A 51,677-nucleotide genomic window follows, 5' to 3' on the forward strand; every position below is an offset into this window, starting at 1 on the left:
CAAGAGCTAGGATTAGTGAGGCGATGACTACGGAATAATTAACTTCGATTCGTTCTGCATATTTCATGAAATATGGAGCAATAAATTTAAAAATAAGCCATACAATTACAAAATAAATCACTTCGATTATCAGATTAAGAACCAAATTGTTAGTTAATCCGCTGTTACCTCCTTCGTGCGAGAAAGAAGTAAATAAGCTTAAAACGACAACTGCCAAAATATCGTCAACAACGGCTGCTCCTAAAATAGCAGTACCAGCCTTAGTATGGAGTTGATTAGCATCATGCAATACTTCAACTGAAATAGAAACACTGGTTGCAGCAAATACTATTCCGATAAACAAGGCTTCTAAAAATTTCATACCAAATAATTGGCTAGCAATTGTCATGAAGATAACTGGTAAGATAACACCAATGAAAGCAACAGAAAAACTAAGTTTAAAATATTTTTTTAATAACTCTAAGTCGCTCTCTAATCCAGCTAAAAACATTAAAAATATAACACCTAATTCAGAAAACAAAGTAATTGTACTACTTGTTTTAATTAATCCTAAAATTGCAGGTCCTAATAAGATCCCTGACAATAATTGTCCAATGACTGCTGGTAAATTAAGCCGCGTAAACAGTTGACCTAACAAGGTTGTAATTAATAGGATTAAAATTAATTCACCAATAAAATGCATATATTAACCTTTCTATGGTAAAGAAAAAAGCTTTCAAGGGGCTTCTTGACCCAAAGAAGCCCCTTGAAAGCTTTTAGACTCCAACCACTAAAACTTATTTAACTAGCTAAACATTTTACGCAGTTCTGTCTTTTTTTGCAAATTAGTGGTCTTTTTATTACGCATAATTTTAGGGGTGGTTTTTGCTAAAAGAGCCAGACAAATAGTAATTAAATCGACAACTTCTTGTAGAATAGCCCCAGCCATTGCTGGAATAATACCTGTAAAAGCGACAATTTCAATTAAGATAACAATACTAATTGCAGTTAAAACATCAATGTTAGCTACTTTCATAGTATGTTTTGCAATAGCTACAGCATCACTAACTTTTGATAAATCATTAACCATAATTACGGCATCAGCACTTTCACTAGCAGCGGTTGCTCCTTTAGCTCCCATAGCAATACCGACATCCGCAGCCATTAGACTAGGCGCATCATTTACCCCATCACCAGTCATAACAACTGGTCGATTTTCAGATTTGATACCTTTTACAGCAGCAATTTTTTCAGCTGGTAAAAGTGAAGAACGAACGTCATCAACGCCTGCAACTGCAGCTACTTTTTGAGCAACTTCAGAATTATCACCCGTTAACATCATAATATGCTGAGCGCCTTGAGCTCTTAAAGAAGAAATTGTATCAGGTGTTTCAGGTCTGATTTGATCTGCAAATGTAATATAGCCGCCAAATTTATTATCAATAGAAATATAAATTGCAGTTGAATTGATATTTTTTAAATTTTTATCTGGAGCTACAAATGATAACTTACCTACACAGACAATTTTATCTGCTACTTTTCCGCGGACACCTTGACCTGTAACTTCTTCTAAATCTGTTACAGAATGTAATTCTGCTTTTGGTGTAGCTTTAACTAAACTTGTAGCAATGATATGACTAGAAGCTTGCTCCACACTTGCAGCAAAAATTTGCAATTCCTCTTTATTAAAGCCTTTTTCAGGAACAATTTGATCAATAACTAGTTGGTTTCTTGTTAAAGTCCCCGTTTTATCGAAGGCGAATGTTTTAGCACGTGAAAGCTTTTCAAGGACAGTCCCACTCTTTACTATGATATGATTTTTAGACATTGAACTCATACCTGATACTAGTGCTACAGGAGCAGCAATTAATAAAGGACAAGGGGAAGCAACAACCATTACTTGAGCAAAGCGAGTAGGGTCACCAGAACTAATCCAAGCTGAAATACCAATAATTAAAGAAATAATAGTAAAAGGAACAGCATAACGGTCCGCCATTTTAACAAATTTAGCAGGGGCCGCTTCAGATGACTGCACTAAAGCAACGATTGTTTGGTATTCTGAATCCTTAGCTAGCTTAGTCACTTGCATTGTTATAGCGGAATCACCATTAATTGAACCTGACATTATGGTATCATCTATTCCTTTTTCAACAGGAACAGATTCTCCTGTTAAAGATGATTCGTCAAAACTTGAACTTCCAGTAAGAATAATACCATCAACAGGAACTTGGCTACCGGGTTTAACTAAAACATGGTCACCAATTTTTAAATCATCAACTTTAACCTCGCTAACAACGCCATCAACTACTTTATTGGCTAAACGAGGATTGTTAGAAAGAAGGCTACGCAATTCTTTGTCAGCCTGACTAGTTGCATAATCTTCCAGAGATTCACCACCTGTTAACATGACTAAAATCATCCAAGCAGCCCAAAATTCATTGACAGCAACAGTACTGATAACTGCAATAATTGCTAATATGTCAACTCCCCAGTGTCCAGCTTTTAAGTCCATAATCATTTCTTTAAGCATAGACAAAGCCATTAATAATGCTGCAATATCAATAATGGTGGCTGTGAGGTGTGGCATATGCATAACAAAATCTAAAATTGCACCAATAAAGCCAAGAATTAAAGCAACGATTAATTTCCATTGATGTTTCATAAATAACCCCCGATTTCGCTTACAATCATATCTTGTCTAAAATGTAACACCAAATTGCTATTCTGTAAACTATAATGATTATAAATTGCAAATTGTAATCATTATAAAATAAAAAAGTAGCCAGGATAGACTACTTTTCTGTGATATTGTATTTTTGATCTAATTCATGACTTATATAATTAAAGGCTTTAATCCATTCACGTCTAGTTAAAAGTCCTTGAAAAACTCCCGAATCATTTACAACTGGAATAAAGGGATTATTAATAAGTAAATGAAGCTGGGCTTCCATAGTCGTATTAACAAAATTAATTGTTGTAAATTTTGTTTGCATAACTTCGCTAACTTTCATATAAGATAATGGTTCAATAGAAATATCTGAATCAGTTAACATTTTTTCTGTGATCATAGACAAGGAAAGTAATCCGACTACCTGTTGCTTATGATTTAAAACAGGAATTTTAGCATATTTAACTTTGGTTAGAATTAAAAAAGCATGATATAAGGGTGCATCTTCTTGAACAAAAGCAATTTTTGAAGCAGGAATTAAAAAAGCACCAGATTTTTGCTCAATTAAGTGTTGAATTGTTGGTGAGAACATAATAACTCCTCTATAATTATTAAAGCGCTTTCTTATATAATACTTGAAAAGTAATGTAATTAATAGTACCAAAGTATTGATTTATATGTCTAATGCATAGAAAAAAGGCCCGCTGGGAAGGCGGACCTTATAGGGTTTCAATCTACTTTGGAGGAGTAAGAATGAATGAAATAAAAAGTGGGAGTATAGCAAGTCTACCTGCTTGCTATGGTTTATATATTATAGAGTAATTGTGAATAAATTTTGCTGAATTATTTAAGAAAAGCTAAAGAAAAGTTTTATAATCTTTAAAGTACATAGTTATTGATATACGAAGAAACCCCACCTTGATAGGCGGGGTAATTGAGGAATATATATGAAATATCTATTTGGGGAAATAGATTAAAGTTGATTTTCATTACTTTGGAGGAGAATGAATGAAAAAAGTTGGGGTGTTATAGCTTCGAGGTTATTTCCTCTTGCTATGGTTTATATATTAGAAGATATTTGTGAAGAAATTATGATTTAAAATCTGAAAAAATGTAAATTAATTATATCTAAAATATGATGATATAACTTATTTTTACAGCAAAAAGCATTGCATGTTTGCAACGCTTCAAAGGTTATATGTAATCTATTAGGGGAAATAGATTAAAGTTGATTTTCATTACTTTGGAGGAGAATGAATGAAAAAAAGTTGGGGTGTTATAGCTTTGAGGGTTATTTCCTCTTGCTATGGTTCATATATTAGAGAATGATTGTGAATAATTTGTGATGAAAAATAAGTAAAAATGTAAAAGATCTAGTATGAAATTATGATTTTTCCAGAATATCCCATAATTTTTGCTCTTGTGTCTTAAAAAGATAATTTTTACGGGCAGCAGCAACTAAGATGAATTCAGGTTGATTTTTATCTAATAAAGGTAGGGCTACTAAGTTAGAATTATTTTCGATAGATAGTGAAGTTAACAAAGAAATACCTAATCCTTGCTCAATTAAAGATTTTACGATGGTTACGTCTGGACTGTTATAAATGGTTTTAATATTAATTTGATTAGCTTCTTTTAATTGTTTTAAAGCTGCACTATGGATAAAGTCATTAGTTAAATCTATAAAGTTTTCGTTCTCTAAGTCTTTAAAAAAGATACCTTTCTTTTTAGCGAGTGGATGATTTTTATTTACGATTATTTCCATTGGAAACTTTTTTAAGACGGTTAATTTTAAATCAGGATTATTGGCAACTTGCATAGTACCTAACAAAGCAATATTAATTTGACCATCTAAGAGCATTTGCTTTAATTCATGAGAACCATGTTCTTGAACATTTAAATGTTTTAAAATATTAGCTTTTAATAATTTACCAGCAATTTTTGGAAAATATTCATCACCTATTATAGGAGGTAAACCAAATAAAATATCTTCACTTAGATGCTGATTTATTTCAGTTTGAGCTACTTCAATTTCTTTGAGAATCTTTTTTACATGTTCATCAAATTGCATTCCTATATTTGTAACGTTTACGCTCTTATGTGATTGATCTCTAATGAAAAAAGTTGTTCCAAATTCTGTTTCAAGTCGTTTGATTGCTGCGGTAATAGTAGGCTGTGTTACTCCGAAACTATCAGCAGTTTTGGTATAGCTTTTTTGATTTACTAATTCATGAAAATATTTTAAATCTTGTAAGTTCATAGTTCACCTCATATAAATAAAATTTATCATATGCGCTTTTGTTGACAATAAATTGTTAAAGATAATACACTTTGCTTGTAAACAAAATAAATAAGACAAGATCTTATAATCGTATTAAGAAAGGGCGGAGTATTTATGAAAACAATGGACATTATTCATAACCCATTTAAGAACAAAGGAACTGCTTTTACTGAAGAAGAACGTAGAAAGTTAGGCTTAATTGGTACCTTACCTGGCTCTGTTCAAACAATTGAACAACAAGCAAAAAGAGTATATGACCAATACAAAATTAGACCAGATGGTATGCAAAAGCGTAAGTTCTTGATGGAAGTTTTTAATACTAACCGTACTTTATTTTACTACGTATTAAGCCATCACATTGAAGAATTACTTCCTATTGTTTATGATCCAGTTATTGCACCAGCGATTGAACAATACAGTGAAATTTTCATGTTACCACAGGAAGCGGCTTTTCTTTCAATTGAACATCCTGAAGATATTGAAGAAAGCTTGAAAAATGCAGCCGATGGTCGTGATATTCGTTTAATTGTTGTTACAGATGCAGAAGGTATTTTAGGTATTGGTGACTGGGGCGTAAATGGGGTTAATATTTCAGTTGGTAAGTTGATGATTTATACTGCAGCAGCTGGAATTAATCCAAGCCAAGTTTTACCAGTATCACTTGATGTAGGAACTAATAACCAAGAACTTATCCATGATCCATTATATTTAGGTTTAAAGAAGCCACGTGTAACTGGTAAGGAATACTATGATATGGTTGATAAGTTTGTTGCAAGTGCACGCAAGCTTTTCCCAGATGTATATATTCACTTTGAAGATTTCGGTCGTGACAATGCGACTAAAATTTTAAATAAGTATCGTAATGAAATTCCAGTCTTTAATGATGATGTTCAAGGAACTGGGATTGTATCACTTGCTGGAGTACTGGGTGCATTAGAAATTTCAGGTCAAAAGATTACTGATCAAAGATTCTTAACTTTTGGTGCAGGAACTGCGGGCATGGGTATTGCTAACTTGCTCTGTAAAGAACTGCAATTACAAGGGTTAAGTGAAGAAGAAGCTAAAAAGCACTTCTACTTGGTTGATAAACAAGGTTTATTGTTTGACGATACTGAAGGATTAACTCCTGAACAAAAACCATTTACGCGCTCACGTGACGAATTTGACAATAGCGAAGAATTGACTAACTTAGAAGCAGTTATTAAAGCAGTTCATCCTACTGTTATGATTGGGACTTCAACTACACCAGGAGCATTTACTGAAGGAGCTATTCGTGAAATGGCTGCCCATACTGAGCGTCCAATTATTTTCCCAATCTCCAATCCAACAAGATTAATTGAAGCAATGCCAAAAGATTTGCTTGAATGGACGGATGGGAAAGCTTTAATTGCAACTGGAATTCCCGTAGAGGATGTTGAATATAAGGGTGTAAGTTATGCAATTGGACAAGCTAATAATGCATTGATTTACCCAGGTGTAGGATTAGGAGTTTTGGCTTCAAAAGCTCGGTTAGTAAACGATCAAATGATTTCTGCAGCTGCTCACTCATTAGGCGGAATTGTTGATACAACAAAGCCAGGAGCAGCGGTATTACCACCTGTAAGTAAGATTCATGAATTTACTAAAACTGTTGCTAAAGCAGTTGCTCAATCAGCAATTGATCAAGGTTTAGCTGATCCAGATATTACTGATGCTGAAAAGGCAATTGAAGCAATTAAATGGGAAGCAAAATATTAATACATAAAAAGGATTAAAGATTCTCGTTTTTATGCGAGAATCTTTTTTTTATAATTAGGTATAATAGGGAGGATTAGTTTAAAGGATGTGAAAGGGATGCTAAAATGGCTCAAAAAAGTTTTTCGTATATTCTTTTTGTGCCTGATATTGTTGGGAAGTTTTTATGGAGCTTATTACTTATATCAAAGATATGAACGTTATAAAACTTATGAAACGTTATTAGCTAAAAGACCAACGTTAAAGAAAGCTAAAGATGGTACAAGTATTAGTGCAGCTTGGTATAAAGAAAAAGAATTTGAGAAAAAATTATCCAAAAAATATCCATGGATTTATACTCTTTCATTTGATACGCCTGCTTTGACATATGTAGGAAGAAATATAGCTATTCCTGGTTTGGTTTCTACAAAAGCTTATGATTTTTCAAAGAAGAAAATGGATTTAGCTACTAATATGACGCCTCAAGGGATAGCTTTTGCAGATAAATATATGTTGATTTCAGCTTATGATGGCTTGCATAAGCATAATTCTGTAATTTGGGTATTAAATAAACAAACAGGTAAATATATCAAAACTTTGCAAATAAAAGGCAGACCGCATTTGGGTGGAATAGCTTATGACCCAGTTGCTAAAAATATTTGGGTAACAAGTTCACTTGATGGAGAATCTGCTTTGGCCTCTTTTTCATTAAAGGAATTAAAGAACAATAAAGGAAAAAGACCAGTTAAGTATAATAACCAAATGGCCTTACCTGGTATATCACGTGCTTCAACAGTTACTTATTTTGATAATCAATTATTTGTTGGCTTTTTCAATATGTATGAAAAGGGAACAGTTTCGGGATATACAATTGCTAGAAGTGGCAATTTTAAAGGGTCAATTACTACTGATGAGATTAAGGCAAGTACAGGTTCTGCTGCTTGGTCAACAGCAACAGGATCAACTAGCATGGATAAGCAAATTCAGGGAATAGCTTTTTATCAAGATAAAATATTTTTAAGTCAATCATATGGTAGTCAAAATTCTAAACTTTATATTTTTCCAGTATCTGCTTTAAATTCGCTTGATGAAAAAAATGCCGAAAGAGTAATTGAGTTACCGCCATACTTAGAACAAATTACCGTTGAAAATGGACAATTAATTTGTTTATTTGAATCAGGATCAAAAAATTATGCTCGTTCACAAATTATGATTATGGATAGAACACTATCATTAAATATAAATGCACTGTTTTCTAGTTACTAGAATTTAATAATGTAGAAAGTAAGAAAAAATGGATAAGACTGTAAAGAAAAAAGTACTTTTTTTAACTAAATTATCTGGCTGGTTGTGTTTTTTCCCGATAGCTTTTTTCTGGGAATTATATTTATGGGGCTATGAACCTAGCTTCTTTTTGCTAGGGATGATGGGAATTATTTTGGTATTTGCTTTGGTTTTGTTACTAAGTGATGTAACAGAACTCTGTTATAATAGGAATCGAATGCGAAGATGGATGATATTTGCAGCCGTTTTTGTATCAGTTTTAGTTGCAGTACCACTTTATTTTGCAATGCGAAAACTTCCAAAAAAGTAACAGATACTAAATATTTGTAAAGAAGCTTGCGTATATCGATATAATTTGTAAAATTGTTGTAATATAATATGCAGAATGTTAGGGGTGAACTGATGAAAAAAATAGAAGAAACAGAAAAGAAGCCATCTAAAGGTAAAGCTATAACTAGTTTTGTGTTGAGAACTATTTTTTATTTTGTAGTTTTGTTGGCATTGATTTATTTATACGAATATAGCGGAATTGATTCAGTGCACTTTATTTATAATGAATTTTAGTTAGAGGATTTTGCAGTGATTACTAATATTATTAAAAGAATAGATCAAATTGCGATTGAAGAGCCTGACAGAATTGCTTATGATTACTTGGGTACGACTAATACCTATGGGGAGTTGAAGCAACGCTCAGATGCTTGGGCATATAAAATTACTAATTTAAGAATTGAAAACAAAGCTCCAATTATGATTTGGGGTGGTCAAACTTTTGAAATGGTTGCTTGTTTTTTGGGATGTGTAAAAGCAGGCCATGCTTATATTTCAATTGCTAGTTATTCTAATGCAGAACGTTTGACTATGATTCAAGATGTTTCAAAATCTCCATTAGTAATTGCAATTGATGAATTACCTAATATTGATTTGAGAGATTTACAGGTATTGAAACCAGAGGAAGTAGAGAATGGAAAATTTTCAGTTAATGAAGATAACTTTGTTAAAGATGATGAAAATTATTACATTATCTTTACTTCAGGTACTACTGGTAAACCTAAGGGAGTCCAAATTAGTCATAAAAACTTATTGAGTTTTGTCAATTGGGAATTATCTGACTATGCTTTGCCAGAAAATCCTAGTTTTTTAGCACAAGCACCATATTCATTTGATTTGTCAGTAATGAGCTTATATCCAGCTTTAGTAAGTGCTGGTAAATTAGTGGTGTTGCCACATGATGTTACAGAAAACTTAGGGCAGTTGTTTACGACTTTGCCTAAGATGCAATTTAATGTTTGGGTTTCAACTCCATCATTTGCTCAAATGTGTTTCTTAGACCCTACTTTCAATGGTGATCATCATAAAGAGCTAACACATTTCTTATTCTGTGGTGAGGAATTGACGCACAAGTGTGCTGAAACTTTACGGAAGAAATTCCCTAATAGTAAAATTTTTAATACGTATGGTCCAACTGAAGCGACTGTTGCTGTAACGCAAGTTGAAATTAATGATGAAATTTTGAGTAAGTATGACCGTTTACCAATTGGTAAAGTAAAGGAAGATACTGAAATTACCATTGATGAAAGTAAAGGAGAAAAGCCTGGTCAAGGTGAATTAATAATTTCAGGACCTAGCGTTTCTAAAGGATATTTACATAATCCAGAAAAAACAGCAGCAGCTTTCTTTAAGACAGATGATAAGGCAAGTTATCGTACAGGAGATGCAGGTTTCTTCGATGGGGATATGCTCTTTTATCGGGGAAGAATTGATTTCCAAATTAAATTTAATGGTTATCGAATTGAGCTTGAAGAAATTAACTTCTATTTAAGCAAAAATGATTTAGTGCGTTATGGCGTTGTAGCTCCTAAATATGATAAAGAGCATAAAGTAAAACAATTAATTGCTCAAATCGAATTAAATGATGGTGTCAAAGATAAGTATTCTGAAGCAGAAATCACTAAATTGATTCGTGAAGATTTAGCTAAAAATGTGATGCCATATATGATTCCACAGCGTTTTGTATATCGTGAAGATATGCCAATTTCACAAAATGGAAAAGTTGACATTAAGGCTGTAATTAAGGAGGTAAACGCTTGATAAATTTACAACCATACAGTAATCCTCAGTATTTTGTGTTATTGTTAGGATTGCTGTTACCGTTAATTATTGGTTTGTATTTTGGCCGGCGTTTTAAAGTCTATGAAGCGATTTTTTCAATTGCTTTCTTAGTATTAACTTTTGGAGGAGATAAGTGGCAACAAGGGGTAACCTTGTTAGGCTATATCATTTATCAATTCTTAGTAACTTTTGGCTTCCAAAAGTATGTAAAAAATGGTGGCAAAAAAACAGGAATATTTAGTTTATTTGTTATTTTAGCCATAATTCCATTAACCATGGTTAAGGTAGCACCAGTAATTCCATCAAAGGAACCAATTACAATAGGTTTTTTGGGAATTTCTTACTTAACTTTTAAGACTGTTCAAGTAATTATGGAATTACGAGATGGAACGATAAAAGAAGTTGACCCGGTTATGTACGCTCGCTTCTTGCTATTTTTCCCAGTAATTTCTTCAGGTCCTATTGATCGTTATCGAAGATTTGTTAAAGATTACAACGAAGCACCAAGTAGAGAAGAATACCTTAATAACTTGGAACTAGCTGTTAAATATCTTTTCCAAGGCTTTTTGTATAAGTTCGTTTTAGGATGGTTATTTGGAAGTTTTTGGTTACCACAACTTACTCAGGCTGCCATTATTAATGGAAAAATTAATGGTGGATTGCACTTGTCATGGGCGCTTTTAGGATATATGTACTGCTACAGTATGTATTTGTTCTTTGATTTTGCAGGATATTCTTTATTTGCGGTTTCAATTTCATATTTCATGGGTATAAGAACCCCTATGAACTTTAATAAGCCATTTAGTTCACCAAATATTAAAGAGTTTTGGAATAGATGGCATATGACTTTATCATTTTGGTTTAGAGATTTTATCTTCATGCGTTTTACATTCTTTGCTATGAAGAAAAAACTGTTTAAAAACCGTATTCGCTTATCACAAGTAGCCTATTTAATTAACTTTTTGATTATGGGCTTTTGGCATGGAGTAACTTGGTATTATATTGTATATGGTATTTTCCATGCTTGCGCTATTATTATTAATGATTATTGGCTAAGATTTAAGCGTAAGCATAAAAAGCAATTGCCAAGTAACAAATATACTAAAGCTTTGGCGATATTTATTACTTTTAATGTTGTATGTTTTAGTTTTTTGATTTTCTCAGGATTTTTAGACACCTTATGGTTCCATCCAATGCACCATTAGGAGTTACCTAGAAAGGAATGGATTTAATTATGGATGCAAAAGAAGTTGTTTTAAATATTTTAGAAGATTTAACTGGTGAAGATTTAAGTGACCAAATGGATGAAAACATTTTTGACAATGGTTTATTAGATTCACTTGCTACTGTTCAAATGTTATTAAACTTACAAGAAGAAACTGGAATTCAAGTTCCTGTTTCAGAATTTAACCGTGAAGAATGGGACACTCCTAACAAGATTGTGGCAAAGGTAGAAAGTTTAGAAAATGACTAATAAAAGAAGACTGTGGCAAATCTTTGGCCCTGTCATCTGTGCGGTATTATTATTAATTGCAGTATTTCTTTTCCCTTGGGATAGAACTTATAGTGCAAATAGTATTTTTGAAGCAGCTACTTCGCAATCTGACCGTATTTTTAAAGGGCAAAGAATGAAGCAAGAAGCCTTATCAGGTAAGTATGTTCCATTTTTTGGCTCCAGTGAATTATCACGAATGGACTCACTCCACCCTAGTGTATTGGCATATAAGTATAATAGAAGCTATACTCCATTTTTACTTGGTGGTGCAGAGAGCCAGTCTTTAGCTCATTTTTATGGAATGCAAGGAATCAAATCACAATTAACTAATAAAAAGGCTGTTGTGATTATTTCACCACAATGGTTCACAAAAAAAGGGCAAGATAAAAATGCGTTTAGTTTATACTATTCGAATTTACAAGCAATTGATTTTCTATTAGATGCTAAAGATTCGGTGGCTACAAGATATGCAGCTCGTCGTCTTTTGCAAATGCCAAGTGGTAAGTCTAGTGAAACAGTTAAATATGCTTTGATGACTGTCGCATCGGGACAACCATTATCAGAAACTCAAAGATTAATATTGCAGATGCGAAGAAGAATCTTAGTTAACGAAGATACCTTCTTTAGTACATTCCAATTACCTGATCGAGTAAATAAGATTAAAATGCAGGCTAAATATTTACCAGATAAATATACAATTAAAGGTTTGACTGAAGTTGCAAATGCAGAAGGTAGCTTGCATACAACTAATAATAAGTTTGCAATTGACAATACTTTCTTCAAAACGCGTCTTAATAAAAAAGAATTGAAGAAATTAAAGGGAAGTCAAAAGCACTTTGATTATACTAAGTCTGTTGAGTATTCTGATTTTGAATTAATGCTCAAACAATTTGCGCATGAACATACAGATGTATTGTTCATTATTCCACCAATTAATGCCAAGTGGGCCAAGTATACTCACTTATCTGATAAGATGTATCAAAAGTCAGTTAAGAAAATTAAGTATCAACTTGTTAAGCAAGGATTCAATAATATAACTGATTTATCTAAAGATGGTGGAAAGAAATACTTTATGCAAGACACTATTCACTTAGGTTGGAATGGGTGGATTGCTGTTGATAAATCTGTTAAGCCATTTATGCAAAAGTCATATTCAAATGTAAATTATAAAATTGATAATTATTTCTTTACTAAGAGTTGGCAAAACAGAACTAAAGTAGAAAATATTAAAGTTAATAAGGCATCTAACACAAATGTAGTACCTACAACGGGGTCAAAAAGCAAATAGTGCGCCAGTCTCTTTCCAATATTGGATTTGAGGGTTCAGTTTTAGTCATTAAAAATGGTAAAACGTATTTAAATTATGCAACCGCAAATAAGACTGACACTAGTTATTTAATTAACTCTGTTCAAAAATTTATTACAGGGGCAGCTATAATGAAAGCTGTTCAAGAAGGAAAGCTAAGTCTTAATGATACTTTAGCCAAATTTTATCCTACTGTACCGGGAGCTAATAAAGTAACTATTTTAAACTTGTTACAAATGACATCAGGGTTATCTATAGATAAAGCTTTAGGAACTAAACCTTTTGTCAGTGATAAGAAAAATTTAGAATATGCTATAAAAAATACTAAATTTGATGAAAATATGTTGGGAAAAGTTTCATATTCAACTTTGAATTATGTGTTTTTGAGCAATATTTTAAGTAATATATACAATACGTCCTATGAAAAGCTAATTACTAAAAGTTTTATTAATAAGCTTAAATTGAAACATACAGCATTTTCTTGGGCAAATAATAAGACTTTGAAAAAAATTAATTTTGTTTTGGGACATCAACTTAGTTCAAATGGAAAATATATCACTCAAAAACTTGATTTGGATGAAATACATGGTGAATTAGGTGCAGGGTCGTTACTAATGGATAATTATGATTTATCAAAATGCGTTAAATATATTCTAACTTGTAATTATTTATCAAAGTCTAGTATAAAAGCTCTATATGGTATGAATAATCTGGCTAATACTAGTTATAGTGGTGGTTTTTATATCCATAATACTTATTTAGCAAGTAATGGTGGAGATAATGGTTACTATACTTTTCTAAGAACAAGTAATAACGCAAAAACTATCATAATAGTTCAAACGAATAGAGCTAGAGGTAATTTCTTTGAATTACGCAGTGTAATGGATCAATTAATAATTGCTCTACAAAAATAAGGTCTAGGAAAATTCCTAGACCTTTTTTATACGGGTATTATTTAATAGTTATTCTGAAAAGCCATTTGGGTGGATTTGAACCCACTTCCATGCGCTAGCAATAATATCATCAATATTATCATGTTGAGGTTGCCAGTTTAAAACTGTTCTAGCCTTTGTAGAGTCGGCTACAAGTGAATCAGGATCTCCGCCTCTACGTGGGCCGATTGTATAAGGAATATCTTCGCCAGTAACTTTAATTGCACTTTGTAAGATTTCTAAATTAGAGAAGCCATTTGCACTACCTAAATTAAAGATATCACTCTTTTGGTTCTTAACAACGTAATGTAGAGCAAGAACGTGAGCTTGAGCTAAATCTACAACATGGACATAATCACGTACATTTGTGCCATCAGGTGTATTATAATCATTACCGAAAATAGTAAAATTACCAGTGCCATTCTTAGCAGCTAAAAGAATATTAGGAACTAAGTGAGTTTCAGGAGCATGATCTTCACCAATTGAAGCATCTAAACTAGCTCCAGCTACATTGAAGTAACGCAATGCAATAGACTTAATTCCATCAGCTTGATCTGTCCAACGCATAATCTTTTCCATCATTAATTTTGTTTCACCATATGGATTAATTGGATTAGTTGGAGCAGTTTCTTTGATAGGTAAGTCTTTAGGAACACCGTACGTTGCGGCACTTGAAGAAAATACTAAATTTTTGACACCTGCAGTTTTCATAGCTTTTAGTAAGCTAATCATACCAGATACATTGTTGTGGTAATATTTAAGCGGTTCTTGAACAGATTCGCCTACCAATAAATATGCTGCAAAATGGATGACTGCATCGATTTTTTCATTCATTAAGATATTAGTTACAAGGTTAGTATCTAATACATCACCATGATAAAATTTAGCTTTTTTATTAACGGCTTGTCTGTGTCCAGTATATAAATTATCTAAGACGACAACATCATTTCCATCTTCAAGTAAAGCATTGACAGTATGAGAGCCGATATATCCAGCTCCTCCGGTTACTAAAACGCGCATAACTAAAAAACTTCCTTTCATGCGGATAATTATTTTTAGTATATCAAACAATCTATTATTGTTTAAAATTTAATTTGTATCTTAAGTAATTAATTATATTTCAAGCATTGAGAAAGACGACTAGCTATGCTAATATTTACATGTACTGCTAAATATTGTTCTCTATTTCTTCGGTAGCGAAATTGAGATTATGTGGTCAAATTAGCGGTATATATACACTGTGTGAGCCCGGTTCCGATGTTGGTGGAATTGGGCTTTTTTATATAGTTGAAAAAATAAAAGGACGTATTAAGCGTCCTTTTTTCTTAAACTATTAAACAAAATAAAGTTGATTAGAGCAATAATAATTAGACTTGCCAAAATAAATAATAAGACTGGCATAGTTACATAATTTAGTAAGATTGCTCCAAACAAAGCAGCTAAAGCTCGACCTGCAGATGTACCTGCCAAAACTAGTCCCTGATAGCGACCTGCTTGACTTTTAGGAGCATGTGCGTGAACATATGCACTTACAGCAGGGAAAGCTAAAGCTTCACCACAAGTAAGAATAAACATGGCTAGTAAATAATTCCAATAGTTATTTGCCCCGATTAATATAAGGAATGAACTTGCAAATAATACAAATCCAATATAAAGGCGAGCATTAATTTTTTTACTTAAATAACCATCAAAATATGTCAAAATTGGCTGAGAAATAGTGATTAAAGCTGAGTTTAATGTCCAACAAAAACTATATTCAGCCGTGGAAATACCATGATTTAACATATGCACTGATAAATTAGAATCCCATTGTTCATATGCTAACCAACAAAAGAACATGCAGGCAACAAGACTGATAATAATCCAAAAGTTCTTTTTTGTAGAAATATTTTGATGAGTTGGTGTAGGGGCAGCTTGCACTAAGTTAGCATGATCAAGCTTCCGAAAGAAAATTAATAAAAGGATAGTGAATACTACAAAAAAAGTAAAGGCTGATGCCAACCATGCTTTAGGACCTAAAAACGTAATTATTCCAACTAATAGTGAACCAATTACTAATCCTAAATTTCGAGTCATATATAACAAATTAAAGAAAAAGGAAGAAGCATGGGTTTTCATCGTGGTAGCAATAGAGTTAATTGCAGTTGTAACAATTCCATCACCTATTCCATAAATAACTAAAAAAATAGGATAAAAGGGCCATGCGGGAATTAAAAACATTGCTAAAGCACATAAACTAGTTATTATTGCACCGAACAAGATTGTTTTAAATGGTGTGATTTTATCAAAGATAGCCCCACCAATAGCATTTCCTAATAAGGTAGTACCATAATATAAAAGAAGTACAATAGCTGCTATAGTTAGAGTTTGATGGAGATATTGGTGCATATAGATTGTTGTTAGCGGCCAAATAAAACTGATACCAATATTATAAATAAGGGATCCTAAAAGTAAAAATTTGATTTTTACAGGATCTTGATTTGTTTTTTCCATCTGAAACCTCATTTCTCTTTTAATTATGTGCTTTTAATTGATTACTTAAAATAAATAAGATGATAGATATTATAACGATTAATGTACAAAAGATAAATAAAATTAAGTAGCTTGAATTGTCAATAATTAAAGCTCCAATTAGTGGTCCAAATGCTCTACCAGCAGATGTAACAGATTGAACAATGCCTTGATAATATCCCTTTTCGGAATCATCGGCACGGTCATTAACATATGTTGAAACAGCAGGTAGGCATAAAACTTCTCCAGTAGTTAATAGCGCCATTGATATAGCAAAAATAGCCCATGAATGTGCAAATAATAGTAATAAAAAGGCCCCGGCAAATAATGTAAAACCTAAGTATAATCGACCTTTAAGATGAGCTGTTAAAAAATCATCAAAGTGAGTTAAAAACGGCTGAAATAGTACAATTAAAACGGCATTTAAAGTCCATAGTAAAGAATATGATTGAACTGATAAATTAATGCTTAACATATAAGTTGAAATATTAGAATTCCATTGTTCATAAGCAATCCAAACACATAATACACAATTTAGTATTGCTAAAATTTGATAAAATTTTGCTTTATTCATATGTTCTTTAGCAACTTTATTAAACTTAGCTCGGTTATTGTGACCATGTACTAAGTTAAGCCCATAATATTTGGTTAATACAATTGCTTCAAAAACTGCAAACATTAAAAAAGCTAGGATAAACAAGTAAGTTATACCAAATGGTAAAACAAAGCCAACAATTAAAGAGCCAAAAACTAATCCTAAATTTTGAGTGAAATATAGGCAATTAAAAATATAGCTCGGATTATGACTTTTCATAAATGTAGCAATAGAGTTGAGGGAAGTAACAATAATTCCATTACCAATTCCTAGCGTTAGTAAGAAAATGGCATAAAATGGCCATCCATGCCAAAAGATTAGTGCGAGTGAAGAAATAGCTGCAATAAATACGCCACTGGCTATTGTTTGGTATGGATGCCACCGATCAAATAAATAACCGCCCAATAAATTCCCAAGTAAAGTAAAAGCAGAATTTAAAAAAAGGACAATTCCGGCCATCGTTAAACTTTCATGGAGATAAGTTGTTAAATATATTGTTGTCAATGGCCAAATAAAACTAATTCCGGTATTAGCTACTAAACTTCCCAATAAAAGATAAGATAGTTTTACAGGGTCTATTCTTTCTTTCAAGTTGTCACCTCATTGCATAAAAAAAGCTGTCTCAGGGGCAGCTATTGTTCATTAATCCAATTACCAAAACCATTTTTTAAAATGTCATCAATGGGATATGTATCTGAATCTTTCCTTTTAAGCGTCTTTTTAACATCTTTAGAACTAAGTTTATTAACAATGTAACATTTTAAGGCTTTATTAGTTAAGTCGTCAAAACTAATCCCAGTTCTTCTGATATATTCATCTACGAGGCGATTAACATTTTCATTAAGAACTACTTTTTTTGTCATAACTTCCACCCCTTTATTTGAGCTTATTATATCATTTATGTAAGTAAGGGATAAAGGTTAAATATTATCTCCTAAGGAAAAGTCTGCTAAAATGATGATAGTTATCTTAGAGTGAGGGATTTAACAATGGAAGAACGTTTAGTTAAAGTGCTTTTAAAGCTTAGAGAAAAAAGTTTTTTTAGAGCAGTTCAAAGGACATTTGCTATGTTAGCCCCTTTTGTTTTAATAGCGGCTATTTTTCAAGGAATTTACAATTCTTTTTTATTACCTAATAGTATATTTTTTAATATTTTAGGTTTTGATAATGTGCTTTCACACGCAGCTTTTAGAAGCTTGAGATTTGTGTTTAGCGGTGTGTCTTGGGCTATTTTTGGAACTTTTGGTGTATTTGCAGCTTATTATATGGCCTTATACACAGCTAGAATTTACGATAAAGATTCTAAATTAGCTGGAATTTCTGCTATTTTCGTTCTTTTTTTCATTAGAGAGCCAAGACAAAATTTTGATCTAACTTCTCTTAATTTGAAAATGTTATCTATTAAAACGATGCTGTGGGCTTTGATTATTGGTTATATTGTAGGTCAAATTTTCCATTTGTTAGGTGCAAAATATCAGGATCATAAATATGAACATGTAGCTGGAATCAAAGAGCGAGCTTTAGCTTCATTTAAGCCTATCGTTGCTAGTGTTGGATTAGCCATTGTTACTGGGACGCTTATCAATTTTCTACAAATTAATGTTGCACAATCATCCTATATAACTGGGGTGGCTAGTTCGGTTATTACAAGTAATAATTTATTAATATCTATTCCGCTAGTAACTTTTAGTATTTTTTTGCATTGGCTAGGAATTGGTACTCCTATTATGGCAATATTTGAATCAACTAATAGTGGAGCTGCTACTGCGAATTTCAATTACGCTTTAACACACGGTTCTAGTTGGAATGTACCATATAAATATTTAGGGTCGAGTTTGGTTCAATCTTATGGAACTTTGTCAGGCACGGCATTTGTTTTCAGTTTAATTGTTGTTATTTTACTGATTGATAAAAATAAATATAATAAAGTGGTTGCTAAAGCTTCATTATTCCCAGTTATGTTTAATTCAATTTATGGTTTTTGGGTAGCTTTTCCTATTTATTTAAACCCTCTAATTTTAATTCCATTGCTTCTCGTTCCATTAGCTAATATGGTGGCTTCATCATTTGCAATTTTCTTACATTTAGTCCCAGTGAGTGTTTATCCTGTTTTAAGTGGAACGCCAGGTGTTTTAATACCATATATCGGTACTAATGGTTCATGGCAAGCATTGTTATTAACAGCCTTACTATTAGTGATGGATGTTTTCATTGTTATGCCTTTTTATAAGATTCATATGAATGTAGAAGCCAAACTTGAGGAACTTGATAAACAGCGGGATGCAGGGTTATTACCACTTAAAAAGCAAAATAAATTTGTAAAAAGTAAGGAGAAAAATAATGAAAAGATTACGGCTGAACAAAGATAATATTTGGTTAGTAGCAGCCTTAATTGTTATCATTATGACTGCGATTCCTACTATTATCTGGATGCAAAGATCCAATAAAGATAGAGCGCAACGTCACAATTCTCAAGTATCTCCAGTTATTATGGTGCCTGGATCTAGTGCAACTACTGAACGTTTTAATGAACTGGTTAACTTATTAAATAAAAATACTCAGAAAAAACATAGTTTATTAAAGGTTAAGGTAAGTACAAGCGGAAAGCTAACATACTCTGGTTCAATAAAAAATGGTGATACTGAACCTATTATCGTTATCGGCTTTCAAAATAATCATGATGGCTATTCAAATATAAAAAAACAAGCAGGTTGGTTGAATGTAGCTTTTAAGAGTTTGTCAGAACAATATAAGTTCAATAATTTTAAGGCCTTTGGACATTCAAATGGGGGGCTTATTTGGACTTATTGGCTGGAACATTATTATTCTGATTATTCAAGTCAAATTAAGATAAAAACATTAATGACTTTAGGTAGTCCGTATAATTTTACAGAAAAGAATATTAACAACAAAACGCAAATGTTGAGTGATTTTATTAAATATAAGAGTCGACTTCCTAAAACGCTGACGGTTTATTCAATTTCTGGTGGTGAAAATTATGAGTCTGATGGTCTGGTTCCTGAAAATAGTGTGGAAGCAGCTAAGTATGTTTTCCAAGAACAAGTGGCTCACTTTACTGCAATGACAGTTACTGGTTCAGATGCTCAGCATTCAAGTTTGCCTCAGAATAAGCAGGTGGTGCAGGTAATTCAGGAATATCTGTTGGATAAAGAAAGAAACAATAATCCACAAAATAGGACGAATAGAAGACGAACGCTATTAAATAGAGATAATAATAGATAATTTTTAGATATTGTGAAAAAGCAGCTAGTTTAACGCTTGTTATAACTAGCTGCTTTTTTATTTTTCACAAAAATAAAAACCTGTGGAAAAAATAAAGCATCAAAGTTGTAAATTGTGGAAAAGATGCTATACTAAAGATGATTAAAGATTAGCACTCAACAAGTAGGAGTGCTAATTGATAATCTAACATATTGATACACAAGGGGTTGAAACTTTATGACATATTTTGACAACGATTTTGATAACTTATTTAATGAACTAAACAAGTCATTTTTTAATGATGATAATGGTAATACACGTTATTACTTTTCAACTAATTCAACTAACCCTCAAGCTGTGCAACAAATTGAAAAACCAAAACAAAACGATAATAAAATTGGTCGTGATTTAGTAAAAGAAGCTAAGAACAAAAAGTTCGATCCTGTAATCGGACGTGATGACCAAATTAATGCTGTTATTGAGATTTTGAGTCGTAGAAAAAAGAATAATCCTGTTTTAATTGGACCTGCTGGAGTTGGTAAAACTTCAATAGTTGAAGGTTTAGCACAAAGAATTGCCAGTGGTGATGTTCCTGATAAATTGTGTAAGATGCACATTTATGAACTTAATATCAATGACATGGTAGCAGGATCTAGTTTACGCGGTTCTTTTGAAGAAAAAATCAAAAAAGTAATTGATATAGCTCAAAAAGAGCCAAACACAATTCTTTTCATTGATGAATTGCACAATATTGTTGGAGCAGGTTCTACTGATTCAGAAAATAATTCCGGAGATGCTGCAAATATTTTGAAGCCGGCATTGGCCAGTGGAGATTTGAAGTTGATAGGTGCAACTACAACAAGTGAGTATCGGCAAATTGAAAAAGACCCTGCTTTAGCAAGAAGATTTCAAGCTGTTGATGTTCCAGAGCCAAGTAGCGAAGTAACTATTAAAATTTTGCAAGGCTTGAAAAAGAAATATGAAGAATTTCACCATGTAAAATATAGTGATGATAGCTTGAAGTTAGCTGTTGAACTATCACAACGTTATATTCAAGGGCGCTACTTACCAGATAAAGCAATAGATTTAATGGACGAAGCTGGAGCCAAAAAGAGTTTGGGAGTAGATTCAACTGATGAAGATAGCTTAAAACAAAGAATTCATGATTATCAGTTAATCAAAGATGAAGCTGCTAAAGCTGAAGATTATAATAAGGCAAGTGAATATAAAGACAAAATTAGCAAACTTGAAGAGCAACTTAAGCACACAGATAAAGCAAATGAACCTGAAGTAACTGCCAAGGATATTTATGCCTTAATTGAACAAAAGACTAAAATTCCTATGAGTGAATTACACGCTGATGAAGCAAAGAAAAACTTAGATTTAGCTAAGAAGCTGAAGAGTGTAGTGATTGATCAAGATAAAGCAATTGATATTATTACGGATGCAATTGCTAGAAAACAGGTCTTTAAAGATACCAACCGGCCAACTGGTTCATTCTTGTTAACAGGACCTACTGGGGTTGGTAAAACAGAACTTGCTAAACAATTAGCCAAAGAATTATTTGGTGGTAGTGACCATTTGATTAGACTTGATATGAGTGAATATCAAGATCAGATGGCTGTTAATAAGTTAATCGGTTCTGCTCCCGGTTATGTTGGCTATGGAGAAGGTGGTCAATTAACTGAAAAAGTTCGTCATGAACCATATAGTTTAATTTTGTTAGATGAAATTGAAAAAGCTAATCCACAAGTATTCAATGCATTGCTTCAAATTTTAGATGATGGTCGTTTGACAGATGCTCAAGGTAGAACAGTTTCATTTAAAGATACTATTATCATAATGACTTCAAATGCCGGATTTTCAGATAAGGTATTGAAAGATGGGGAAGTTGATAAAGATGCACTAATGAAGGCACTTGAACTTTACTTTAGACCAGAATTCTTGAATAGATTAGACGCAATTGTACCATTTAATCACTTGAGTAGTAAGGATATGACAAAGATTTGTGGTTTGTACTTACAAAAGATGGAAAATACGTTATCTAAACGCAAGATTAAGATGACAATTAGTGATGAAGCTAAGAAAGTTTTAGCTAAGAGAGGCTATGATAAGAAGTTTGGTGCTCGTCCACTTAGAAGAGTTATGGAACAAGATTTACAAACTCCAGCAGCTAAGTTGATTATGACTGAACCAGATTTGCAAGCAGTTGATTTTACTGCAGATGAAAAGCATCTTTACTTAAATGGAAAACCAATTGTTGACTTAGTTGCTTAAAATAATTTTTGAGTCACTCCGAAAGGAGTGGCTTTTTCTTTTTAAAAAATTTAAAGAGGGGGTAGACTATTAACAAGGAGGAAAAAACATGCAGATTAAAAATATTCAAGCGTTTGCTCATAAATATTTGGATAATGATACGACAGGTCATGATTATTGGCATGGAGAAAGGGTAGCAAATCTAGCCAAAAAATTATTTTTGCAAGATTATCCTAAGGCGCAAGAAAAGCAATTAGATTTGCTTTTAATTATGGGATATTTGCATGATACGATTGATGAAAAGATATGTGCTAATCCTGACGAAGTCACTAGTGAGATGAAGAATTTGCTTAAAAATGAGAACTTAAAACAAGATGAAATATCTAGTATTTTATTTGTTTTAAACCATATGTCTTATTCCAAAAATATCGAACACCATTTTCAATTGCCGATGATTGGTCAATATGTTCAAGATGCAGATCGAATTGAAGCTCTTGGTGCTATTGGAATTGCTAGGGCATTTGCTTTTGGGGGTAGTCATAATCAAAAAATTTATGATCCAGCAATTAAACCACAGACTTTAAAAAGTCATAAACAGTATCGTAATCATGAAGCTACTACAATTAATCATTTTTATGAAAAATTATTTAATTTAGAGCAAACAATGAATACACCTGCAGGGAGAAAAATAGCTCAGGAGAGAACTATATATATGCATAAGTTTGTTGACCAATTTTTAAAAGAGTGGGAAGGAAAATAAGCTTTTTATTTGACAGAATTTAATTTTTTTCTATAATTAACAACATGCTATGAACAAAAAGTAAGTGAGGAGGAGGACCATGGACAAGCCAATTATAGGTATTTCAGGTTCAGAAATTATTGATGAAGGTGGAATGTTTCCCGGCTATCGGCGTAGTTATGTTAATGAAGATTATGTTGATTCTGTTGTGAAAAATGGAGGTATACCATTTATCATTCCTTTTACTGAAAACGATGAGGTAATTAAAGAACAATTAGATCACGTGCAGGGATTGATTTTATCAGGGGGCCATGATGTTGATCCACATTTATACAATGAAGAACCTTTGCAAAAATTAGGCACAACTTGGCCAGAACGTGATCATTTTGACATGCTACTGCTTAAATTAGCAGAGGAAAAAGGAATACCAGTATTAGGGATTTGTCGTGGTTTCCAAATCATAAATGTGTTTCATGGAGGCTCATTATATCAAGATTTGTCATATCGACAAGGTGTGACGTTAAAGCATAATCAGGGGTCAAGACCTGATTTACCTACGCATTCTGTTGATGTGATTTCTGGTACACATTTAGCTGAGATATTAGCAAAAGATAAAATTTTAGTAAATTCATTCCATCACTTATTAATAAAAGATTTAGCTTCTGATTTAGTTGCTTCAGCTAAAGCAAGCGACGGTGTAATTGAGGGGCTTGAAACTAAAAATGGACAAGTAATAGGTGTCCAATGGCATCCAGAAATGTTACATAATAATGAACACGTTTCATATCAAAATAATTTATTTAAAAACTTAATTATTAAGGCGAACAACTAAGGAGAAAATTTTGATGAATGACAAAAGAGAAAGCGATAAACTGGGCTTTTGGTCAATAGTTTTATTAGCAATTAATTCGATTATTGGTTCAGGTATATTTTTAACACCAGGTAGTGTTGTATCAAGAGTTGGAAGTAAAGCTTTGTTAGTTTACTTAATTGCAGCAAGCTTTGCAGCCATACTAGCAATTACTTTTGCGGCAGCAGCTAAATATGTAACCAAATCAGGAGCAGCATATGCATATAGTAAAGCAGCTTTTGGAGAAAATGTTGGTTTCTATATGGGGGTATTACGTTACTTTTCTGCAAGTGTAGCCTGGGGAGTAATGGCAGTTGCTGTTATAAAATCGACTATTTCAATTTTTGGTGGCGATCCAAATAGCTTTCAAAATGTGTCTATTGGTTTTGTTGTTTTGATGCTACTTATTTGGATCATCAACCTATTTGGTCAAAGTGTAGTTAAATACATTATGAATTTATCTACAATTGGTAAGTTATTAGCTTTAGGGTTAGTAATTTTCGTAGGGGCTTTTTTATTACTGTCTACTGGTGAAAATCATTTTAGCGAAATAGATACTTTGCAAATAGCTGGTAAAAATGTTATTCCTGCTGTAACGACAAGTAGCTTTGTAATGGCAATTGTATCAGCCTTTTATGCTTTTACTGGTTTTGAATCAATTGCTTCTGGATCAGAAGATATGAAGAATCCAGCTAAAAATTTACCTCGAGCTATTCCATTGGCCATTTTAATTATTGCTTTAGTTTATATCGGTGTTGTAGCAGTAGCAATGGTACTTAATCCACGTGAATTACTTGAAACTAAACAAGTAGTTGCGGTTGCAGCTATTTTTTCAAGTCCTGTTTTACGAGCAATTATTCTGGTTGGTGCCTTAGTATCTATGTTTGGAATTAATATTGCATCGAGTTTCCATGCGCCTAGAATTTTAGAAGCAATGGCTCGTGAAAATCAATTTCCTAAGTGGCTTGCTAAGAGAACTAAGAGGAACTTCCCAGCAAGAACCTTTTTAATTACTTTGATTTTAGCAGTACTTGTTCCGATGGCTTTTCATTATTCAACTGATAATTTAATTATTTTAAGTGCCACTGTGAGATTTTTAGGCTTTATTGTTGTTCCACTTGGTGTAATTAGATTCTATCTTGGAAAAAATGTTGAACCCATCCTAACTGCAAACAAAAATAAAATAACTGACTTAATTTTCCCAATCTTTTCAATTTTAATTACACTATTTTTACTTTATAAGTATGATTGGGCAGCTGAATTTAGTGTCACCGTAAATGGTGTTACTAGTTTAAATTGGTTTGCTATTGGTGCGTTAGCTTTTGGGGCAGTTATTTTACCAGCGATTTTATTTATATTAACTAAAAATGAACGTAAAAAAGCAGAAGCAATGTTAGAAAAATAAAACAGTTAAAATCTATCTAATTGCGTAAAAAGCATAATCATAGTGAGAGGGGTATTTTTTAATGAACCAAAAAGTAAAATGGTCTATTTTAGCAGCTATAGCTTGTGTATTTTGGGGTATTTCAGGCCTATTTGGTAAGAATCTATTTAATTCTAATCCTTTAATAACACCTATCTTTTTAACTAAAATCAGAATGGTTATTAGTGGAATAATTATTTTACTTTTTGCGAAAATTACAAACCAAAAACCTTTCACTATTTGGAAAAATAAAAAAGATGCAGTAACTGTATCTGCTTATGGTTTATTTGGTCTAGTACCAGTGCAACTTTTTTACTTTATGGTGGTTAAGGAAGCTAATGCTTCGATTGCAACTGTTTTACAATTTATAGGGCCGTTTTTTGTGATTTTTTGGATGTTAATAACCAAACAACAGGTTTATCGGAACTTAGATTTGATTTCGGCAACACTAGCCTTTTTAGGAGTATTTTTACTAGCTACCCATGGAAATTTACAAACTTTAACTTTAAGTCCAGGAGCTTTATTTTTTGGAATGTTATCTGCTGTTGGTGTAGCAACTAATACTTTAATTCCAAGAAGAATTATCACTTCATATCCAACTGTAGTAATAACAGGTTGGGGGCTATTGATAGCTGGAATTGCTTTATTTATATTTGATCCAAGTGTACCTAAAATTTCGATTACTTGGGGGATGATAATTGATTTGGCCGGCGTAATAGTAATTGGAACGCTTATACCATTTCAGTGGATGGCAGGAGCTTTAAGATATATAAGCCCAAGTACTGCAAGCTTATTAGATGCTTTTGAGCCTATTAGTGCGATGATTGGAAGTGTCATATTATTTAACTTAATATTATCGCCAATGGATATTATTGGCTCTGTTATGATTATTGGGGCAGTTTTATTAGTAAGCTTAAATCCGCCAAGACTAACAAAAAAAGCGCATCGTTAATGCGCTTTTTTTATTTTGCTTAAATATCACCATTCATAATACTACTTTTAACGATAACATAGTCGACTAAGCGAATAGATTGTAAGTTTTTTCCACCAGCATAAGAAATGGCAGATTGTAAGTCTTCTTGCATTTCTTTTAAAGTATCTTTAATTGAGCCACGATAAGGAACAAGTAGCTGCTTACCTTCAACATTATGATGTCCACCTTTTTGTACTTCAGAAGCCGAACCCCAATATTGTTTGTAAACTTTTCCGTTGATTTTAATTACATTACCTGGAGATTCTTCATGTCCAGCAAGCATTGAGCCTATCATTACCATACTTGCACCAAAACGAACAGATTTCGCTATATCACCGTTATGACGAATACCACCATCGGCAATAATTGGTTTGCTAGCAGCTTTAGAACACATTCTTAAAGCTGCTAATTGCCATCCACCAGTGCCAAAACCAGTCTTTAATTTGGTGATGCAAGCTCTACCAGGTCCTACTCCAACTTTAGTTGCATCAGCACCAGCATTTTCAAGTTCACGAACAGCTTCAGGAGTTGCGACGTTACCTGCCGTTAAAAAACTACTTGGCATCTTAGTTTTAATATACTTGATCATTTTGATAACGTAGTCTGAATGACCATGAGCGACATCAATAGTAATATATTCAGGAATAAGATTCTCTTTAACTAAGTTATCAATAAAGTCATATTCGTCATCTTTAATTCCAACTGAAATTGAAGCAAAAAGTTTTTTATCATGCATCATTTTGATAAAACTGGCTCTCTTTTGAGGTTCAAAACGGTGCATTACATAATAATAATCGTTCTTAGCTAGCCAAATAGCTAGTTCTTCATTGATAACGCTTTGCATGTTAGCAGGAACAACTGGTATTTTGAATGTTCGGTTTCCAAAATTAATGGACGTATCAGCTTCTTTACGACTTTTGATGATACATTTGTTTGGTACTAACTGAATATCGTTATAATCAAAGGCTTCCATACTGAAATAATTACTCATAAAAATGCTCCTTCATTTTTAATCCGCTAGTAACTATACGGATAAAATTCATCTTTGTCAACTGATAAACTGAACAACTTAATAGATAGTAAAAATATAGTTCGTGAATAGTTTGACATATCAATTAAAGACTGGTAGAGTATGCTAGTAATTTGCTTTTTTAAATTTATGAGGTGAAATGTTATGACAGTTATTGCAGTTGTAGGTAGTCAATGGGGTGATGAAGGAAAGGGAAAGATTACTGATTATTTGGGCCAAGAAGCGGAATTGACTGTTCGCTCAAATGGCGGTAACAATGCCGGTCATACTATTGTCTTTAATGGTCATACTTTTAAAATGCGTTTGATTCCATCAGGTATTTTTACTGCTCGCAAAGGAGCTGTAATTGGTAATGGTGTAGTTATTAATCCAGAAGTTTTACTTGGTGAAATTAAGTATTTGCAAGAACATGGTGTAGATACAAGTAGCTTAAAGATTTCAAATCGGGCCCACATCATTATGCCTTACAATATTTTGCAAGATGTTTATCAAGAAGAAGCAAAAGGAGCTAATAAAGTAGGTACAACCAAAAATGGAATTGGTCCAACCTATATGGATAAGGCTTCAAGAGTAGGTATTAGAATGTGTGACTTACTAGAAAAAGATACTTTTGAAGAAAAATTGCGTTTTAATTTGACAGAAAAAAATGCTCTTTTTGAAAAAGTATACGGTAAGGAAGGCTTAAAGTTTGAAGAAATTTTTGATAAATACTACCAATATGGACAAGAACTAAAGAAATATGTGACTGATACCTCAGTATATGTAAATGAAGCTGTTGAAGCTGGTGATAAGGTTTTATTTGAGGGAGCACAAGGGGTCATGTTAGATATTGATGAAGGGACATATCCTTATGTAACCTCATCTAATTCAATTGCTGGTGGAATTGCAACAGGAATTGGAATGGGACCTAATAAGATTGATACTGTTTTGGGAATTTGCAAAGCTTATACTACTCGGGTAGGTGAAGGACCGTTTCCAACAGAATTAACAGATGAAATAGGTAATTATATTCGTGAAACAGGTCATGAATATGGTACCGTTACAGGTCGACCAAGAAGAGTTGGATGGTTTGATTCAGTTGCGCTTCGTCATGCAAAGCGTGTTTCAGGAATTGATTGTCTATCATTGAATTTATTGGATGTTTTTACAGGTTTGAAAACTATCAAAATAGCAACTCATTATGAACTTGATGGAAATAAGATAGATTATTATCCAGCTAGTTTAAAAGAATTGGAACGTTGTAAGCCAGTATATGAAGAATTACCAGGATGGGACAATGATATTACTAAGGCTAAAAGTTTAACTGATTTACCTGAAAATGCTCGTAATTTCTTACGAAAAGTTGAAGAACTTGTTGGTGTTCCTTTAGTAACTGTTTCTGTAGGACCAGACCGCGAACAGACAATTGTAATAAAAGATCTTTGGGATGTGGATTAGATGATAGAGCGTTATACTCGTCCTGAAATGGGAAAAATTTGGACTGATAAAAATAAGTACCAAGCATGGCTTGAAGTTGAAATTGCGGCAAATAATGCTTGGAGTGAAATAGGAGAAGTGCCAGCAGACGATGCTGAAAAAATTTGTAAGAATGCCAAATTTACAGCTGAACGTGTGGCAGAACTTGAAAACATAACTCATCATGATGTAGTTGCCTTTACTAGAACAGTATCTGAAAGTTTAGGACCAGAAAAGAAATGGGTTCATTTTGGATTAACTTCGACTGATGTTGTTGATACAGCCCAAGGATACTTATTAAAACAAGCTAACGAGATTTTACGCAAAGACTTAGTAATGGTAAAAGAGACGATTGCTAAAAGAGCTGTAGAGCATAAAGATACTGTGATGATGGGACGGACCCATGGAGTTCAAGCAGAGCCAACTACTTTTGGCTTGAAACTTGCTCGTTGGTACGCAGAAATTAAGCGTGATATTGAGCGTTTTGAACATGCGGCTCGTGGAGTTGAATCTGGCAAAATTTCTGGGGCTGTTGGTAATTTTGCTAATGTTCCACCAGAAGTTGAAACTAGTGTGTTAAAGCAATTAGGACTTAATCAACAAGAAATTACTAGTCAGGTCTTGCCAAGAGATTTACATGCTGAATATATTGCTACCTTAGCCTTGTTGGCAACCAGTATTGAGAATTGGGCAACTGAGATTAGATCTTTGCAACGCTCAGAAATTCATGAAGTAGAGGAACACTTTAGAGCTGGACAAAAAGGATCAAGTGCAATGCCTCATAAGCGTAATCCGATTGGCTCAGAAAACTTATGTGGTTTGGCTCGAGTAGTGCGTGGACATATGATTACTGCTTATGAAAATGTTAGTTTATGGCATGAACGAGACATTTCTCATTCATCAGCTGAACGGGTAATTTTACCTGATACGACAATTTTACTTGATTATATGCTTAATCGTTTTAATCGGATTTTAGCTAATTTGGATGTTTTTCCAGAAACAATGCTCAAAAATATGAATCGGACTTATGGACTGGTGTATTCACAAAGATTGCTTTTGAAGTTGATTGATGAAACTAGTTTATCAAGAGAAGCTGCTTATGATATGGTACAAAAGTTAACTGCTGAGTCTTGGGATAAACAGAAACAATTTAAGGATTTGGTCTTAAATAGCTCAATCATAGACTATCTATCAAGAGCAGATATCGAAGATGCATTTGATTATCATTATTATTTAAAACATGTTGATGATATCTTTAAAAAAGTTGGTTTAGAATAAAAAAATGGTAATTCACCTAATGTGAATTACCATTTTTTTATTCAGTTATACTTTCTTTATTTGTTACACGTTCTTTATGCCAATTTAAAATCATTTCAACAATTGCATTAGCAACGTTGACATTTTTTAATAAAGGACCATGGGAGTATGAACCAATAAAGTTACGATAGCGTAAACCTTCAGCCTTATCTTGAGGATTGTTACCATAACCTTCAATCATTCTCCCTAGAGGATGTAACTTGTCGGTATTATCAAAGTAAGTTTGCCCTGAATGGTTTTCAAAGGCAACTACTTCGCCCCATTCAGTCATATACTTGGTGTCACCAATCATGCGCTTATCTGATTTAAAGACAGTATGAAGTGGGAAAATACCTAATCCTTTAATAGTTACGCCTGAATTGGTTTTGTAATAGTCTCCCATAAATTGGTATCCGCCACAAATGCAAAGCATTGGATGACCAGCATTAATATACTTTTCTAAAGTTTCTTTATGGCGTGGGATGTCTTTCGCAACAACTGTTTGTTCGAAGTCCTGACCTCCACCAAAAAAGACAAAGTCATAGTCAAAAGCATTAAATTCATCGCCTAAGGAAATATTGTCAACTTGTGTATCGTATCCACGACGCTTTAATAGAAAACTCAAAATTTTAACATCGCCGCTGTCGCCATAAGTATTCATCAAATCTTCGTATAAATATGCAATTTTGATTAGTTTATCAGTCATTGTTACACTCTTTTCACCAAAATTCTTCAATATAGTAAGTATAACCTAAAATACTAATTTAGGTTATCTTCTGCTACCCAATGATTGATTGGACCCCATTTTGAACCGACGATTATTGGATGAGAAATAGCCTCGTAAGTAAAATCTTTTGCGATTTTAACGGCCTCAATTAAGTTGGTTCCTTTAGCTAATTCAGCAGCAATAACGGCAGAAAGTGTGTCACCAGTACCATTAACTCGTTCTGTTTTATAGTATGGCTTGCTGAATTTGTGAACCTGTCCATCTTCTGTTAATAAAATATCTACGACATCACTACTGTCGCCAGTATGTTTTCCTTTCATTAAAACATTTTTAGCGCCCAAAGCTTGTAACTTCTTAGCACCGGCTAAGATTTCAGCTTCAGAGTCTAGAGAGAGTTCGGTTAATTTTTTTTGTTCATAATAATTAGGTGTAATAATATCAGCTAATGGTAATAAGCGATTTAAAAAGGTTTGATAAGCATCATTATCTAATAAACTGTTGCCATGTTTGGTAATAATAACAGGGTCAATAACAACTTTACCCATATTATATTTTTCTATATTATCAGCTACACAATTAATAATGTCTTTATTAGCAAGCATGCCGGTTTTTAGAGCTTTAATTGAAAAATCGTCATTTAAAACCTCAAATTGTTTTTGAATAAAGTCAACAGGCATAATTTGAGCAGCATAAATACCAGTTGTGTTACCAGCTACAGCTGCAGTCATTAAGCCCATTCCGTATACTTTTCTAGCATAAAAAGCATGTAAATCCGCTGGCATACCAGCACTTCCATCACTGTCATTGCCTGCGATGGTTAAGGCGATAATTTCTTCTTTTGACATAATAACATCCTTTCATTTAGTTAGAGTATAACTTAAAATAAAGCCAACTTCTATTAGATTAACTTGTAAATTTGCTAAAAAACTTTAAAATTCTAAATAAGAGAAAACGCTTAAATTTTAGGAGTGAAAATATGGCTGAATCATATATTATGGCTATTGATGAAGGTACTACTTCTACTAGGGCTATTATTTTTAATCATGCGGGAGAAAAAGTTTATACTGCACAGAAGGAATTTCCGCAATTATTTCCTGAACCTGGGTGGGTAGAACATGATCCTGAACAAATTTGGAATGCTGTACAAACTACAGTAGCTTCCGCCTTTATTAATTCCCAAATTAGACCGAACCAAATCTCTGCAATTGGAATTACTAATCAAAGAGAAACGACTGTGATTTGGGATAGGGAAACTGGCCGGCCTGTTTACAATGCTATTGTTTGGCAATCCCGACAAACGACTGCTTTAGCTGAAGAATTAAAAAATAAAGGTTATAGTAATTTGATTAAGTCTAAAACTGGATTAATTATTGACCCATATTTTTCAGCTACTAAAATACGTTGGATTTTAGATCATGTTAAAAATGGTCAAAAAAGAGCGGAGAATGGAGAATTACTATTTGGCACAATTGATACATGGTTAGTATGGAAACTGACCAATGGGGCAGTGCATGTTACAGATTATACCAATGCTTCAAGAACTATGCTTTTTAATATTCATGATTTAGCTTGGGATGAAGAGATTTTAAAAATATTAGATATTCCGAAGCAGATGTTACCAGAGGTTAAGAGTAATTCAGAGATTTATGGTCAAACGACTCCTTTTGAATTTTTTGGTGGAAAAGTACCTATTGCCGGAATGGCAGGTGACCAACAAGCTGCCTTATTTGGGCAATTAGCGCTCAGCCCAGGAATGGTAAAAAATACTTATGGTACAGGGTCATTTATTGTAATGAATACTGGAACTAAACCAACCAGTTCTAATAATAACTTATTAACAACAATCGCTTATAAAGTTAATGGAAAAGTAGTTTATGCCCTAGAAGGTTCAGTTTTTGTAGCTGGTAGTGCAATTCAGTGGTTACGTGATTCGGTTAAATTGATAAAAAGTTCTCCTGAATCTGAACAAGCAGCTCGTGAGTCTACTTCAGAAAATGAAGTCTATGTTGTACCAGCTTTTACTGGCTTAGGAGCTCCATATTGGGATGCCGAAGCTCGTGGGGCAATTTTTGGAATAACTCGTGGTACAACAGATAAGGACTTAATCAAAGCAACTTTGCAATCATTGGCCTATCAGACTAGGGATGTTGTAGATACTATGCAACATGATAGTGGAATTGAAATCCCAGCTTTGAGAGTTGATGGTGGGGCTTCTAATAATGATTATTTGATGCAATTCCAAGCTGATATTTTAGGAACAAAAATTGAACGGGCCGCTACATTAGAAACAACTGGCTTAGGAGCAGCTTTTTTAGCTGGTTTAAGTGTAGGGTATTGGCAGGATATTAATGAATTAAAACAAATCGCAAAAATTGGCCAAACATTTAATAGTGAAATGACAAATATTGAACGAGAAAAGTTATATACTGGCTGGCAAAAAGCAGTTAAGGCTACTCAGTTTTTTGCGCATTAGGAGATGAAGCGTATGAGATTAATTAAATTAGATGGAGCAACTAATTTTCGTGACTTAGGTGGATATGTTGGAGTAGATAATAAAAAAGTACGCTTTGGTAAAATTTATAGAGCTGATTCATTAAGTGCTTTGTCGCGTGATGACATAAAAAAATTAAATGAGTTAAATATCGTTTATGATTGTGACTTGAGATCATATTATGAACAAGAAATGGCTCCAGATAAGGCTTGGAAAGCAGAATTTATTGATTGTCATTTATATGCAGAAGGAGCAGACGAGCAAGATGATAGGGCAAGTTCAACAAAATTAACAAAAAAAATCAAGCCAATGGATAATTACTTAGGTCAAATTTACCAAAAAGTTTTATTGAGTACACATGGGCAAAAAATTTTTAGAGCTATTTTTGAAAAACTTCTTGCTTTAAAAGAAAATCAAGCCCTAGTTTTTCATTGCTCTGCTGGAAAAGACCGTACAGGAATGACCGCGGCTTTGATCTTAATGGGATTAGGAGTTAGTGATGATGATATAGCTCGTGATTATTTGATTACTAACCAGCTTTATCATTTTTCATATCAAAAAAATCAGCCTAGCGATGATGAGATGGCTAATCTAGTGGCTAAAATGAACTTAACTAAGGCTGATAGTGCGGGTATTGAAGGAATTACTGAAACAATTCGGATGGGCTGGGGAAGTTTTGATAACTTCTTTATTCAGGTTCTTGGTTTTAGTCAAAACGACTTGCTTGAATTAAGAAATAAGTTCTTGGAGGAAAAATAATGGTAACTCTTTCTGATGTAGCTAAGGAAGCAAATGTTTCAAAGATGACTGTTTCACGTGCAATTAACCACCCTGAGCAAGTTACACCAGAATTACTGGCTCTTGTTGAAAAGGCTATGACCAAGTTAGATTATCATCCGAATTCAATTGCTCGTGCCCTTGTTAATAATCGGACCAATGTTATTAAATTTGTTACCTTGGAAGATATTGATACGACAGAACCATATTATATGAACTTACTTTTTGGTGTAGCTCGTGGGCTAAAAGCAGACAGTTATGCCATTCAATTAGTAACTGATATTGATCAAATTCAAAAAGGCAATGCTGATGGCTATATTATTACTGGAGCACGTGAGTGTAATTATCCCATTTTTGATGAATTAAAAAAGCCATTTATCTTTTTTGGTGAAACTTCAAGTAGCTTTGATTTTGTTGATACTGATAATCGTTATGGTACAGCAGTTGCTACCAAATATGCCTTAGCTCGTGGCTATAAAAATGCAGTTTTTATTGGAATTGATGTTAAAGAAGGCTTTGAGTATGCACGTGAATACGGATATTTGGCAAGTATGCAAGAGTGTAATTTAGAGCCACAAATTTTTAGAACGGGTAATCATTCACATTTAGCTGAGAAATTAATTGATGAGCAGATTGAAAGGATTAAGCCAAATACTTGTTTTATTTGTGCAAGTGATCGTTTAGCAATTGGTGTTTGTCGAGCTTTAGCTCGTTTAAATAAAAAAATGCCAGAAGATTATGGGGTGATTGGCTTTGATGGGGTCTTTTTAGATCAAGTTGCTAATCCCCAATTAACCACAGTTAAGCAACAAATCTTTAAAATAGGTGATATGTTAGCCCAATTGATACTGGAAAAGATTAAGCAATCTGGTTCTGCGCAAGGACAGACCTATGTGAAGCCGGAATTGATTGTGCGGGGAACGACGAGGTAGAATACTATAATTATTAATATGAAAAATATAGAATAGGTTAACAAGGTGTCTAGTAAAAAACTAGGCACCTTTTATTTTTGATACCGATAACAACTGTAAGCGGTTACTTTGATTTGCTAAACTAGCAACAGGAGGACAAGCTTATGAAAAAATGGTATGACGAAGCAATTATTTATCAAATCTATCCCAAGTCCTTTCAAGACAGTAATAACGATGGAATTGGGGATTTACAAGGAATTAAACAGCGAATTCCATACTTAAAAAGACTAGGGATTAACACTATTTGGCTGAATCCTGTCTTTGTTTCGCCTCAAGTTGATAATGGCTATGATGTAGCTAATTATTTTGCAATTGATGAAAAGATGGGCACCATGGCGGATATGGAAGACTTAATTTCAACTCTTCACCAAAATGGTATCCGCATCATCATGGACTTTGTTTTAAATCATACATCAGACCAACATCCTTGGTTTAAAGATGCAATTGCTAATCCTAAAAGTATTTATCGCGACTATTACCTCTTTGCTGGAGAAAATGGACGTCGGCCAAATAATTGGGGTAGCTTTTTCGGTGGCAGTGTTTGGGAGCCAGATCCAAAAACGGGCCAATTTTATTTCCACTTGTTTGATAAACACATGCCTGATTTAAATTGGAAAAATCCAGGTGTGCGCAAGGCGATGCTTGATATCGCAGAATTTTGGTTAAAAAAGGGAATTGATGGCTTACGCTTAGACGCTTTTATTCACATTGCTAAAGCTGATTTTCGGCAAAACTATCCCGCTCCTGAGGGTCAAACTCCAGTAGCTGAACCATTTTTTGCCAACTTGCCAGAAGTAGTTCATTACTTGCGCCCATTTTGTAAGCAAATTAAACAGGATTATCCAGATTGTCTATTATTAGGCGAAGCTGCAAGTGCCAATGTTAATTTAGCTGCTACTTATACAGATCCGGAAAATAATTTACTAGACGCTGCAATTACTTTCCGCTGCTTTACTGAAGATGACAGTCAGCTTGATTCAGCTATTCCAGCCAATTATCAAGTTAAGCCCTTTGACTTTGAAGCTTTTAAATTAACCCAAATGGTCTGGCAGCAGACTTTAGCAGGAATTTCAAAGCCAGTTCTTTACTGGAGCAATCATGATATGAGTCGTTTGCGGACGCGGATTGCTAAAAATGACCTGCAAGCTAAAAGTTTAGCCATGCTTTTATATTTAGAGCGAGGGCTTCCAATTATTTATTATGGTGAAGAGTTAGGACTTAAGAATTTAGCCTTCCAGCAATTAGTTGATTTTAAAGATCAGACGGTTTTTGACTTTGCCAAAAAGGCAGAAAAGCAAGGATATAGTGAAGCTGAAATTTTAACGATGGTTTCGCGAACTCATAAAATGCCAGCTCGTGGAGTTATGCCTTGGAAAAAGACAGAAAATTATGGCTTTAGTAAACGCAAGCCTTGGCTAACTGGTAAAAAACAAGATGAGCATTTTGCAGAAGCTGAAATAGCCGATGCAGATAGCTTTTTCAACTTCTATCGTCAGCTGATTGCGTTAAAGAAGACGCCATTATTTATGGAAGGTAGTTATTACCTTCACCCAACTAGCAATAAGAGCTTTATTTATCAGCGTGATTTAGGCGATGAAAGTGCCTTAGTGGTAGTTAACTTAACTAATAAACCACTAAAAGTAATGACCAAATATCAAAAAGTCATTTTGAGCAATGGCCAATATAGTTTAAATGCCAACGAATTACAGCTAGCACCATTTGCTGGCTTAGTTTTAAGGAGAGATTAAGATGCAAGAAGCAAGTTTACGACACAGACCAGAAAGTGAAGATTGTTTTGTAATTGATAAAACTCATCTTCGCTTACGTTTTCACACTGCCAAAGATGATGTGAAAAAAGTAATTGTTCATTATTTAGATAGTTACTATGATTTAAAAACTGCCCAAACAAAAGAAATGGAAAAAATCGGTAGTGGCCAAGTAGCTGAATACTACATGACAACATTAGAATTACCTTTGCATCGTTGCCAATATACTTTTGAAGTAGTGGGGGAAGATGGCAGTCACCTTATTTATGGTGATCGCGGAATTCGCGAATTTAATGATAGTAACTTATACGATTATGGTCAATTCTTTAAAGTTCCATATTTCCATGAAATTGATATGGCCAAAACTCCAGCTTGGGTTAAAGAAACTGTTTGGTATCAAATTTTCCCCGAGCGTTTTAATAATGGCGATAAAAGCAATGATCCAGTTGGCACTAAGCCATGGAATCCTAGTGATCACCCAGGCAGAGAAGACTACTATGGCGGTGACTTACAAGGAGTCTTAGATAAGCTTGATTATCTACAAAGTTTAGGTATTAACGGTTTGTATTTCTGTCCAATTTTTAAGGCTAGCTCTAATCATAAATACGATACTATCGACTATTTAGAAATTGATCCTGACTTTGGTGATAAGACGCTATTTAAAAAGTTAGTTGATGAAGCACACAAGCGTGGTATGCATGTCATGCTTGATGCTGTTTTTAATCACTTAGGAGATCAATCAAGACAATGGCAAGATGTGGTCCAAAATGGACGTAATTCTAAATACTTTAATTGGTTTCATATTAATAGATTGCCTGTTATGCCATTTACAGATCCCACTAAGGGTGAACAACTTCCACCGTATGATACTTTTGCGTTTGAAAAGCATATGCCAAAACTTAATACTGCAAATGAAGACGTTCAAAAGTATTTATTGAATATTGCAACTTATTGGGTAAAAGAATTCCATATTGATGCTTGGAGATTAGATGTTGCTAATGAAGTTGATCATCATTTTTGGAAAAAGTTTCACGTGGAACTTATGAATATAAATCCAGAATTTTATATCGTGGGGGAAGTTTGGCATTCAAGTCAACCGTGGCTTAATGGAGATGAATTTACAGGGGTAATGAATTATCCATATACCCAGCAAATCGAAGATCATTTTTTAACCAAGAAAATTAGTGCCAAGATGCTAACTGAGGTGCTCTTTGATCAGTTGATGTTATACCGCGATTGTGTCAACAGTGGCATGCTCAATATGCTTGATTCACATGATACGGCCCGTTTATTAACTTTAGCTGGTGACAATAAGGATAGAGCTTTATGTGCTTTAGCCTTTGAATTAGTGCAACCAGGTAGTCCATCTATTTATTATGGAACTGAAATGGCGATGACAGGTGGTAATGATCCAGATTGCCGCAAACCAATGGATTGGACAAAAGAAGGAGATTCATATTGGCAAAAAGTTCATGACTTAATTAAGTTTAGACGCAAGCATTCTACAGTTTTAAGTCGAAGTGATATTAAATTTGCAATCAAAGATGAATTAATCGTAATTAAACATGGTGAGATTACAGCTTACTTTAATACTTCTAATCATGAAGTAGAAATTACTAAAAAATGTAGTGTAAGTAATGGTTATCAAAATGGTGTTTTGAGTCCTAATGGTTATATTTTGTGCGAATGATATCGGTAACAGGAACCTGATACCGGTAACAATAGGAGACACTGTTGTAAAGCGCTTACAAATGACATACAATATAGTTAGTTAGAATAAATCACCAGAAAGTGGTGGGAGAAAATTATGAAAAGAATTTTTGAAATTAACCCTTGGAATATTACAACTCATAATTTTCCAAAGGAGGATATGCGCTTAGCAGAGAGCATAACTTCAATTGGAAATGATTATATGGGAATGCGTGGAAATTTTGAAGAAGGCTACAGTGGTGATAGTTTATCTGGTACCTATTTAGCTGGAGTTTGGTTTCCTGATAAGACTAGAGTTGGTTGGTGGAAAAATGGGTACCCTGAATATTTCGGTAAAAGTATTAATGCCCCTAGTTTTATTGGAATACAAATTTTAGTTGATGGTGAAAAAGTTGATTTGGCAAAGTGTGACTTTTCTGATTATTATCAGAATTTAGACATGCATCAAGGTTTGCTTACTAGAAGTTATATTTACCATGGTAAGAGTGATATCAAGTTTACTTTTGAACGCTTTTTGAGTAATAAGATTCAAGAAGCAGCTTTGATTAAGCTTAAAGCACAAGTGTTAAAAGGTAGCGCAAAGCTTGCATTCATTAGTACTTTAGATGGCAATGTTGTTAATGAAGATAGCAACTATGAAGAACACTTCTGGAAGCCCATTCTTGAAGACGAAAATGAAAAGTGCATTCAATTAATTACTAAAGAAAATCCTTTCCAAGTTCCTCAATTTACAGTTTTATTGAAACAAAACTTGCAGGTAAATGGTGAGAGGGTTCATGGTGAAGTTCAAACTGAAGCAGGCTATTTAGCAGAAAAAGTTACAACGAAGCTAAACTCTGGTGAAGAATATGAACTTGAAAAAGATGTAATTGTTATTACCAGTCGCGATGTTGCACCAGATGAACAACTAGAGCGAGCAGATATATTAATGCATGAGCTTTGTGAGCACAGTTTTGCAGAAAACTTAGCTGAGCATGAAGCAATCTGGAAAAAGCGCTGGAATAAGAGTGATGTTCAAATTAAGGGTTCAGATGAAGCTCAACAAGGTATTCGCTTTAATATCTTCCAATTATTCATGACATATTATGGTCAAGATGCTCGTTTGAATATTGGTCCTAAAGGTTTTACTGGAGAAAAATATGGTGGTGCTACTTATTGGGATACTGAAGCTTATATCATTCCAATGTACTTGGCAATAACACCTGAAGCAGTAACGCGTGCTTTGCTTGAATATCGCCACCGGCAATTGCCAGGAGCATATCACAATGCTAAAGAGCAAGGATTAAAAGGCGCCTTATTCCCAATGGTAACTTTCAATGGTATTGAATGTCACAATGAATGGGAAATTACCTTTGAAGAAATTCACCGGAATGCCGATATACCTTTTGCAATTTATCAATATACTGAATACACCGGCGATGAAAGTTATGTTCAAGATGAAGGTATGGATGTCTTAGTTGGTACTGCAAGATTTTGGGCTGATCGGGTTCATTATTCTAAGCGCAAGCACAAGTACATGATTCACGGAGTCACTGGTCCAAATGAATACGAAAACAATGTCAACAATAACTGGTTTACTAACAAAATGGCAAGCTGGCTTTTAGCTTACACACTTGAAAGGTTGCCTAAGGCAAAACCAGAAGCATTGAAGCGCTTAGCTGTTAGTGAAGAAGAAAAGGCTCACTGGCAAGATATCGTTGATAATATGTACTTCCCTGAAGATAAGAAACTAGGCATTTTTGTTCAACATGATACTTTCCTTGATAAAGATATTCGCCCAGTTAGCACAATCCCAACTGGTGAGCGTCCAATTAATCAACATTGGTCTTGGGATAAGATTTTACGTTCACCATTTATTAAACAAGCAGATGTTTTACAAGGAATCTATTTCTTGAATAATCACTTTACTAAAGAACAAAAAGAAAAGAACTTCGATTTCTATGAGCCATTAACAGTACATGAAAGTTCATTAAGTGCATGTATTCATGCAATTTTAGCAGCAGAACTTGGTAAGCAAGAAAAAGCAGTTGAGCTTTATCAAAGAACTGCTCGTCTTGATTTAGATAACTACAATAATGACACTAGTGACGGTTTACATATCACTTCAATGTCAGGTAGCTGGCTAGCAATTGTGCAAGGCTTTGCTGGTATGCGCTACTACAATGATGAGTTAAGCTTTAAGCCATTTGTTCCAAGGCAGTGGCAAGGATATAGCTTCAAGATGAATTATCGTGGTCGTTTGTTAGAGGTAGCTGTAAATGATGAAGTTAAATTAAGATTGCTTTCTGGTCCAAGCTTAAAGGTGAAGGTTTATGACCAAGAAGTTTTGCTGGAAGAGGGGCAAGAAAAATGCTTAAAGGCTTAATTTTTGACCTTGATGGTGTCATCACCGACTCAGCTCGCTATCACTTAGCAGCTTGGAGAGCGCTAGCCGAAGAATTGGGGATTAACTTACCTGATAAGGCGAGCGATGAATTGCGTGGACTAGCGAGAATGGATTCACTTGAACTAATTCTCCGCTATGGCCATCAAGAAAATAAGTATTCATTAACGCAAAAAGAGGCCTTAGCAGCTAAGAAGAATGCGGCTTATCAACAGGCAATTAAGCAAATGACTCAAGCAGACATCTTGCCAGGGATTTCTAAATTGCTTGAACAAGCACATACTCAAGGCTTGAAAATGGCAATTGCATCGGCTTCAATGAATGCCCCAACGATTTTGAAGCAGTTAGGCTTGCTAGAACAGTTTGATGCAATTGTTGATCCAAAAACTTTAACTCATGGCAAACCGAATCCAGAAATTTATCAAAAAGCTCAGGCCTTACTAGGGCTTAAAGCTGATGAAGTTATTAGTTTTGAAGATGCAGCAAGTGGTATTGCTGCGATTAAAGCTGCTAATCAATTTGCAGTTGGAATTGGCAATCATCAAGTTTTAAAACAAGCGGATTTAGTGGTTATTGATACTAGCGAGTTAGACCTAGCAAAAATCATTGCAATATTTAATAGTAAGAAAGTAGGTTAATGCAAATGGTTGAAATTAACTTAAACCATATTTATAAAAAATATCCTGATGCAGAAAATTATTCAGTAACAGACTTTGACTTACATATCAAAAATCAAGAATTTATTGTTTTTGTTGGGCCTTCTGGTTGTGGGAAGTCTACTACTTTAAGAATGATTGCTGGACTAGAGGATATTAGTAAAGGAACTTTAGAAATTGGTGGCAAGGTCATGAATGATGTTGCTCCAAAAGATCGCAATATTGCGATGGTTTTCCAAAACTATGCCTTGTACCCTCATATGAGTGTTTATGACAATATGGCGTTTGGCTTGAAACTGCGTCACTATTCAAAAGAAGAAATTGATAAAAAGGTCAAAAGTGCAGCAGAAGTTTTAGGATTAGCACATTTACTTGATAGAAAACCTGCAGCACTTTCAGGTGGTCAACGTCAGCGTGTAGCACTGGGACGTGCAATTGTGCGAGATGCTCCAATCTTTTTGATGGATGAACCATTAAGTAACTTGGATGCCAAACTTAGAGTGTCAATGAGAGCAGAAATTGCCAAATTGCACCAAAACTTGAAGACTACAACTATTTATGTCACTCACGACCAGACTGAAGCGATGACTTTGGCTGACCGAATTGTCATTATGTGTGACGGTAAAATCCAGCAAATTGGTACTCCTCAAGAAGTTTACAACCATCCAATTAATCAATTTGTTGCTGGCTTTATTGGTTCACCTCAAATGAATTTCTTCGATGTTATCTACAAAGATGGCAAGTTTAGCGATGGCAAGGGCTTAGTCTTAGAAGTGCCAGAAGGACGCGCTAAGCAACTTGAACAAGCTGGCTATAATGGCAAGAAAGTTATCTTTGGTATTCGTCCTGAAGATATTCACTCAGAAGGAGCCTTCCTTGAAACTTGGCCTAAGAGTGCAGTTAAGGCTAAAGTTGTCGTATCTGAACTTTTAGGCGCTACTAGTCAACTTTATTTGAATGTTGATGGTACTGAATTTGTTGGGATTGTGAATGCCAGAGACTTTCATTCACCTGGTCAAGAAGTAACTGTTGGTTTTGATGTAAACAAGGGTCACTTCTTTGATAGTGATACTAAAAAGGCAATTTTTACTAAATAAAGTAAGCGCTTAAAGGAGGTGCTGCCAAAATGACACCATGGTGGAAAAATGCGTTTGTTTATCAAATTTATCCCAAATCATTTCAAGATAGTAATGGGGATGGCATTGGGGATTTACGAGGGATTATTAACCGTTTAGATTATTTAGAAGAATTGGGTATCGATGCAATTTGGTTATGTCCAATTTATAAATCACCTGGCGCCGATAATGGATATGATATTGCAGACTATGAAGCAATTGATGGACAGTTTGGCACAATGGTTGACTTGGACGAATTAATCCAAAAAGCTCGTCATCATCATATTCGGATTGTGATGGATTTAGTTGTGAATCATACGTCTGATGAACACCAATGGTTTGTTGAGTCACGTAAAAGTCGTGAAAACCCGTACCGCGATTTTTATGTCTGGCGTGATAAGCCAAATAATTTAACATCAGCATTCTCAGGTAGTGCATGGCAATATGATGAAAAAACTAAGCAGTACTACTTACACTTATTTGCAAAAAAACAACCAGATTTAAATTGGAAAAATCCTAAGCTTCGTCAAAAAGTATATGACATGATGAATTTTTGGATTGATAAAGGTATAGCTGGTTTTCGAATGGATGTGATTGAGTGCATTGGCAAAGAGCCAGATCAAGAAATTACTGCAAATGGTCCCCATCTTCATGAATATTTGCAAGAAATGAATCGTGAAACTTTTGGCAAAAAAGATTTCCTAACTGTGGGTGAAACTTGGAGTGCCAGTTTGGCAGATGCTAAAAAATACATTGATCCAAAACGCCATGAATTATCAATGGTTTTTCAATTTGAGGCTAATAGCTTAGATCAAGTTGGCGCTAGCAAGTGGAATCTGAAAAAGCCAGACCTGGCAGAATTAAAAGCAGTTTTGATTAAATGGCAGAAAAATTTGGCTTGGAATAGCTTATTTTGGGAAAATCACGACATTCCAAGAGTAATTTCACGTTTCGGTGATGATGGAAAATATCGTGTGGAATCTGCCAAGATGTTTGCAATTATGCTTCATTTGTTAAAGGGAACGCCATACATTTTCAATGGCGAAGAAATTGGAATGACCAATTGCCCGGTCGAATCAATTGATGACGTTAATGATATTGAAAGTCGCAATATGTATTTTGCAGGCTTGAAAGCAGGTAAGAGTAAGGCAGAATTGTTGCGTGCAATTAATGCTAAGGGACGCGATAATGCTAGAACACCAATGCAGTGGGATGACACGGCTAATGCCGGCTTTACTGCTGGTAAACCTTGGCTACATGTAAATTCCAACTATCGGAAAATTAATGTAAAAAAGTGTCTAGCTGATAAAAATTCAATCTTTTACACTTACCAAAAATTAATTCAATTGCGTCATCAAGATCGAATCGTAGTTGATGGCGACTTTAAAGTCGTTGAAACTAGCGACAAAATCTTCGCGTATGAAAGAGTTTTAGGTGATGAAAAATGGTTAGTAGTATGTAATTTAACTGAGGAAAAAGCCGTTTTTTCATCTGAACAAAAAATACAAAAAAATTTAATTAGTAATTATCCAGCAAGAAACTCATTACAAGAAATAACTTTGAAGCCGTTTGAGGCCTTTGCTTGTAAAGTAACTTGTTAATTGAGTAAGGAGGAAATGAATATGAAAATTTGGAAGAAATTAGCTCTTGCTACAGCAGCTTTAGCAATGGTTGGTACATTGTCAGCTTGCTCAAGTAATAAATCTACCTCATCGACTAGTAATAAAAATCAATTAACCTTGTGGGTTGATACTGAACAAGTACCTTACTATAAGACAATTGCTAAAGATTTTGAAAAGAGCCATAAAGGAATAAAAGTTCGCGTTACTCAAAGTCCAAATGGATCAGCTAATGCTAAGACTGATGTGGGTAAAGACCCAAGTAAAGCTGCAGATGTTTTTGAAGTGCCAAATGACCAATTAGGCCAAATGGCAGAAGCAGGTTACATTAACCCACTTTCACCATCTGATACTAAGAATATTAAGAACAACTACATTGAAACTGCATATAAAGGCGTGGAATGGAAGAACAAGGTTTATGCATATCCATATGCTCAACAAGCTCAAACCATTTACTACAACAAGAGTAAGTTATCAGAAAACGATGTTAAGGATTGGGACACTTTAACTAGCAAGGGTGTTGTTGCAACTGACTTCACTAATGCTTATGTAATGTGGCCAGTATTCTTCAGCGCTGGTACTAAGTTATTTGGTGATAATGGTGAAACATTAAAAGGTTCAACGTTTAACTCACAAGAAGGTGTTAATGCCTTAACTTGGTTTGCAGAACAAAAGAAAAACAAGAACGTTATGCAAACTTCTAACGCTTTAAACCAATTGAAGAAAGGTAAGGCTGCTGCTATTTTAGATGGTCCTTGGAACGCTGCTAACATTAAGAAGATTTTGGGTAAGAACTTTGCAGTTGCCAAATACCCAACTATCACTGTTGGTGGTAAGAAAGTTCAAATGGAAGCATTCTTAGGAATTGAAGGCTTTGCTATTAACTCACATACTGCTAACGCTAAGGCTAGTGCCCAACTTGCAGCATATATCACTAACAAGAAGGCTCAATTAATTGCTCATGATAAAGCTGGCCAAATCCCTGTATTAAAGGCAGCTATTAATTCAAGCGATGTTAAGAGTGATAGTGTTGCAGAAGCTGTAATCGAAATGGCTAAGCCTGGTAACAGTGTTTTGATGCCTAAGATGGCACAAATGGCTACTTTCTGGGACGGTGCAGCTCCATTAATTAGTGGTGCTTACGATGGCAAGATTAAGCCAGCACAATACAAGGCACAACTTGATAAGTTAGCTAAAAAGATTGAAAAGAAATAGTAATTGCTAAGTGAGAAGATGGATTAATAGCCATCTTTTTACTTAAAAAGGAGAAAGCTATGTTTAAGAGAAAAAATCATCTACCTCCAACAGCCACCTTTAAAGAAGTGTGGTCTAAAGGAGATGCTATAACTAAATGTTCATTTTTCATTATGGGTCTAAATGCCTTAAAACATGGTCAATGGGCTAAAGGACTTTCATTACTACTTAGTGAAATCGTCTTCTTTGCTTGGATTGGTTTAACTGGTTTTAGCTCAATCAAAGCTTTGTCAAACTTAGGGCTAATTAAGAAAAAGCAAGTTATTTACGATGCAAGTCAAGGTGTTTATGTCACTAAACAACCTGATAGTTCAGTTTTAATTTTGTTATTTGGTTTATTAGCTTTAATGGTAGTGATGGGCTTCATTTGGCTTTATATCATTAATCTTCGTTCTGTTAGAAAAAATTATGTTTTAAAGCGTGATCATCAACATATTTTGACCAACAAAGAAGAGATTGCCAACTTATTCGATGAACGTTTGCACGCTACCTTGATGACAATTCCAGTTTTAGGGATTTTTCTCTTTACGATTTTGCCAACGGTCTTTATGATTTCGATGGCTTTTACCAACTATGATCGCCAGCATCCAATTGGTTTTTCATGGACCGGCTTTAAAGCATTTGGCAATGTCTTAAGTGGTGACTTATCTGGAACATTCTTCCCAGTCCTTGGTTGGACCTTGATTTGGGCCGTAGCTGCCACTGCTACAACATTTTTCTTTGGTGTTTTATTAGCTTTACTAATTGAATCTAAAGGCATTAAACATAAAGGCTTCTGGAGAACTATTTTTGTCCTTGTTTGGGCGGTACCACAATTTGTTTCACTCTTGATGATGGCACAATTTTTAGATTATCAAGGTGCGTTTAATGCAATTTTGATGAACTTACATTTAATTTCAAGTCCCTTACACTTTATTGATAACCAAGCAGCTCCATGGGTTGCAAGAATTACTGTTATCTTTGTAAATATGTGGATTGGGATTCCAGTATCAATGCTAGTTTCAACAGCGATTATTCAGAATTTGCCACAAGACCAAGTTGAAGCAGCTAAAATTGATGGTGCTAATGCGATTCAAATTTTTAAATCAATTACATTCCCTCAAATTCTTTTCGTAATGGCTCCATCACTAATTCAACAATTCATTGGTAACATTAACAACTTTAACGTAATTTACTTGTTAACTGGTGGTGCACCAATGAACAATAACTACAATGGTGCTGGTTCAACTGACCTTTTGGTAACTTGGTTATATAACTTAACCTTTGGACAAGAACAAAGATACAATGCTTCAGCGGTTTTAGGTATCTTGATCTTTATTTTAAGTGCGACTGTATCATTAATAGCATATCGTCGTACGAATGCATTTAAGGAGGGTTAAACATGAAATCATATACAGCACAGAGAAGACTTTCATTAATCTTCCGTTATGCATTACTGATAATCTTATCTATATTATGGATTTTGCCAATTGTGTGGATTGTCTTAGCTAGTTTTTCTTATAATGATACCGGCTTTGTTTCAACTTTTTGGCCAGAAAAATTTACTTTGCAAAACTACATTGGAATTTTTACCAATCCACAATATCCATTTGGTAACTGGATAATTAATACCTTAATTATTTCAATTACTTCGGCGATTATCTCAACATTTATTACAATTTCAGTTGCTTATGTTTTATCACGTTTACGTTTTAAATTAAGAAAGCCTTTTTTACAAATTGCCTTAGTTTTAGGGATGTTCCCTGGCTTTATGGCTATGATTGCCTTGTATTACATCTTAAAAGGTCTTAATATGTTAAATCTTGGTGGTTTGCTCTTAGTTTATGTTGGTGGAGCTGGTCTTGGATTCTATGTTGCCAAGGGATTCTTTGATACAATTCCTCGTGCAATTGATGAAGCGGCTGAAATTGACGGTGCTACTAAATGGCAAGTATTTTGGAACATCGGATTACCTTTATCTAGACCGATGATTGTTTATACAGCTTTAACTGCTTTTATTGGCCCATGGGTTGACTTCATTTTCTCAGGTATTATTCTTTCAACTTCAGGAAATGCCAAGACTTATACCATTGCTTATGGTTTATACAACATGGTTCACAACAGTAAAGGTGCATCAACTACTTACTTTGCTCAATTCATCGCTGGTTGTGTTATCATAGCAATTCCTATTACTATTTTGTTTATCTTTATGCAAAAATTCTATGTTAACGGAATTACTGCAGGTGCAGATAAGGGATAAGCTAGAATTTATTCAAATAAAAATGCTCTATCTAGTCGATAGGGCATTTTTTGCTTTATTTAATTTGGTTAAAAATAGTCAAAAAATAATGGGCTAAATGATTAGCACCAATTTCTTTTAGGAAGCTAATAGTTTTGATGATTTTTTGCTCGTTAGTTTGATTATGATATTCAGCTAGTTGATTTAAGAAGTGGCGACCAATAATGAGCTGCATATCGCGTTCTTTGAAAGTTAGAGTGTTTAACTTATCTAAGATTTTTTGAGCGTATTTAAAATTATTAGCCTTAAAAAGAGCAATAACAGCTTCAAATAAAGTAGTAATTGCAAAATAAAAAGTGTCATTTCCTGCAGTTTGAATAAAATCTAAATGCTCAATTACTTGATAACTTACTTGGTAAATAATGCGAGGGCTAAGAACGTTGATAATTGTTCGAAAAAGTGAAAGATTCTCTTGTCCCCAAACTGACAAATGTGAGAGCTCTTTGTTTAACAGGTTCTGATTAGAAATCGACAAGAGATTTTTACGGCTTAAGTTGTAGTATAAGCTAGCGCAAATAGCAGCATAGTTTAAGTCAATGAGCTTTTGGCTAGTTTGAAACTTTGCTAGGGCGGTGGTAGTTAATTGTTGCAGTTTGGCTTGATCTTTTGTCAGCCAGGCTCTTTCTAGATCTTGAGAAAGGTCATCTGGTTGATTTAACCCTGATAATGCTAAGAATTCGGCTGGTGTTAGATTAATTCTCTCAAGTAATTCAATTACCTTTTCAAAATCCATCTTGCCTTGGCCATTTTCCCAGCGTGAGAGCATTGAGACTGAGCAGATGCCATTGGCCACTTGACTTAAAGTGATATTCTGCATCTTTCGTAATTTTTTAAAAGTAAAATTCATTTTTATTCTCCTTGTTTTTATCATATATGCAAAAAGTAGAAAAAGCTAAGAATTGATTTTGCTTTAATGCAAATAAAGATATAAGGAGGAAACAAAATGGTAAGACAATCTCAAAAACAACTCCTATTAGCTGTCTCAAGCTTAGGAATTGGCAATTTAGCTAGTTCAATTTTTTCTTTTTGCCTGAGTCTTTATACGTTGCAAAAAACAGGGTCAAGCTTAGTTTTTTCAACAATTTTGTTAATAAACCCCGCAATTAAGCTTTTATTTACACCATTAGTTGGTTATACAGTAGATAAATATCATCACAAGAAAATTGCCATTGGAGCGCAACTAATAAGTATTGTTTTAGATGTGATTTTTCTAAGCTTAATCGAATTACTAAGTTTGAATGGTCAAATTTTATTAATTGCTTTAACAGTAATTGGTTTATCTTTAGCTGATTGTTTTCAAGAAACAAGCTATAAGGCTTCAACTAAATCATTTGTTGCTGAAAAATATCGTCAAAAATTAATTGGCTATGAACAAGTTGTCATAGCAGGGACGGCAATTTTAGCTCCGATTTTAGGTGGGGTAGTTTTTAGCTGGCTAGAGCTTAATTGGGTGACTATTATTGAATTAATTGGAGAAGTAGTTTCGCTGCTACTAATTAGTATGATTGATTTTTATTTGGTTGAGCAGCGCCAAGGTAGTCACTTATCTTCTATAAAAGAATCATTTAAAGCTGGTATCAATTATATTAGACAAGATAAGAACTTGTTAGGCCTATTACTTTTTGCGGTCTTTGCTAATTTCTCTTTAGGAGCAATTGAAGTGGGGCTACCAGTAATTATGGTGAAACAGCTAAAATTAGGATCTGAATTATACGGGATGACTACAAGTTGTTTAGCAATTGGGATGCTAGTAGCTAGTTTATTTCTTGGTAAGCTTAGCTTAAATGGAGCTTATTTAGGATTTACTGGAAGAAATGGCGTAGTATTAGCTGTAATTTTTGCTATTTTTGCTTTTATTGGGCTAGTTAGGAATCCTTATTTAGTAGTTTTTACTTTTGGTTTAGGGATGTTTTTAATTGGTAGTATTTTAACGATGTCGAATTTTCCTTTTGCGATGTATTTAAGAACTCAAATAGCAGAAGAGTATCAAGGACGAGTGGGTTCAACTATGAGTAGTTTAGTTAGTTTGTTATCACCAATTTCTTTTGCTACTTTTGGTTTATTATTTAACACTTTAGCTAGTTTATGGATTTTTAGCTTTTGCGGGGTAATTTTACTAATTGATAGTCTTTTCTTACTAAAAAATAAACACACCTCTTAGCGGGGTGTGTTTTTCTTATTAGCAAAAATTAGAATTATTAAGAAGTTAAGTAGTAAGGTAAAGCCTGTTACCCAAAAGACTGCTTCATAATTTGCAAAGCCAGAAATTCCAGAACCTAGAAGAGATCCTAAGACAGCGCCGATAGCTTGGAAAGATTGGTTATAACTGAAAATTCTACCAAAACTTTCACTTGGCGTGTTTAAAGTTAAGACGGTTTGTGCAGCGGGCATCATAGCAGCACTAGCAATGCCGAGTAAAAATCTTAATCCAGCTAAGATCCAAGGAGAGTTTGTAAGTGCCATAGGTGCAAATAAGATAGCGCCGATGATTAATCCTAGGCGCAAGACTTTTAGTGGGCCTATTTCATCCATTTTATGGCCGATTTTTGATGCAGCTACCATTGTTCCGAGCCCTGGAGTTGCAGCCACAATTCCGGCAATTAGGGCGACGCTCTTGCTCCCTGGCATCATGGACTTAACATATAATGAAACAATTGGATCAATCGACATTGTTGCTGACTGAACCAGCATGGTTGTAATAAACATCGCAACAATTAACTGGATACTAGGTAAAGAAGCCATAATTTCTTGCATAGGTTTCATTTTTTCGCGTGAAACCGGGGTAAAGTGTTCTTTTACAAAGAAAGTTGTACTTAAAAATACCATAAACATTAGAAAACCTGTAATGAAAAATGGAATGCGATAGCCCCAAGCACCACCTAGTAAATTCCCGAAAAAGCTTGAAAGAGCACCACCAAGTAGAGGTCCAACTAAGTTGCCAGCAGTACCAGCAGTCATCATTTGACTCATGACCCAGCCACTTTTTTCATGGGGCGTTTCACCAGCCATCAGTGCAGTCGCGTTATTAATATAACCTGAAAAAGATCCTTGAATAAAGCGCATAATTACAATGTATATTGCATTGGGTGCTAGTCCAGTTAAAGTGATTGTTAATGCCATAACACCACTGGCTCTCATGCACATTAATCGACGACCTTTTTGGTCAGCTAGGCTTCCCCAAAATGGTGAAACAATTGCTTGAGCGATAAAGGTCATAGCAAAAGCTAAGCCAGAATAAAGATTGATTTCTAATTTGCTATAGTTACCTAAATCTGAAATAAATAATGAAATAAAAGGCATGGTCATTGAATATCCCATACCGGTAATAAATGAACCTAGCCATAGGGTATAGAATGAACGATGCCAATTTTTAGATAAATCTGAAATACGCGTGGTGCTAGTTAAATCGTTTTAGTTAATAAAAAAGTCCAATCTTGTTAGACTCGACTTGTAAATAGTAATAATAGAAAAGAGTCTGATCTGATTGAACTGTCTTAAGCTTAAGCGTTTTAGCCACCATTTACAAGTTAGTTTTAAAGATTTAGTGATAATTTGTCGGCACTGGTATCGTTTGTATGCACCGGCTGAGTTTACTCATCGGCGAAATATTGATCAAATTAAAACTACGGACAGTCTGATTTTGGCTTTACTTATCTGGCAAGCTAAGACAGGAATTGAATCACAAAGAAGATTCTGTGAATGTTTCAATTGTTTATCACACTCACGTTTTAATCGGCGTTCACGTCAGCTATTGCAATTGATTTATCAGATACGGCAAGAAATGAATAAAAAGGTTGACCTGAATGGACATTT

Annotated in this window: 44 protein-coding genes and 1 pseudogene (1 of these 45 cut by a window edge); 32 read left to right on the forward strand and 13 right to left on the reverse strand. The window is 34.1% G+C overall.

The annotated features are described in order from the left end of the window. The 4 genes from ETI37_RS01340 to ETI37_RS01355 form a co-directional block, all read right to left on the reverse strand. Positions 1-682 carry the 5' portion of a cation:proton antiporter gene (locus tag ETI37_RS01340; RefSeq protein WP_006586018.1) on the reverse strand. Its footprint begins 476 nt before the window's first position, so the window shows 682 of its 1,158 coding nt (coding positions 1-682); its start codon is at positions 680-682; the stop codon falls past the left edge of the window. A 102-nt stretch (positions 683-784) separates the two neighbouring features. Beyond that, positions 785-2,641, reverse strand: a complete 1,857-nt coding sequence (locus tag ETI37_RS01345; protein ID WP_006587510.1) for a heavy metal translocating P-type ATPase — start codon at positions 2,639-2,641, stop codon at positions 785-787. 130 nt (positions 2,642-2,771) lie between these two features. After that, complete coding sequence (cbpB, locus tag ETI37_RS01350; protein WP_006586016.1) at positions 2,772-3,239, reverse strand: cyclic-di-AMP-binding protein CbpB; 468 nt, start codon at positions 3,237-3,239, stop codon at positions 2,772-2,774. A 792-nt stretch (positions 3,240-4,031) separates the two neighbouring features. Beyond that, positions 4,032-4,907: a LysR family transcriptional regulator gene (locus ETI37_RS01355; protein ID WP_006586015.1), complete on the reverse strand. Its 876-nt coding sequence runs from the start codon at positions 4,905-4,907 to the stop codon at positions 4,032-4,034. Positions 4,908-5,042: 135 nt separating this feature from the next. Between ETI37_RS01355 and ETI37_RS01360 the strand changes: the two genes are divergently transcribed. From ETI37_RS01360 to ETI37_RS01400, 9 genes are all read left to right on the forward strand, one after another. Next, positions 5,043-6,665, forward strand: coding sequence for a malolactic enzyme (locus ETI37_RS01360; protein ID WP_006586014.1), 1,623 nt, complete (start codon positions 5,043-5,045; stop codon positions 6,663-6,665). A gap of 96 nt (positions 6,666-6,761) precedes the next feature. Beyond that, complete coding sequence (locus tag ETI37_RS01365; protein ID WP_006586013.1) at positions 6,762-7,907, forward strand: YncE family protein; 1,146 nt, start codon at positions 6,762-6,764, stop codon at positions 7,905-7,907. Between the two features lie 28 nt (positions 7,908-7,935). Beyond that, positions 7,936-8,235 (forward strand): hypothetical protein, encoded by a 300-nt coding sequence (locus ETI37_RS01370; protein WP_006586012.1) that lies wholly within the window; start codon positions 7,936-7,938, stop codon positions 8,233-8,235. Positions 8,236-8,327: 92 nt separating this feature from the next. Beyond that, the gene (locus ETI37_RS01375) at positions 8,328-8,489 is read left to right on the forward strand and encodes a teichoic acid D-Ala incorporation-associated protein DltX (RefSeq protein WP_022091354.1); all 162 of its coding nucleotides are present in this window, start codon (positions 8,328-8,330) and stop codon (positions 8,487-8,489) included. Between the two features lie 15 nt (positions 8,490-8,504). Further along, on the forward strand, positions 8,505-10,013 hold the full coding sequence (gene dltA / locus ETI37_RS01380; protein ID WP_006586010.1) for a D-alanine--poly(phosphoribitol) ligase subunit DltA: 1,509 nt from the start codon (positions 8,505-8,507) through the stop codon (positions 10,011-10,013). After that, positions 10,010-11,239: a D-alanyl-lipoteichoic acid biosynthesis protein DltB gene (gene dltB, locus ETI37_RS01385; RefSeq protein ID WP_006586009.1), complete on the forward strand. Its 1,230-nt coding sequence runs from the start codon at positions 10,010-10,012 to the stop codon at positions 11,237-11,239. The genes dltA and dltB overlap by 4 nt, the downstream gene beginning before the upstream one ends. 29 nt (positions 11,240-11,268) lie before the next feature. Then, entirely contained in the window at positions 11,269-11,508 is a 240-nt protein-coding gene (gene dltC / locus ETI37_RS01390) for a D-alanine--poly(phosphoribitol) ligase subunit DltC (protein ID WP_006587508.1), read from the forward strand. Continuing rightward, the gene (gene dltD / locus ETI37_RS01395; protein WP_006586007.1) at positions 11,501-12,817 is read left to right on the forward strand and encodes a D-alanyl-lipoteichoic acid biosynthesis protein DltD; all 1,317 of its coding nucleotides are present in this window, start codon (positions 11,501-11,503) and stop codon (positions 12,815-12,817) included. The genes dltC and dltD overlap by 8 nt, the downstream gene beginning before the upstream one ends. After that, complete coding sequence (locus ETI37_RS01400; RefSeq protein WP_006586006.1) at positions 12,817-13,749, forward strand: serine hydrolase domain-containing protein; 933 nt, start codon at positions 12,817-12,819, stop codon at positions 13,747-13,749. Before dltD ends, ETI37_RS01400 begins: the two co-directional genes overlap by 1 nt. 48 nt (positions 13,750-13,797) lie before the next feature. On the opposite strand, the gene galE is transcribed toward ETI37_RS01400, so the two are convergent. From galE to ETI37_RS01420, 4 genes are all read right to left on the reverse strand, one after another. Continuing rightward, on the reverse strand, positions 13,798-14,787 hold the full coding sequence (gene galE, locus ETI37_RS01405) for a UDP-glucose 4-epimerase GalE (protein ID WP_006587506.1): 990 nt from the start codon (positions 14,785-14,787) through the stop codon (positions 13,798-13,800). Positions 14,788-15,075: 288 nt separating this feature from the next. Beyond that, positions 15,076-16,260 (reverse strand): MFS transporter, encoded by a 1,185-nt coding sequence (locus ETI37_RS01410; RefSeq protein WP_224783239.1) that lies wholly within the window; start codon positions 16,258-16,260, stop codon positions 15,076-15,078. A gap of 19 nt (positions 16,261-16,279) precedes the next feature. Continuing rightward, positions 16,280-17,464 carry an MFS transporter gene (locus ETI37_RS01415; RefSeq protein WP_006586003.1) on the reverse strand — a complete coding sequence of 395 codons (1,185 nt, stop codon included), beginning with the start codon at positions 17,462-17,464 and terminating at the stop codon, positions 16,280-16,282. A gap of 41 nt (positions 17,465-17,505) precedes the next feature. Beyond that, positions 17,506-17,736 (reverse strand): hypothetical protein, encoded by a 231-nt coding sequence (locus ETI37_RS01420; RefSeq protein WP_022091350.1) that lies wholly within the window; start codon positions 17,734-17,736, stop codon positions 17,506-17,508. A 126-nt stretch (positions 17,737-17,862) separates the two neighbouring features. Here ETI37_RS01420 and ETI37_RS01425 point away from each other — a divergent pair, with 126 nt between their 5' ends. From ETI37_RS01425 to ETI37_RS01455, 7 genes are all read left to right on the forward strand, one after another. Continuing rightward, positions 17,863-19,242 carry a PTS sugar transporter subunit IIC gene (locus tag ETI37_RS01425; protein WP_244285211.1) on the forward strand — a complete coding sequence of 460 codons (1,380 nt, stop codon included), beginning with the start codon at positions 17,863-17,865 and terminating at the stop codon, positions 19,240-19,242. Beyond that, complete coding sequence (locus ETI37_RS01430; protein ID WP_006586000.1) at positions 19,214-20,116, forward strand: alpha/beta hydrolase; 903 nt, start codon at positions 19,214-19,216, stop codon at positions 20,114-20,116. Before ETI37_RS01425 ends, ETI37_RS01430 begins: the two co-directional genes overlap by 29 nt. Before the next feature lie 216 nt (positions 20,117-20,332). Further along, the gene (locus ETI37_RS01435) at positions 20,333-22,372 is read left to right on the forward strand and encodes an ATP-dependent Clp protease ATP-binding subunit (protein WP_006585999.1); all 2,040 of its coding nucleotides are present in this window, start codon (positions 20,333-20,335) and stop codon (positions 22,370-22,372) included. A gap of 88 nt (positions 22,373-22,460) precedes the next feature. After that, positions 22,461-23,111 carry an HD domain-containing protein gene (locus tag ETI37_RS01440; RefSeq protein WP_006585998.1) on the forward strand — a complete coding sequence of 217 codons (651 nt, stop codon included), beginning with the start codon at positions 22,461-22,463 and terminating at the stop codon, positions 23,109-23,111. Positions 23,112-23,190: 79 nt separating this feature from the next. After that, entirely contained in the window at positions 23,191-23,922 is a 732-nt protein-coding gene (locus ETI37_RS01445) for a gamma-glutamyl-gamma-aminobutyrate hydrolase family protein (RefSeq protein ID WP_006585997.1), read from the forward strand. A 13-nt stretch (positions 23,923-23,935) separates the two neighbouring features. After that, positions 23,936-25,345, forward strand: coding sequence for an APC family permease (locus tag ETI37_RS01450; protein WP_006585996.1), 1,410 nt, complete (start codon positions 23,936-23,938; stop codon positions 25,343-25,345). A gap of 61 nt (positions 25,346-25,406) precedes the next feature. Continuing rightward, complete coding sequence (locus ETI37_RS01455; RefSeq protein ID WP_006585995.1) at positions 25,407-26,315, forward strand: EamA family transporter; 909 nt, start codon at positions 25,407-25,409, stop codon at positions 26,313-26,315. Between the two features lie 19 nt (positions 26,316-26,334). On the opposite strand, the gene ETI37_RS01460 is transcribed toward ETI37_RS01455, so the two are convergent. Further along, positions 26,335-27,327: a GMP reductase gene (locus ETI37_RS01460; RefSeq protein WP_006585994.1), complete on the reverse strand. Its 993-nt coding sequence runs from the start codon at positions 27,325-27,327 to the stop codon at positions 26,335-26,337. 183 nt (positions 27,328-27,510) lie between these two features. Between ETI37_RS01460 and ETI37_RS01465 the strand changes: the two genes are divergently transcribed. After that, a complete protein-coding gene (locus ETI37_RS01465; protein ID WP_006585993.1) occupies positions 27,511-28,803 on the forward strand; it encodes an adenylosuccinate synthase in 1,293 nt (430 codons plus the stop codon). Beyond that, positions 28,804-30,099, forward strand: a complete 1,296-nt coding sequence (purB, locus tag ETI37_RS01470) for an adenylosuccinate lyase (RefSeq protein ID WP_006585992.1) — start codon at positions 28,804-28,806, stop codon at positions 30,097-30,099. 37 nt (positions 30,100-30,136) lie between these two features. Here purB and ETI37_RS01475 read toward each other — a convergent pair whose 3' ends face one another. Continuing rightward, a complete protein-coding gene (locus ETI37_RS01475; RefSeq protein WP_006587503.1) occupies positions 30,137-30,823 on the reverse strand; it encodes a type 1 glutamine amidotransferase in 687 nt (228 codons plus the stop codon). Between the two features lie 53 nt (positions 30,824-30,876). After that, complete coding sequence (gene thiD / locus ETI37_RS01480; protein ID WP_006585990.1) at positions 30,877-31,689, reverse strand: bifunctional hydroxymethylpyrimidine kinase/phosphomethylpyrimidine kinase; 813 nt, start codon at positions 31,687-31,689, stop codon at positions 30,877-30,879. 131 nt (positions 31,690-31,820) lie between these two features. Between thiD and glpK the strand changes: the two genes are divergently transcribed. The 12 genes from glpK to ETI37_RS01540 all read left to right on the forward strand — a co-directional run bounded on the left by glpK (position 31,821) and on the right by ETI37_RS01540 (position 47,825). Further along, positions 31,821-33,317, forward strand: coding sequence for a glycerol kinase GlpK (gene glpK, locus ETI37_RS01485; protein WP_006585989.1), 1,497 nt, complete (start codon positions 31,821-31,823; stop codon positions 33,315-33,317). Between the two features lie 3 nt (positions 33,318-33,320). Then, positions 33,321-34,094 (forward strand): tyrosine-protein phosphatase, encoded by a 774-nt coding sequence (locus ETI37_RS01490; protein WP_006585988.1) that lies wholly within the window; start codon positions 33,321-33,323, stop codon positions 34,092-34,094. Then, positions 34,094-35,044: a LacI family DNA-binding transcriptional regulator gene (locus tag ETI37_RS01495; protein WP_006585987.1), complete on the forward strand. Its 951-nt coding sequence runs from the start codon at positions 34,094-34,096 to the stop codon at positions 35,042-35,044. The genes ETI37_RS01490 and ETI37_RS01495 overlap by 1 nt, the downstream gene beginning before the upstream one ends. A 143-nt stretch (positions 35,045-35,187) precedes the next feature. Continuing rightward, positions 35,188-36,831, forward strand: a complete 1,644-nt coding sequence (locus ETI37_RS01500; protein WP_143458363.1) for an alpha-glucosidase — start codon at positions 35,188-35,190, stop codon at positions 36,829-36,831. Position 36,832: 1 nt separating this feature from the next. Beyond that, on the forward strand, positions 36,833-38,539 hold the full coding sequence (locus ETI37_RS01505) for a glycoside hydrolase family 13 protein (RefSeq protein WP_006585985.1): 1,707 nt from the start codon (positions 36,833-36,835) through the stop codon (positions 38,537-38,539). A 117-nt stretch (positions 38,540-38,656) separates the two neighbouring features. Beyond that, positions 38,657-40,924 carry a glycoside hydrolase family 65 protein gene (locus ETI37_RS01510; protein ID WP_006585984.1) on the forward strand — a complete coding sequence of 756 codons (2,268 nt, stop codon included), beginning with the start codon at positions 38,657-38,659 and terminating at the stop codon, positions 40,922-40,924. Next, positions 40,909-41,580, forward strand: a complete 672-nt coding sequence (gene pgmB / locus ETI37_RS01515) for a beta-phosphoglucomutase (protein ID WP_006585983.1) — start codon at positions 40,909-40,911, stop codon at positions 41,578-41,580. Before ETI37_RS01510 ends, pgmB begins: the two co-directional genes overlap by 16 nt. Before the next feature lie 5 nt (positions 41,581-41,585). After that, on the forward strand, positions 41,586-42,695 hold the full coding sequence (locus ETI37_RS01520; RefSeq protein ID WP_022091345.1) for an ABC transporter ATP-binding protein: 1,110 nt from the start codon (positions 41,586-41,588) through the stop codon (positions 42,693-42,695). A 29-nt stretch (positions 42,696-42,724) separates the two neighbouring features. Then, on the forward strand, positions 42,725-44,314 hold the full coding sequence (locus tag ETI37_RS01525; RefSeq protein ID WP_143458364.1) for a glycoside hydrolase family 13 protein: 1,590 nt from the start codon (positions 42,725-42,727) through the stop codon (positions 44,312-44,314). 21 nt (positions 44,315-44,335) lie between these two features. After that, positions 44,336-45,547, forward strand: coding sequence for an extracellular solute-binding protein (locus tag ETI37_RS01530; protein WP_022091344.1), 1,212 nt, complete (start codon positions 44,336-44,338; stop codon positions 45,545-45,547). Between the two features lie 59 nt (positions 45,548-45,606). Next, the gene (locus ETI37_RS01535) at positions 45,607-46,965 is read left to right on the forward strand and encodes a carbohydrate ABC transporter permease (RefSeq protein WP_006585979.1); all 1,359 of its coding nucleotides are present in this window, start codon (positions 45,607-45,609) and stop codon (positions 46,963-46,965) included. A 2-nt stretch (positions 46,966-46,967) separates the two neighbouring features. Continuing rightward, positions 46,968-47,825 carry a sugar ABC transporter permease gene (locus ETI37_RS01540; protein WP_006585978.1) on the forward strand — a complete coding sequence of 286 codons (858 nt, stop codon included), beginning with the start codon at positions 46,968-46,970 and terminating at the stop codon, positions 47,823-47,825. 55 nt (positions 47,826-47,880) lie between these two features. Here ETI37_RS01540 and ETI37_RS01545 read toward each other — a convergent pair whose 3' ends face one another. Beyond that, the gene (locus tag ETI37_RS01545) at positions 47,881-48,711 is read right to left on the reverse strand and encodes a helix-turn-helix domain-containing protein (RefSeq protein WP_022091343.1); all 831 of its coding nucleotides are present in this window, start codon (positions 48,709-48,711) and stop codon (positions 47,881-47,883) included. A 96-nt stretch (positions 48,712-48,807) separates the two neighbouring features. Here ETI37_RS01545 and ETI37_RS01550 point away from each other — a divergent pair, with 96 nt between their 5' ends. Then, positions 48,808-50,025, forward strand: a complete 1,218-nt coding sequence (locus ETI37_RS01550) for an MFS transporter (RefSeq protein WP_006585976.1) — start codon at positions 48,808-48,810, stop codon at positions 50,023-50,025. On the opposite strand, the gene ETI37_RS01555 is transcribed toward ETI37_RS01550, so the two are convergent. Beyond that, positions 50,022-51,251, reverse strand: coding sequence for an MFS transporter (locus ETI37_RS01555; protein ID WP_143458365.1), 1,230 nt, complete (start codon positions 51,249-51,251; stop codon positions 50,022-50,024). The two genes, ETI37_RS01550 and ETI37_RS01555, sit on opposite strands and share 4 nt — an antisense overlap. A 97-nt stretch (positions 51,252-51,348) precedes the next feature. Here ETI37_RS01555 and ETI37_RS01560 point away from each other — a divergent pair. Next, positions 51,349-51,677 (forward strand): annotated as a pseudogene (locus ETI37_RS01560) (IS982 family transposase); the annotation flags it as partial.

This window comes from Lactobacillus mulieris (genome assembly GCF_007095465.1).
Lineage (GTDB): Bacteria > Bacillota > Bacilli > Lactobacillales > Lactobacillaceae > Lactobacillus > Lactobacillus mulieris.

Bases quoted from the DNA above. Each gene is read 5' to 3' on its own strand.
- ETI37_RS01345 (WP_006587510.1), bottom strand. From the start codon at position 2,641: ATGAAACATCAATGGAAATTAATCGTTGCTTTAATTCTTGGCTTTATT.
- cbpB (WP_006586016.1), bottom strand. From the start codon at position 3,239: ATGTTCTCACCAACAATTCAACACTTAATTGAGCAAAAATCTGGTGCT.
- ETI37_RS01355 (WP_006586015.1), bottom strand. From the start codon at position 4,907: ATGAACTTACAAGATTTAAAATATTTTCATGAATTAGTAAATCAAAAA.
- ETI37_RS01360 (WP_006586014.1), top strand. From the start codon at position 5,043: ATGAAAACAATGGACATTATTCATAACCCATTTAAGAACAAAGGAACT.
- ETI37_RS01365 (WP_006586013.1), top strand. From the start codon at position 6,762: ATGCTAAAATGGCTCAAAAAAGTTTTTCGTATATTCTTTTTGTGCCTG.
- ETI37_RS01370 (WP_006586012.1), top strand. From the start codon at position 7,936: ATGGATAAGACTGTAAAGAAAAAAGTACTTTTTTTAACTAAATTATCT.
- ETI37_RS01375 (WP_022091354.1), top strand. From the start codon at position 8,328: ATGAAAAAAATAGAAGAAACAGAAAAGAAGCCATCTAAAGGTAAAGCT.
- dltC (WP_006587508.1), top strand. From the start codon at position 11,269: ATGGATGCAAAAGAAGTTGTTTTAAATATTTTAGAAGATTTAACTGGT.
- dltD (WP_006586007.1), top strand. From the start codon at position 11,501: ATGACTAATAAAAGAAGACTGTGGCAAATCTTTGGCCCTGTCATCTGT.
- galE (WP_006587506.1), bottom strand. From the start codon at position 14,787: ATGCGCGTTTTAGTAACCGGAGGAGCTGGATATATCGGCTCTCATACT.
- ETI37_RS01410 (WP_224783239.1), bottom strand. From the start codon at position 16,260: ATGGAAAAAACAAATCAAGATCCTGTAAAAATCAAATTTTTACTTTTA.
- ETI37_RS01420 (WP_022091350.1), bottom strand. From the start codon at position 17,736: ATGACAAAAAAAGTAGTTCTTAATGAAAATGTTAATCGCCTCGTAGAT.
- ETI37_RS01425 (WP_244285211.1), top strand. From the start codon at position 17,863: ATGGAAGAACGTTTAGTTAAAGTGCTTTTAAAGCTTAGAGAAAAAAGT.
- ETI37_RS01430 (WP_006586000.1), top strand. From the start codon at position 19,214: ATGAAAAGATTACGGCTGAACAAAGATAATATTTGGTTAGTAGCAGCC.
- ETI37_RS01435 (WP_006585999.1), top strand. From the start codon at position 20,333: ATGACATATTTTGACAACGATTTTGATAACTTATTTAATGAACTAAAC.
- ETI37_RS01440 (WP_006585998.1), top strand. From the start codon at position 22,461: ATGCAGATTAAAAATATTCAAGCGTTTGCTCATAAATATTTGGATAAT.
- ETI37_RS01445 (WP_006585997.1), top strand. From the start codon at position 23,191: ATGGACAAGCCAATTATAGGTATTTCAGGTTCAGAAATTATTGATGAA.
- ETI37_RS01450 (WP_006585996.1), top strand. From the start codon at position 23,936: ATGAATGACAAAAGAGAAAGCGATAAACTGGGCTTTTGGTCAATAGTT.
- ETI37_RS01455 (WP_006585995.1), top strand. From the start codon at position 25,407: ATGAACCAAAAAGTAAAATGGTCTATTTTAGCAGCTATAGCTTGTGTA.
- ETI37_RS01460 (WP_006585994.1), bottom strand. From the start codon at position 27,327: ATGAGTAATTATTTCAGTATGGAAGCCTTTGATTATAACGATATTCAG.
- ETI37_RS01465 (WP_006585993.1), top strand. From the start codon at position 27,511: ATGACAGTTATTGCAGTTGTAGGTAGTCAATGGGGTGATGAAGGAAAG.
- purB (WP_006585992.1), top strand. From the start codon at position 28,804: ATGATAGAGCGTTATACTCGTCCTGAAATGGGAAAAATTTGGACTGAT.
- ETI37_RS01475 (WP_006587503.1), bottom strand. From the start codon at position 30,823: ATGACTGATAAACTAATCAAAATTGCATATTTATACGAAGATTTGATG.
- thiD (WP_006585990.1), bottom strand. From the start codon at position 31,689: ATGTCAAAAGAAGAAATTATCGCCTTAACCATCGCAGGCAATGACAGT.
- glpK (WP_006585989.1), top strand. From the start codon at position 31,821: ATGGCTGAATCATATATTATGGCTATTGATGAAGGTACTACTTCTACT.
- ETI37_RS01490 (WP_006585988.1), top strand. From the start codon at position 33,321: ATGAAGCGTATGAGATTAATTAAATTAGATGGAGCAACTAATTTTCGT.
- ETI37_RS01495 (WP_006585987.1), top strand. From the start codon at position 34,094: ATGGTAACTCTTTCTGATGTAGCTAAGGAAGCAAATGTTTCAAAGATG.
- ETI37_RS01500 (WP_143458363.1), top strand. From the start codon at position 35,188: ATGAAAAAATGGTATGACGAAGCAATTATTTATCAAATCTATCCCAAG.
- ETI37_RS01505 (WP_006585985.1), top strand. From the start codon at position 36,833: ATGCAAGAAGCAAGTTTACGACACAGACCAGAAAGTGAAGATTGTTTT.
- ETI37_RS01510 (WP_006585984.1), top strand. From the start codon at position 38,657: ATGAAAAGAATTTTTGAAATTAACCCTTGGAATATTACAACTCATAAT.
- pgmB (WP_006585983.1), top strand. From the start codon at position 40,909: ATGCTTAAAGGCTTAATTTTTGACCTTGATGGTGTCATCACCGACTCA.
- ETI37_RS01520 (WP_022091345.1), top strand. From the start codon at position 41,586: ATGGTTGAAATTAACTTAAACCATATTTATAAAAAATATCCTGATGCA.
- ETI37_RS01525 (WP_143458364.1), top strand. From the start codon at position 42,725: ATGACACCATGGTGGAAAAATGCGTTTGTTTATCAAATTTATCCCAAA.
- ETI37_RS01530 (WP_022091344.1), top strand. From the start codon at position 44,336: ATGAAAATTTGGAAGAAATTAGCTCTTGCTACAGCAGCTTTAGCAATG.
- ETI37_RS01535 (WP_006585979.1), top strand. From the start codon at position 45,607: ATGTTTAAGAGAAAAAATCATCTACCTCCAACAGCCACCTTTAAAGAA.
- ETI37_RS01540 (WP_006585978.1), top strand. From the start codon at position 46,968: ATGAAATCATATACAGCACAGAGAAGACTTTCATTAATCTTCCGTTAT.
- ETI37_RS01545 (WP_022091343.1), bottom strand. From the start codon at position 48,711: ATGAATTTTACTTTTAAAAAATTACGAAAGATGCAGAATATCACTTTA.
- ETI37_RS01550 (WP_006585976.1), top strand. From the start codon at position 48,808: ATGGTAAGACAATCTCAAAAACAACTCCTATTAGCTGTCTCAAGCTTA.